Genomic DNA, 57,671 nt, shown 5'->3' with positions numbered 1-57,671 from the left:
GAAGTAGTGACAAAACATTTTGTGGATAGTCTTTCTCTGAAAAAAATAATTGTGGATATCGATCAGAAACCGCGTAGACTGATCGATGTTGGGACAGGGGCCGGGTTTCCTGGAATTCCGTTAAAAATCGTTTTTCCGGAACTGGAGGTGACCCTTCTGGATTCCCTGAATAAAAGAGTGAAATTTCTCAATGAGGTGATAGAAAATCTCCAGTTAACTGGAATAACTGCCGTACACGGCAGAGCAGAAGACCTGGGACGCGATAATGTTTCACGTGAAACATATGATCTCTGTGTATCCAGGGCGGTAGCGAATCTGGCTACGTTATCAGAGTATTGCATGCCGTTTGTAAAAACAGGTGGTTACTTTATTCCTTATAAATCCGGTAAACTGGAAGAAGAACTGGTAACTGGGAAAGGGGCTGTAAATAAGCTGAGCGGAGAGATAGAAGATATTCTTACTTTTACATTGCCGAATGCAGATGAACGATGTCTTGTTAAAATCAGAAAGACCGGCATTATGAGTAAGAAGTATCCCAGAAAAGCGGGTATGCCTTCGAAGGAGCCATTGAAATAGGATAGCAAAAATAGTAGTGACAAAAAGGAGAGCAGAATGGAGAAATCTGCCTCCTTTTTGTCACTACTATTTTTGTCGACTGGCGATACGATAGAGAACGCTGAAATGTAAGGGATTACTTCTATATTGTATTTAGCAGGAAAAATGGATACAATAAAGTAAGGTAATATGTCTATATAAATTGAATATTTAATCGAGTCTATATAGAGTATACTTGAGTGATAGGTGGGAGGCTTAATTCTATTAATATCAAAAGCAAATTAAAATGCTGGGCAGAGAGGGAGAAGGATATGCTGGAGGAAAAGATTAACGGAGTAATTAGAGCTGTAACGGAAAGTGATTTCAGTGAAATATATGGTTTTGTAAAGACTGCATTTAAAACGGCAGAGGTCAGCGACGGTACAGAGCAGGATTTTGTGCTTGAACTGAGAAAGGGAGCATATCTTCCGGAACTGGAACTTGTCATGGTGGATAAGACAGGAATTATAGGCCATATCATGTTTACAGAGCAGAAAGTGGATGTTATGGATAGGAGTGGAGTACCATTTGTATTTACTGGTCTTCTGATCGCACCTTTATCTGTAAAGTTGGAATATAGAAATAAAGGTGTCGGCGCAGCATTAATGAAAGAGGGATTTAAACGGGCTGTGGAGAGAGGGTATAAAGCAGTTTTTTAGTGGGAAACCCAGAATATTATAAACGGTTTGGATTTAAGGAAACGGGATACTATGGAATAAAAAATGAATCGGAGATACCGGATCAATTTGTTTTAGGGTGCGAATTAGTTCCGGATTCGTTAAAAGGACTAACAGGCAGCATAAAGATAATTTAAAGAACAGATTTGGATGCAGGATATGATGGGAAGATAATGAATAGAAGTATGGTATTTAGGAAATAATTTGAGATAATAATGATTGAAGATAAATATATATAATATGATGTAAGATAAAAATGATAAAAGATAAAAAACGACAAAAGATAAAAAACGGATCAAGTAAAAAAAGAGTAGTGATGTTTCACGTGAAACATCACTACTCCCTTTCTTTTCACAATAAAAAGAATAACTCTTATTAAAGAAGTATTTACACCCACATAATTTTCAATAAAAGCATTCATTAAGCAAAAAACATGGAAATAACATCCAGCAATTTTCCAGGGGTCTCTAATTGTGGAAGATATTTTGTTTTACTGATAATAGATGATTCGATTGCAGAGTTATAAAGTTTATATTCTTCTATATTATCGACGATGCAGGGAACCTCTGCGCCTCCCACAATGAAGATGCTGTTATCAATTTTCTTCAGTGCATTGATGATATTACATTTAGTAAACTTACATTCCATGCTGGAAAATATGGCTTTAGGACATTCGCCCAGGTGAGCTGATTCAAAGTAGTGGTCTATATAGATTGGCTTTGCCGAGTATGGATTATAAAAATACTTCTCTTCAAATGCTTCTTCAATCAGATTACGGCTGCTGGCAATATGATAGAGCAGTGTTCCAATGATTGGCAAATCCAGAATTAACTTATAGAACTTTGCATTCTTTCCCGGAATCTGGCTGCAGTTTATAAGGCTGTCCGGATTGATTAACATAAGCTGATCAAAAAGCTCAGGAGAGTTATTACAGGCCATAATAGCCAAAGCCGCAGATTCTCCGGTAGCGATAATATTGGTTCTATGTCCAATTTCCGATTTGATAAAATCGCAGATAAGCTGCACATAGAGATAATTTGTATAGGTAAGATTCGGTTTTTCAGAACGGCCGCAGCCGAGTAAGTCTATGGTATAAACGGTATAGTTCTGTTTCAGCTTGTCAATCAGAAGATTCCACTCATAACCGCTGGACGAAAAATTGAGATCGTGTACCAGTACAAGCGGTTTTCCGTTCCCGGTCTTCGTATAATGAATATTGCCGAGACGCCATTTATAGCATAGTGGATGAGGCTCACTCATTAAGTTCTTCGAGACAGCGGAAATTTTAATGTATTTGTTAATAAGAGCAGTGGCGGCAGCTCCTCCTGCCGACAGCGCTAACAAAGTCATTACTTTATTCTTTGTATTCATTGATGCCTCCTGACAAAATAGATAGTATGTGAAATATACTAATATCACAGTATAAAAAAGCTGAAGCTTTTTGTGGAAATATCGTCAAAGCTTCTTCCAAACGTATAGTAGTCAATGGTAGTGAGGACTTTATCTTAAAAAAGAGTATGTTAGTATCTACAGGTATTTTATACCACAAATTATACCACAAATATAGGTGTATGTGCATTACAATATTCTTAAAGAAAAGCCGTCATGATTAGTGTATGCAGCTTTGGTAAAAATAAAGATGTTTCACGTGAAACATCTTTATTTTTACCAAAATTGAATATAAGCAATATTTACAAAAAAATCAATGTTTCACGTGAAACATTTTAGCAAAGAAAATGGACTTTTTTCTATAAAAAGTAGGAAATAGAATTTATCTGTGCTATACTATAAAATGATGCGTAAGAGAAATACGTTTTAGAAAGGAAACATCATGGGACGTACAATTGCGATTGCAAACCAGAAAGGCGGCGTCGGTAAGACAACGACAGCGATTAATCTCTCTTCCTGCCTGGCCGAAGCAGGACAGCGGGTCCTGACGATCGATTTTGATCCGCAGGGTAATGCTACCAGCGGGCTTGGGTTGGAGAAAGGCCAGATTGAGGATACGGTATATGAAATGATGCTGGGAGACTGTACTTTTGAGGATTGTCTTCAGCAGGATGTTCAGGAAGATCTGGATGTACTCCCTTCGGATTCCAATTTATCCGGCGCTGAGATTGAACTTCTGGATATAGAAAATAAAGAGTTTGTTCTGAAAAGCCACCTTGACAGGGTAAAGGACGATTATGATTTCATTATCATTGATTGTCCGCCGTCTTTGAGTCTTCTGACACTGAATGCTTTGGTTGCCGCTGATACGGTGCTTGTTCCCATTCAGTGTGAATACTATGCACTGGAAGGTCTGAGCCAGGTGCTCCGCACGATCAATATCGTTAAGAGAAAAATGAATTCATCATTGGAGATGGAAGGCGTCGTATTTACCATGTATGATGCCAGGACGAATCTTTCTCTGGAAGTGGTCGAGAATGTAAAGAGTAATCTGAATGAGAAAATTTACAAAACAATCATTCCAAGAAATGTGCGTCTGGCAGAGGCTCCAAGCCATGGAATGCCGATCAATATCTACGACAGCAAATCTACCGGCGCGGAGAGTTACCGGCTTCTGGCCGCAGAGGTAATAAGCAGAGGAGAAGAACTGTAACGTACATAGAAACACTCTGCGGAATGCGGTCTTCTGAATGGTTATGCATAAACTTACATTTGTTACTTCCCGGTTCGGGAAAGCATATAGTAAAATAAGGTTAATTGGTATGAAGGTATTACAGCACGATTGGAGGAAACAATGTCGAAAAGGACAGGACTTGGAAAAGGATTAGGAGCATTTTTTGGTGATGATTATGATATTTCCCAGACAAAGCCCAAAGCTCCGGAGGCTGCCAAAGAGGAGATTAGTCCGGAAGGGCAGGAGGAACATGCGGAACACGCTGATAAAAAGGCTAACCTGAAGGAACTTGATATGGTACTTCCCGTCGCTAAAAAGCCGCAGAAAAGAAGTGTTACTGCCGCGAAGAAAACGGCAAAGCCGGCTCCCAGGGTAAAAATTGTGGAGGTGGAGAAGGAAAAATTCCTGAACATTACCCAGATTGAACCAAACGGAAGTCAGCCGCGTAAGATGTTTGACGAAGAGCAGCTGAATGAACTGGCCGATTCCATAAAAGCATATGGTGTCCTTCAGCCACTGCTTGTGCAGAAACAGGCGCAGGGTGACAATTATGAAATCATAGCCGGTGAGAGACGTTGGAGGGCTGCAAAGCTGGCCGGTCTTAAGCAGGTTCCGGTCATTATAAGAGAATATACCAGACAGCAGACAATGGAGATTGCATTGATTGAAAACGTCCAGCGAGAAGATTTGAATCCGATCGAGGAGGCGAAGGCGTATCAGATGCTTATCCAGGAATTCGGGCTGAAGCAGGAAGAGGTAGCTGAAAGGGTAGCTAAAAACAGGGCTACGGTTACAAACAGCATGCGTCTTTTGAAGCTGGATGAGAGAGTACAGGAGATGCTCATTCAGAACCGCATAACGGGAGGTCATGCCAGAGCGCTTCTTGCACTGGAAGACGGCGAACAGCAATATCAAATTGCAGTTAAGATTGTCAATAACAAACTGAGCGTGCGGGAGGTCGAACGGCTGGTCAAGTTATTAACAAAACCGGCTAAGAAGAAAGAAGAAAAACCGGAAGAAAGAGACTTTAATATTTTTTACCAGGATCTCGAAGAACGATTGAAATCGGTAATGGGTACAAAAGTAATTATTAATAAGAAGGACAAAAACAAGGGACGCATTGAAATAGAGTACTATTCATCTGCGGAATTGGAAAGAATAGCAGAGCTTCTCCAATCTATAAATGGTTAATTATTAATTTTATTGAATTTTCATGCAACCGTTTTTATTTTATATCGATCATAGAGATTAGAAGAACTGAAATGAGGACATAAGATGGAAAACAGTATTTTAAATAACCTGGGGTTTGATCCCGGATTTTTAATCATCGGTTTGATCATACTCACTTTGATATCGCTTATCGCCACGCTAATCTGCTTTTCACAGTATAAGAAACTGTATCGCAGATATGATATGTTTATGAGGGGAAAAGATGCGGAGACCCTTGAAGATACCGTACTGGATCTGATGGATGAAGCCGCATTCCTCCGTTCCGAAGACAGGGCCAATAAGGACTTGATCGAATCTATGGAGGAGCAGGTAAAAGCCGGATATCAGAAGACCGGAATGGTAAAGTACAATGCGTTTAAAGGAATGGGCGGTAACCTGAGCTTTGTAATTGCCCTCCTGGACGACAATAACACCGGTTTTGTCCTTAACTCCGTTCACAGCAGAGAGGGGTGCTATCTCTATCTGAAGGACGTGGTGGAAGGAAAGACGGAAGTTCTTCTCGGCAGTGAGGAGAAGGAAGCGCTTGAACAGGCTCTCGGATATCACTAGTGTCTTAACAGGCCCTAAAAAAAGACAAAATAAAGTTGACATAATATGGAGGATTGGCTGTAAAAGACAGGAAAACTATTGCAAATTTTCGTAATTTGTAGTAAAAGTAATAGATACAACAGGACTCAACAAAAATGAAAAGATAGAAGGTGAGAAAATGCATAAGTTTTTACGCGCTGCAGGATTCAGCATGTACCAGAGAAAAAAAGATATCAGGGCTCTTCTTCGCTGCCTTTCCAAAGAAGCGGCCAGATCCAAGTGTATACAGATAGACCGGGACACAAGCCTGTGTGAGATGAAGACGGAGGTGGCGCCGGGAATCGGCCTGGCCATGTATGGCGAGCTGAATGATAAGGAAGAACTGGATATTGAATATTATTATCCATACATTACAAGTGATACTGTTACAACGAAAGCCGAATGTTCAATACAGCGCCATGCGGAGAAGGAAACATATGCAGGTCTGCTGGATGAATATAAAGTCGGGATATCACTGATTTTCTATCTTCTTAACCCAATGGAGTACAGGGAAAGGTTTCAGAAGGCAAACGCACCGATCAAAATAGAGTCGGCGACCCTTTCTGCCCTGTCGGTTCATGGAAAGATATTGCTTCCCATAAAGAAAACGGCCATGCAGATTGAGAAGGCCAAGGTAGCTTCACGTAACAGGGACAGTCTGCTGGAAGCGGCTAAAAATGGGGATGAGGATGCGATGGAATCGCTGACAATAGAAGATATTGATCTCTATTCGCAGGCATCCAGGCGCGTAATCAAGGAAGATATCTATTCTATCGTGGACACCTGCTTTATGCCAAGCGGAATTGAATGCGATCAGTACTCCGTTGTAGGAGAGATATGTGAAGTCGATTTGAAGAAAAACAGAATAACCGGCGAGGAAATCTATGATATGAAGCTGGAATGCAATGATTTGTTTTTTAGGGTTGCGATTAACAAACTAGATTTGCTTGGAGAACCGTGTCCGGGACGCAGATTTAAAGGCCGTATCTGGATGCAGGGAATCGCAAATTTCAAAGACTGATTTTTTTATAAAGGGACTTGACTTAGAGTGGGAATATGAATTATAATTAATATTGTGCCTTTGAATATTAATGGGTACAAATGCAGTTTTTATCAGACTGTATTATGAATTTACAAGATGTTTCTGTAGCTCAGCAGGATAGAGCGTCCGCCTCCTAAGCGGAAGGCCAGCGGTTCGAATCCGCTCAGGAACGCCAGTAAACAATGCCGAAAACCTTGATGTTACCAGGTTTTCGGCTTTTTTGTCAGCTTCTAAGCGGAAGGCCAGCGCAGTCGATATTTTTTGAATCCTCCCGCAGCTAACCCTTTTTCAGATACTTCAGCTCAAATTCATCCACCGTAACAGGCTGTGAATAGTAATATCCCTGTATGTAATCGCATCCCATCTCGGTGAGTTCGCGCACCTGTTCTGCAGATTCAATCCCCTCGGCCACGGTAACCATCTGAAGCTGCCGTGCCATTTTCAGGATGTTGGCGACGATAATGTGTTTACGCCGTTCATTCGTTTTATCCCGAAAAAACATCTGATCCAGTTTGAGGATGTCTAGAGGAAGGGCCTGCAGCACATTCAGCGAGGACTGGCCGGTTCCGAAATCATCCATGGCACAGAGAAAACCGTTGTCGTTCAGCCTTCTGATGATGGCCCCAAAGTATGCGACATCCTCCACAACCACGCTTTCCGTAAATTCCAGTTCGATATGGCCGCTTGGGATTTGATAGCGGTTTTTGATCGAACAGTAGTATTCAATGAAATTCGGCTGGAGCATGGTGATACGTGAAACATTGACCGACAGGACAAGCTGTTTTCCGTACCAGGGGAGCGTTTTATGCAGGTATATGCAGACGCGTTCAAACATGTAGTGATCTAAATCTACAATAAATCCGTTGCGTTCAAATAAATCCACAAATTCTCCCGGCATTGCAATAATAGTTCCATTTTGCTGCCAGCGGACCAGTACTTCGGCCCGAATGGACTGGTCCGGGGCAGCGCGGGTACTGAGCTGGGGCTGGATAAACATCTCGAATTCTTTTTTCCGGATGGCCTCGTGCATATTGGCCACAAATTCCATTTCCCGCATCTCCTTTTGCCGCATGGTATCGGTATAGAAGCCAAGGTGGCTTCCGGGCATAATTTTAATACTTTTCTGAGCCATATTGGCCCGGTTCATCATTTCACCAATCTGACAGCCGGCGGAGGCATCAATCAGATAAATTCCGCAGGCAAGCTCTAGGTGGTGGCGTCTGCGATAAAGCTCCGGATAAGTTGAAATATGGACAGACATTTCCCTGAAATTCTTTTCCAGCTCGGAGGGCTCATTCTCATAGTAAAGGAGATAGGTCAGCGTATCCCCGGATATCCGGCAGAATGCCTCGTCCTCGCGGCAGACAGAGGCCAGATAATCACTCCAGTATTTAAGGATGCTGTCTCCTGTGTCATATCCATAGGCTTCATTGATAAATTTAAATTTCTTTATATCACAGTAGTGAAGGGCGTATTTACGTCCTGAATTGTTTTTTAAAATGTGTTCTACCCTTATTTTAAAGCCTTCAAAATTCAGATGACCGGTCAGGGGATCGGTATACTGGATTTTTGCTTTTTCTTCCTGAATCGTTAATCTCTGCACCGAGGCCGCAATATAGTCTCCCAGGACTTCCAGAAGGAACAGAGAGGCCCAGCGCTGTTTCAGGTTGCCCAGACAGATCAGGCCTACCAGGTGTTCCCGGCAGATGATCGGAGCCAGACATAAATTGTGAAGTCCATATCCGGAAAGAAAACGGTAGCTTTCGGGATCACGCTCTGCAAGTTCATCCACGGAGCGGATCAGGATCAGTTTATTGTTGCCAATCAGGTGTTCCCAGCGTTCAAGCAGCCTGGAATCCAACTGATCGATATAGGGAATGTCCGATCCGCAGCCGTTTCTTGAGAAAAAGCGTACTGTTTCGATCGATGTAAAGGAACGGATAAAGCCGGATTCCGCCTCAAAATAATTTTTCAAATCTTCCAGAATCAGGCTGAATGCCTTCTCAGGCGGCTCCTGTTTCAGTAGACAGCGCATCCAGTGCATCATCAGGTTTTGTTGGTTTGCATTTTCAATCAGCACTTTTTTAGCCTGTTTCGGTTCGGTAATGTTCAGTGCGACCTCAATGCGCATTTTATGGCCGTTCCAGACAAAAAGGCGATCTTTGATTAAATAATTCTTTTTTGCTGCCTGGTTGCAGTGTTCCCAGATATAATACTGATCCATGGAGAGCTGGGAATTGTTGCAGAACGGGCAGGGAGAACTTCGGTTTTGAAGCAGTTCATAACATTTTCTGCCTTTACCGGCCTCGAGCTGTCCTCCGGTTGTAAGCTCCCTGCTGATGAGACAGAGATCATAAGTCTCCGTATCACTGACATAGAAAACGTCATCCGGGTCATTCAGCATAGTTATTTCGCTGAATAGAACAGCATATCTGCGCAGTAGAGTTTCAAATTTATCGATTGTCTCCTGATGTTCCTGTAACATGTATTCCACCTTTTCTTTCCTGGAAAGATTTTGAGCTTGCTGATGCGCCGGGCCGCAGTGAGGGGAAAACCGGGCATTGCAGGCTGTCTATGTTGATGGCATAATGGTGATTATGCCATCAGGATGAACAATTAAAGAGGCTTTTTATTATATGAGAAAGTGAACTATGCAAAAAAGTCACCATATCTCATATGAAAAGGCACCAAAACAGACCGGCGTAGAGCAAGTAAAACCACTCCGGTCTGTTTTGGTGCTTCTTTATTTTTTCAAGCGGAATCACGAACCATTATCAGCAAGCGGATATTGCAAGATTGTATTTTTTCCCCGCTTATGATACTATGTTTATATGTAAATTTATCCGAATGAAAAGCGGCATGATGGCATAATCACCATTATGTTGCTTTTTTACGTCACGCTCAGGACGAGATGCATGAGATCCAGTTGTTTTGCATGTTCCTCTCCGGAGTCCATTGTATAAATGCGGGTGGTTGTGATGTTGGCATGACCGAGCAGATCCGCCAGTCTGGATAAATCTTTTTCCAATGAGTAATAAGTCCGGGCAAACAGATGGCGCAGGTTGTGGGGAAATACTTTTCCCGGTTCCACACCGGCGCTGCGGCAGAGGGATTTCATGTCTCTCCAGATATTATTTCTATTTAACGGCCTTCCGTTCCGGGTGCAGAAGATGGGCCCCCGTGTGATATTGTTTTCCCTGCAATAGGAGCGCAGGGCGCGGCAAAGTTCTTTGGTCAGGAATACAACGCGGATTTTACCTTTACAGTCTACCTCGGCCCGCCCGGTGTAAAGGGAATTCACGGTGAGGTATCTGAGTTCCGAAACGCGTATGCCGGTGGCGCAGATACTCTGCATTAAAAGGGAGAGACGCCGGTTGCCTCTTGTCTCGGCCGCCCGGACAAGACAGATGTATTCTTCACGTGTCAGAACCTTTTCGGGCTTTAAAAATATTTTGCGCTGTATTTTGACTGGTTTAACTTTGCAGGGTGTCAAACCGCAGAAATCCAGATAGCCGTTGACAGCCGCCAGCATGGAATTGATACTGGCAGGCCTGTGGCTCCCGGACAGACTCTCTTTCCAGCCCAGCACGGCTGCTTTATCGATTTCTTTCCCGCTGAGATACAGAAAAAACGCGCGAAGATCGCGGATATATTTTTCTATCGTATTAGAGCTGCGTTCCTGTTCGTGCAGATAGGATGCGTAGTCTTTTAAAGATGCCGGAGATACGGCTTGATGCAAAAGTATATTTGTGTCATGTTCCATCTTTTTACTTCCTCTCTTCGGTTTGATATTTGTTATTTTACCGAAAATAAGGTGATATAATACCCGGAGAATAGTAAAATTAAAAATTCCATATTTTACCATGGTCTTCCATCGGAAATTTTAATATGGAAATCAGACGTGGAACTAAAATAAAAAGGAAGTTGGGAAGATAAAAAGTTTGAATTTTAGAAAGTTAAAAAGGGGCATACGCTGTTCCAATGACGGCGCATGTCCCTTTGTGCATTGATGCGGATGAACCGCTGAATACGGATTAACAATTAAGACATTGATGGAGGGTAAGTAACAGCTCCTCCATCTGTATGGGTTTAGAGAGATGGCCGTTCATACCGATCTGCAATGATTTGCGGCTGTCCTCACTAAAGGCATTGGCCGTCATTGCGATAATCGGGATGGTCCGTGAGTCGTCACGTCCCATGGTACGCAGCCGTTTGGTAGCTTCGATTCCATCCATGACCGGCATATGGATATCCATCAGAATGGCGTCATAATAGAAGGCGTCATGGGCGGCAAAGCACTGGATGGCGGTCTGGCCGTTTTCAGATGTTTCCACGATAAAACCATTCATTTCCAGAAGTGTCTGTGCAATTTCCCGGTTCAGTTCATTGTCCTCTACGATTAAGAGCCGTTTTCCCTTAAAGCTGTCTGAGCGTAGATCCTCCAGATGCTTCTTTACCACTGGAAGAGAATCGCTGTAAGAAAAACTCAGGGTGAAGTAAAACTCCGAGCCGTGGCCGGGTTCACTGTTCACCTTCAGGATTCCGCCCATCATCTGGACCAGACGGCTCGAAATGGCAAGGCCAAGTCCGGTTCCTCCATAACGGGAGGAAGTGTCTTTGGCTGCCTGTTCAAAGGCATTAAAAATATTCTGCAGCGCTTCCGGGGCAATTCCAATTCCGGTATCGCTTATGGAAAAGTGGAGGGTCAGGTTATTCGTATCCTCCTGTACCGGTGTCACACGCAGCATAATACGGCCCCCAGGCTCCGTAAACTTGACCGCGTTGCCGACGATATTCAGAAGAACCTGTTCCAGGCGCAGTTTGTCGGCCAGGATAGGCCGGTTATTTTCACATTCATTGATAATGTCGAGGGATAGATTCTTGCCCTCGGCCTGAGGGCGCATCATTCCTTCCAGCGAGGAAATGAGGGCCGCCAGATCGATCGTCTCTGGATTCAGCTCCATTTTACCGCTTTCAATGCGGGACATGTCCAGGATATCGTTAACCAGATTTAAAAGATACTGGTTGGATGTATCCAGTTTATCAAGGCATTCCAGAACCTTTTCCCTATCGCCCGCCATGGAGCGGGCGATTGCAGTCATACCGACGATAGCATTCATTGGTGTTCTGATCTCATGGCTCATACGCGACAGGAAATCCGTCTTGGCCTGACTGAAGGCGTCGGCGCGGGCTTTCATGACAAAGGAGGGGACGATTTTACCCATCTCTGCCAGAACACGGCGCTGTTCCTTTGTCCAGGTGTAGTTTTCCTGGCTGACTTCAAATCCGAGTGCGCCGATATATGCGCCATGGTTCCAGATTCCTGCATGGAGACAGGAAGGGAACGGGGAAATTTCCTTATTAGGGCATAATCCGCACAGGCCGTCAGGACCGTAGCAGCTGGCCGCCGCATCATAGTTTTCCTTCGTAATGTAAATGGGCTTGTTGAGGTGAAGGAGGGATTTATCCCTGGCCCACTGGTAGGTGAAGTGGCAGGTCAGGAAGGCCGGATCTATTTCCAGCAAAGATACGCGGTCCAGATGATAAATTTTGCCCATCCTTGCAAAGAGAAGGGATACGGCGTCTTCCAGGTTGCTAGCCTTGCCGAGCAGATCCAGGGCAAAGGAGATCAGGTTTTCCCCGCGTTCGGTGTCTTCCTGTTCAATCGTATTGACTATGTATTTTTCGGTGTACAGGTTGGTCAGCATTACACCTAGTTCGTTGGAGGTATCGAGATAACAGGCAGCGCGTCCGCGGCAGTTCTCTTTCACATACTTCAGCGTGCTTTCTGCACAGCGGTAGAGACCGCTGTATTCATTGACCACCTCGGTGGAACACATTCCGATGCTGACGGAAATAGGGGTGGAGCTGTCTGTCTGGGCCAGGAGATTTTGCACCTGTTCCGCAATATGCGGTCCTATTATGGTGGCCTGTTTTTTATCACAGTTTTTTATAAAAAGCATAAACTCATCGCCGCCAAGGCGGATCTGAAGATCCTGTTCAACGGTAGCGGCCCGGAGTATGTCCGCCACTTCTAACAGTACGGCGTTAGCAAACGTAGTTCCCTCCTCTTCGTTGAGCCGGGAGAAATCGTCCATATCCAGGAGCATGATGACACAGTTTTCATCATCTGGCTTTGACTGCATATATTCCTGGGCAAGCCGCGTGCCGGTTTCTTTATTCCAGAGTCCCGTCATACTGTCCCGGGATCTGGCTTTTTCCAGAGCGGAGGCCATATCTTTTTCATTTGTTATATCTTCAATAATTCCTACCACAAAATCGGGTTTTCCATTTTCATCCCAGCTGACGGTTGACATAATGACACGGCACCATATGCCGGTACTGGTCAGAAATTCGGAATTGGACGTACGGCTGCCCAAATGAATGGCATCATACATCCGCCGGCAGACAGCATGGTAAGAGGGCAGAACAAGATGTTCAAGGAAACTGTCGGGCATCCGGTCATAGCGCCCGTTACAGTGATAGTAGTCACAGGTACGCTGCGGAATGACACAGCTGCGACTCTCGGGATAATAATAGAATTCACAGATGGAAGTATGCTCCAGCGCTACTTTCAGGATCTCATTGCGGGCCTCAAGCTGGGCAGACAGTCTGTGATTCTGGAGAACCGCCTGTTTTTCATGATCGGCGGTAAAGAATACGCTGTGATTTAAATGTTCTTCCTCAATGTAATCATTGGTGACGGAAGTGGAATCCTGTAGAATGCGCGGATCAGACACATGGAGGGAAGTGATTTTCCATACATGGTCCGACTGGGCACAGGAAGCGCTCAAACGGGCTTTGAGAGTATAGGAGGGACCTGCAGGCACCGGTCTCATCAGTTTAAGCTCCGACATGAAAACAGCATGATTAAGAGAATCTGACGTCTCACATGGTTGAATCAGATCTATTATGTAGGGCTCGGGATCACGTGAAAATTCTTTTTCGAGAAGTTTCTCCACTTTTTGGATTCCGCAGAGAGCAATGTCGTTCCCTACGCCGCTCCACATTATGTTATCCGATAGGAAAGAAAGTGCGTTTTTAATATTACGGTGTATTAAATAAGCATCTAAGAAGTCCCTGACGGTCTTTTCTGCTTGGCCTTTTCGTGTATCCATTCATATCCTCCCAAACCCGAAGCGGGACGGCTTCGGGCTGTGTCCTTAGCGTGCTTTTCAGTGCAGCAAAAGCAAATCTGTTTCTGCTCTAACAATACCATTTATAGCACTATTTTGCAACGGATATCAGGCGGTTGGGAGGGAATAAATTATTTCCGTTTTATTCCGAAAGCAGAATACCGGGCATTTTTTCGTGCCAATATTTCTTATGGTTTAAGCACAGTAACGAAGCGCTTCGACATAATCCCCCAGATATGGGAGAATCAAAAAAGTTTAATCAGCACACTAAAAAAAGAAAAGCACTTATAAAAAAGACTTCTGATAATAATTACAATAAATTCTGCAAATAAATACACTATACAAAAAAACAAAATAGGATATAGTTTTTTGACTAATAATAAAAATGACAATAAAATACAAATAAATCAAAAGAGAATTAACGTATTAAAAAATAATTAAGGAGGTAAATTATGTTCAGAATTGGTATTGATGTAGGCGGAACCTTTACAGATGTAACATTGCTGGATGCGAATACGGGAAAATATTATACCTATAAGCTGTCGTCCACACTGCAGGATCAGTCTGTTGCAATCGCCGACGGCACGAAGGAAACTTTGGAGCTGTATGGGGTGCCCGTTGAGGAGATAGAGTATTTCGGGCATGGAACTACGGTTGCTACCAACATGATTATCGAAAGAAAAGGTGCGAAGACGGCACTAATTACAACCAAAGGGTTCCGGGATTTGCTGGAGATAGGCCGCCAGGTGCGTCCATCCCTCTATAATATTTTTGAAGATAAGCCGGAAACACTAATAAGAAGGGCACTTAGGAAAGAAGCGAATGAACGTGTGATGTCCGACGGAACCATATTGAAAGAGATTAGGAACGACGAAATACGAGAAATTGTAAAAGAGATGAAGGCACAAAAAGTTGAGTCGGTTGCCGTTTGCTTCCTGTTCTCATTTTTAAATCCTCAGAATGAAAGGGCGGTGGAAGAGATTATCAGGGAAGAATGGCCGGAGGCATATATCTCCATCTCGTCCACGATTTTGCCGGAATTCCGTGAATTTGAACGCCTCAGCACTACAGTAATCAATTCTTATCTGGGTCCGAGAATAAAAATGTACATTAACAATCTCCAAAAGCGGATTAAAGGGATAGGAATAGCAGTGGAACCATATATCACACAGTCGAACGGAGGTGTCATGTCGATCAGCTCCACGGTTGAGACACCGGTTCAAACGGCACTCTCAGGCCCGAGCGCGGGTGTAATGGGTGCCATTTATGTGGCGGAAAAAGCCGGATACAAAAATATTATTACATATGATATGGGTGGAACCAGCACGGATGTCTCCCTCGTAAATGACGGAATTGCAGAGTATACCACAAAACGGAAGGTGTGTGGCCTGCCGTCGGGAGTTCCCATGATCGATGTTCATGCCGTTGGAGCAGGCGGGGGGAGTATCGCCTATATCGATAATGCGGGAGCACTAAAAGTGGGGCCGGAAAGCGCGGGCGCGAATCCCGGACCGGCTGCATACGGACTGGGGAATGAACAGCCGGTTGTAACGGACGCGAATCTGGTTCTCGGCCGTATTAATCCGGAGTACGTGCTGGGAGGACGACTGAAGATAAATGCCGCGCTGTCTGAAGCGGCAGTGGAAGAAAAACTGGCAAAAGCAATGAAAATGACGCCGGAACAGGCCGCCCAGGGTGTTATCAGCGTTGTAAATTCCAATATGGCAAGAGCAATCCGGGTTATTACGGTTGAAAAGGGATATAATCCTTCGGATTTCATTTTGGCTGCTTATGGCGGAGCCGGTCCACTCCATGCCGTCGAGCTGGCACAGGAAATGGGAATTGGCACAGTACTAATCCCACCGGCTCCGGGTGCTCTCTGCGCTTTAGGCCTGCTGACCGCGGATATCAAGAAGAGTTATGTGAAAACGGCCTTATTGGCCTGGGAAGAGGCCACGCCGCAGAAAGTAAATGAGCTGGTGAAAGGTCTTATGGAACAGGGGAAGGAATGGCTTGCTTCGGAGCATGTGCAGGAAGAACGGCAGAAATTTCATAATATAGCGGAAATGCGGTACGTAGGGCAGAATTATGAACTTCAGATTGAAATTCCGGCGGCAGAGATTACAAAAGTTGATATAGAAAAGATGAAAAAAGACTTCTTCCTGGCTCATGAGATGAACTACGGATACTATAATCCGGAAGCTCCGGTACAGTTTGTTAATTTCAGGAGCGAGGCAATTGGGCTTGTGACAAAACCGGAACTTTCCGAGCTGGAATATGAGATGAGTGATCCCGGGACAGCGGTTATAAGCAGGAGAAATGTTTATTTTGAAAAGACGGGAACAATCGAGTGCCCGGTCTACGGCCGTGAAAAACTTGGAAAATGTGCAAGAGTGGAGGGACCGTGCATCATCGAGCAGATGGATTCTACAACGGTTATTCCTCCGGATACATGGTTCAAAGTAGATAAATATGGAAATCTAATTGTGAAAGTATTTGTATAGGAGGAGGCTGGGATATGAAAAAAATTGACGGCATTATTCTTGAGGTAATAGGAAATACATTTATGTCTATTGCCGAGGAAATGGGTGCGGTTCTGGTAAAGTCGGCATATTCTACAAACATCAAGGAGCGAAAAGACTGCTCCTGCGCATTGTTTGACGCATCGGGCAATACAATCGCACAGGCGGAACATATACCGATGCACCTTGGCTCCATGCTTGGTATGGTGGAGGAAATCAGAAAAAAATACAGGCCGGAAGAAATACGGCCGGGGGACATGTTTATTGCGAACGATCCCTATAACGGCGGAGGAACGCATTTGCCGGATATAGCGGTGGCGTCCCCTGTTTTTCATGAAAATGAGTTGGTAGCATTTGTGGCCAATATTGCACATCACAATGATGTGGGTGGACGCGTCCCCGGATCCAATGCCGCGGATTCGGATTCTATCTATGCGGAGGGCATCCGAATCCCGGTGATTAAAATATTTACGGAAGGAACGTTAAATAAGGATATCCTGGATATGATTCTTTTGAACTGCCGGGTCAACCATATCCGTCGGGGAGACTTAAATGCCCAGTTTGCCTGCAATAAAAAAGGCGTCCTAAGAGTGGAGGATGTATGCAGACGTTATGGCAATGGACTGATAAAGGATTGTATGGCAGAGCTGCTTAACTACTCGGAACGCAAAATCAGAATCGCTTTGAAAGAAATTCCGGATGGAAAATATGAATTTTCCGACTTTTTGGATTCAGATGGAGTCGGTAGCGGTCCAATCCCGCTCAATGTAAAAATCGAAGTGAGAGGAGAAGATATTTATCTTGATTTCACAAACAACCCAGATCAGGTAAAAGGAGCGATTAACCTTCCTGTTACGGCTCTCTATGCCTCGGTTTACTATGGAATTAAAAGCATTGTGGATCCGTCCCTGCCGGCAAACGGCGGATATTACCGCGCCATACATATCACCAGCCGTCCCGGCTGCATACTAGGGTGTACGGAACCGGCCGCCTGTGCCGGCCGCAGTGATACGGCACAGAGAGTAGCGGACATGGTATTCGGGGCGATGGCCCAAGTGGTGCCGGAAAAGGTAATAGCCGGAACAAACAGCGCCATTACCGGAATTTATTTTGGAGGAGTGAGTCCGAGCGATCATCAGTATTACGTCTATATGGAAACCTTTGGCGGAGGATCCGGGGCCAGATTCAATAAGGATGGGCTGAGTTGTGTACAGGTTCATATGTCAAATACCTCGAATCTTCCAATAGAAAGCATGGAAATCGAGTTTCCGTATATGGTTGAGCAGTATACTCTGGTTACGGATTCCGGTGGACCCGGACGGTTCAGAGGCGGTCTGTCCATGATGAAAGATATACGGGTCCTGGGGCACAGCAGTGAATTCTCAGTCAAGGCGGACAGGCAGAAGATGCCGCCATGGGGACTCTTCGGCGGAAAACCGGGACTCCCTGGGAAAATTATCCTTTATCCGGATACATCGGAGGAGCAGGTGATCGATTCCAAAAAATCGGGAACGCCGCTTAAGGAAAACGGAGTTTTAAGATGCCGCATGCCGGGGGCAGGAGGATATGGTAATCCAATGGAACGGGATAAGGAACTGATCCGTTATGATTTGGAGGAGGGATATATATCCAGGGAAAGCGCAGAGCGGGATTACGGTATGACAGAGGCGGAAATTAACGGTATAGCAATTATGGAGGAGGATAACAGAATATGAATATAAAACTGCCGGCAGATCACTTTTATCATTATATAGACGGGGAATTAGAAGAGGGGAATTCGAGAACGGAGCGGGTATGCTGTCCCGGAAATGAGGAATGGGTGGCCGATGTAAAACTGGCGGACGGCGGACAGGCCGCCAGGGCTCTGGAGGCGGCTGAGAGAGCCTTTCCAATGTGGTCGTCTCTTTCTCTGGAGGAGAGGGGGAGCTGGGTTAGCAGACTGCAGCAGGCCATTATGGATGAAAAAGAAAATTTGCTGACGCTCTTGCTGCTGGAATCGGGAAAGCTCAGAAGTCATGCACAGTTTGAGACGGACAGCCTGATTAATTATCTTGGATTCTTTATGGAGCAGGCAAAATGCAGCCAGGAGGAAATCCTGCGCGATATAAGCGGCGGCCATGGAATGTATATGACGGTAAGGGAACCTCTGGGAGTGGTGGTGGCCGCCCTTGCCTGGAATTTCCCAATGCATAATGTTGCGACAAAAATAGGGCCGATCCTGGCCTCCGGCTGTACGGCCGTAATAAAACCGGCGACAAAAACACCGCTGTCCACGATGTACTTGGGCTCAATATTAAAAAAAATAGGTTTCCCAAAAGGAGTGCTCAATTTTATTGCGGGGGATGCGGGGGAAATCGGAAAGGTGCTCTGCAAAAGCAAAATCCCGGCGATGATTACAATGATAGGTTCCACCCAGGGGGGACTGCACATGATCAAAGATTCGACGACTTCCGTAAAACGTTTTTCCATGGAGCTGGGAGGAAATGCCCCCGTCATTGTCACTGCCTCCGCTGACTTAAAGGCTGCGGCGGCACACACAATCGGAAATAAAATGAGATGTGCGGGACAGACATGCGTTTCTCCACAACGTGTCTATGTTCAGAGCAGGGTATACGACGCATTTTTAAAAGAGTGTATTGAAATGGCGGTGACTGCCAGATGCGGAATGATGGATGAGGATGCCAACACGGGAGCGTTAATCAGTGCTGACGCGGTGGAGCGTATGGAAGCCATTGTGGCCGATGCGCTGGCAATGGGTGCGCGGGTGGAATGCGGCGGAAGGAAGCCGGAGGAGAAGGAAAAAGGATATTATTATCTGCCCACAATTCTGACGGAAGTTACGGATGATATGGAAGTGATAAAAGAGGAAGTATTCGGCCCCATTGTGGCGATTATGCCGTATGAGAAGCAGGGCGAGGCGCTTAAGAGGGCCAATGACAGCCGCTATGGATTGACATCTTATATCTGGGCCCGGGATTATAACGAAATCGCGGCGCTTACAAGGGGACTGGAGGCCGGAATTGTCAATGTAAACGGGCCTGGAACAGGAGCGCCTTATCCTCATGGAGGGTGTAAAGACAGTGGAATCGGCAAAGACGGAAGCGTTTTTTCACTGGAGGAGTACTACTATGTTAAGGGCATCCGTATTGCTCTGAAGTAAGAGAGGGCGGTTTGATATGAGCGTGGAGATTAAAAATAAACATCAGCTGCTTACAGCAGGTGTGCCGGAATCCAGAAAAATTGTACTGGAAATAACGGAAGAAGTGCTGGAAAAACTTAACGCCTATGGCAGAATCCGTTCCGTTATGAGGGTGGAGGGAAGCAGTCTTAAAATTGGTGATAAATGCTGGGATCTTACCCAAAGGGAGCATATTTATCTGATTGGCGCGGGAAAAGCCTGTAATGCAATGGCAAAGGCGGTGGAAGAGATACTGGGGGATTTTTTGACAGATGGAATTGCCGTTGTCAAAATACAGGAACCGGAAGATGGATTCAAAAGGATCAGGGTGTATACGGGAGGGCATCCTATTCCGAACGAGGAGGGATACCGCGCCTGCATGGAGATACGGAAAATGATAGGACAGGCATCATCCGGTGATCTGTTTATCTGTGTGATGAGCGGAGGGAGTTCTGCACTGATGAGCTACCCGGTGGAGGGTATTACGCTGCAGGAGGAGATGGAGGCTACCGACGTACTTCTTAAATCAGGAGCGGGTATAAGGGAAATTAATGCGGTCAGGCGCCATATCTCCGGTATGAACGGCGGTAGAATGGCAGAGCTGATCCGGGACAGGGGGGCAGAGCTGATCGGATTTAATATCAGCGACTCGGTAGGCAACCCTCCGACAGGTGATATCTCCATACCATGGAAGCGTTTTTACGGGACGCCTATGGGACCGGATCAGACAACATTAAAGGATGCGTGCAGAATGATATGTGATTACAATCTCAGAGAGCGCCTCCCCCAATCGATTGTTGCCTATCTGGAAACACCGGGAGAAGGCAAGGAAACGCCAAAGGAGTTTCCGAAAAATACATATTATCAGATTAATACCCTGCCTGATTCCTGTGTCTATGCGATGGAAGCAGCAAAGAAACGAAAAGTTCCGGCTATTGTATTGACCACCTTTATCGAGGAGGAGGCAAAGGAGGCGGGGGCAATGATGGCCTCCGTTGCGAGGCAGATCCAGGAATACGGCCAGCCGGTTCCTCCGCCGTGCCTGGTATTTTCCGCCGGGGAGGCGGTCACGACGATAATGGATAACAGCAGAGTCAGAGGGCATGGAGGGCCGTCGCAGGAGATGGCCCTGGGATTTGCACTCAAAGCCTCTGCTGTTGAAGGCGCGTGTTTCCTTTCCATAGATAGTGAAGGAACGGATGGAAGTACCGATGCGGCGGGGGGGATTGCCGATTCTGAGAGCCTGAAGGCTCTGGCAGAAGCGGGAGTGGACGCTTACAGGACTCTCAGGGAACACTCTGGGTTTGAAGCTCTGACAAAGGCAGGGGGGATTGTATACACGGGAAACACAGGAACGAACGTATGCGATTTTAACGTGCTTTATGTACCCCCAAAACAATTTGTAGATGGAAAGAAGGAATAAAAGGTGAGGACTTCGATTGAAACGATTAGGGCAAGGCAGATCCTCGACTGCAAGGCAAGGCCGGTACTGGAGGTTGATGTAATTACCCAGGGAGGATGCATGGGAAGGGCGGCGGCCCCGACCGGAACCTCGGTGGGCATGTATGAGGCATTTATACTTCGTGATGGGGTTGAGAATGAATATGACGGGCTCAGCGTGCACGGCGCGGTGAGGATGGTGGAGGACATAATTGCCCCGGCGCTTCAGGGAATTGATGTCTGTGACCAGGAAAAAATTGACCGCCGGATGATCACGCTGGATGGGACGAAAGACAAACATAAATTGGGGGGTAACTCAATATACAGCGTCTCGGCAGCCTGCCTGAGGGCCGCTGCAGCCTGTGCCGGACAGCCGGTTTACCGGTATTTGGCCGGACATGCATTGAAAACAATTCCTCTTCCGACGTTCAATGTCGTAAATGGCGGGAATAACCGGGGAATCAGGCAGGCATTTAACGAATTTATCCTGGCGCCGTATAAGGCGGAATCGGTAGACGAGGCGGTTGCAATGGCAGTACAGGTTTACCGCCGCCTTGAAAAAGTGATTCCACGCTATTGCAAAAACGCAGAGCCATTTTTAGGCGGTTCATACGGATGGGCGGCTCCCTCAAAAGATCCGGAAACAGTCCTGAATCTGATACAGGAGGCGGTGGAACAGTGCGGATATACGGATCGCATGGCGTACTGCCTGGACTGCGCATCCAGTGAAATGTATGATAAAGAAAACGGGACATATGAGCTGAACGGAAGCAGGGTAACATCGGAGGAACTGATTCAGTATATGAAAATGTTAACAGAAAAAATACCGCTTCTTTTTGTGGAGGATCTTCTGGATGAAAATGACTGGGACGGATTTGAAAGGGCACACAAAACTTTGACAAGGACAAACCTGATTGGAGACGATTTTATTGTAACTAACAGAGAGAGGCTCGAGGAGGCCTGCAATAGAAAGGCTATCGACGGTTTTATTCTGAAACCGAACCAGGTGGGGACACTGACGGAGGCGATGGATACATACCGATTTGCGGAACAAAGAGGACTTTTGACAATTCCATCGGGCCGGTCAGGCGGCGTGGTCGGGGATATTGTAGCGGATCTGTCTCTTGGCCTGGAAACGTCCATTTCCAAAAATGGAGCGCCAAAATCGGGTGAGCGCCTGGATAAAATGAATTCTCTTTTGCGTGCGTCCAGCGAAAATCCAGGCAGCAGGCCGGCTGATTTATCCCGGTTAATCCGTTTTTAAAAGCAGGGGGGGCGGAGCATGAAGTTTGAACCGATACCATTTAAAATTCAAGGAGATATGGAGGACTGCCTGCCTCCGATGATTCGGGTTCGCCAGAACTTTCCCGGCAGGGGAATCCGGGATGTGAAAAGAGCGGTATTAGAGACATTAATGCGCCTTTCATTAGGCAATATAGAGGGGAAAAGAATTGCGATAACGGCAGGGAGCAGAAGAATCGCAAATCTTCCTCAAATTTTAAAAATATTGGGGGAATATCTCTATTCTCTGGGAGCCAGCCCGTTTATCGTACCGGCCATGGGCAGCCACGGGGAAGCGACAGCGGCCGGCCAGGCCGAAGTCCTGAAAAATCTAGAAATAACAAAAGAAAGTACCGGTATGGATATTATATCCGACATGGAGACGGTATGTTTGGGGATAACGCACAGTGGATGCCGTATCTATTGTGGAAAAACTGCGGCTGAGGCAGACGGAATCGTGGTTTGCGGCCGGATCAAGCCTCATACCAGTATCAATGGCATCGTAGAGAGCGGCCTGTGCAAAATGATGGTGGTCGGTCTCGGAAAACATAAGGGGGCGGCAGAGTTTCACAGCCAGGGGTATTCCAGCCTGGCAAAAATCCTGCCCGAGGGCGGCCGAATATTTCTAAGGAAAGCGCCGGTGCTGTTCGGGCTGGGCATTGTTGAAAATGCCTGTGATGAGACGATGATAATCGAGGCGATGATGCCCGGGCGGCTGTTGGAGCGGGAAGCGGCTCTTCTGCAACTGGCACGGCAGAATATGCCCCACTTTCTGGTGGACGAGATAGATGTGCTGATCGTGGATCAGTTAGGAAAAGACATCTCGGGAGGCGGCATGGATCCAAATATTACTGGACGCGCAATTACCCCTCTCCCTAGAACTCCATCCGTGCCGATCCATTGCATTGTGGCGCTTGACATAACCGGCCCATCCCACGGCAACGCCAATGGAATCGGAGCCGCCGATTTAACGACATGCCGGGTGGCGGAAAGTATAAACTTCAATGCTATGTATACCAATATACTGACGTCCGGTGCCTTTATGGCCGCAAAACTGCCGATTATTCTGAAAGATGACGAGACTGCAATACGTGCCGCGGCGTGCTGTACGCCGAAAAGAGGAAAAAAGTATGTAAAGATGGTTCATATCAGAGATACCCTCCATTTGTCAGAAATAGAGGTATCTGATAACTATCTGGAAGAGATAAAAAGGGAGAACAGAATCGAAGTATTGTCGGCACCGAAACAGTTGAGATTTGATGGGGAGGGGAGGATAGTGTCTGATTTAGTTAAGATGTGAGAACACCTCTGAAAGATGGCGGACGCAGGGATGAATTTTCAGACCCGGCAGTCCGCCATCTTTCAGAGGTGGGTTGTCTCTTTCGTTAAGTGTGAAGTCGGTTTTGTTGCGGTCATCACAGATAGTCCAGAAATATCTCTGAAATATACGCCAGTTCCGTATCAGGAATTTTGGTATTAAACAGCTTCTCAATGACTTCTATATTTTTCCGGACGGTGTTAAATAATTGCTCATGTCCGCGGATAAATTCTTTTGTCCTCTTATATGGCAGAGTCTCCCGCTTGATTGAGCGTTCTACCATGAAGGAGGCGTGCACAATAAAACGGACGGTGAGATTGTCGTTATCTCCGATTTTTAACCCGGTCTGTATATCGTTCAGGGTGTTGGACAGGAGGCTGTATAGTTTATCGGAGTCCAGGAAGGTCAGAGAGTCATGGATAATGTTTTTTACGATGGTGGAGATCTTATTCTCAGGAGTAAGGTTTCTGCCATTATTCAGGTTGGAGGAACAATAGCGGGCAAAATACTCAATTGAATTAAAGGGATCATCGGAAAAACTGACGGCCTGTGAGACAATTGCCCTGGTGAGCTGGTCAATATAGTAAACGTTATTATCCAGTTTGCGGAATATCTGGTTTACCAGCTCGGGAGCCAGGGGGCCGTCGCTGATCAGGATGACGCCTTTGGAATTATAATGGGAGGCAAGTTCGTCTACAATGGGCGAGTACTGAACATGTACACTTGTATCCGGAGCCGCATTTTCGCATGTGAAAAAAAGCGGTCTGTTTTCGGCAGGCAGCGAGGCGGCAAATTCCTCATAGACTTCCGTAATACGCTGCCAGCGGCATAAGATAAAGACCTGGATTTTTGTCTGTGTCTGCAGTGTCATTGCCATAGTGAGATAAAGACTGCACCACGTCTTCTCGTATTCGGGAAGTGTAAAATCAAACTCGCTTGAGATGATATCAGCAAATGCATTTGTGGCGGGAAAGACTGCTTCGTTTAAAGTGAGCTTCTCAGGAATGGAAAAAGACTCCGCTTCGTACGCCTTAGAAAGACATTGCTCTATTACGGTTGCCATGTGCGCATACAGCCCCAGATAAACTGCGGGAGGATTCTGTACGGGTAGAAATCGCGTAAAAGTGGCTGTAGGAAAGACACTCATTAAAATCTGGTATGTTTTTGAAGTTTTCATTACTTCACGCGCGGAACGGGAGGTATGCAGTGCATTTTCACACTGGTGCACTATATCAGTATCATTGGTACCGGAAGAGAATGGTTTTGCACTGTATTTCAAAAAGTCTCCATTCTTGTCAATTGGAAGTTTTTTTACCTGTTCAAAGGTAAAGTTATCCTGGGAAGGATAAAAATATACGGTAGAAAAATTTACCCGCTCGCCCGCCGTGTTCATGTTGGAAAGAATCACTGAGAGGTTTTCTGTCTGGCTGAAAATACGGCTGGAAATGTCGTCGAGTTGTATACGGACCGTATCGGAGGCTGGATAGGAATTTGCATAGGCATTTCTGCACACCAGTGCCACCTCACCACGCAGCGAAGCCAGATTACGCTCGTATTTACCGCATAGCAGGTTATTAAAACAGATTTTGCTAAGTTCGATGGGCTTTTTTATAAGGTCACACTGTTCTTGGAATGCCTTGAGAATCAGCATCATTTTTTCTTTCGTCGTTCTTTCCGACCACGAAGGCAGGTGGATGCTTTCGGCGGCATAGGCCAGCTCCAGCTTTAATTTCTCCTGCATATGGAGGGTGTCACAGATAACGATAAAGGCTGAAACACCGGATATATGCCCGCTTAAAATATGGTGGAGTGTATCGGAAAACAGGGAGTATCTGTTATCATCCAGCGTATCAGGGGAGCGGAAGACAAAAATACAGGGAGGCGCTTCACTATCGGCAGAAAAGCGGTCGGAAATATCCACATCGAATGTTTTTCTGAAATCCAGATAGAGAATTTGTTCCCTGGGCGTATTCTTAATCTGTATTTCGGCATCCAGAATTGCATGTAAAAAAGCTGTTTTACCGCTTCCAGGTTCACCGGACAGAATAAATCCATGGACGGGTGACGGATAAATAAGTATATTTTTAACGGTGGTTACCAGTCCGCATAAACTTTCATTGGTTCCGGTGCCAATTAAGGAATGAAAAGCAGTGACGGAGGAACGGATATCGTCGGGATGAGTGGAGAGAAGAGCGCCCTTAAGCTGCTCCGAGTTCTCAAAGGAGGAAGGCAGTTGTGAGATGGAAAAATAATCACAAAGGGTCTTTTTATCAAAATACAGGGTTGGACGTCCCTGCACCTTAACAAGGACACCATCCTGAAAGAGTTGGTTAAGGCTTCGGGAAATATTACTTCTGTCATATTTCATGTCAATACTGAGAGCTAACGCATAAGATTCTGCAGAGGCAAAATTTCTGGAAATAGAGGCCTGCAGAGTTTTTCTCTGTATGATTGTGATAAGCCTTGAATTAAGTGTATTTGCATAACTTGTTCCCATATGGCGCTCCTTCTTTTGAAAATAAGGATTTAATTGAGGAATGAGAACGCCGCCGGGACGGTCGGGGTTCGGGATGGTGAGAGGGAGGTTGTGAGTCTTCAGTCCCGGCTTGCAGGTTGTTGCGGGTGGGGAATCCGGGCAGAAAAAGTTCCTTCGGGAAACGCTTGCGCTCTTCGGAGTACATAACGGACACTAACCTCGTGAAAAACCTCGGTAAGTGCCGATGGACTCCAGGTTCCCTGCGGAATCTTTTTCTCCCTTCTTCCCCACAGGAAGGTTATGGCCCGGGACTGAAGACGCCGAGGTTTTCTCCATCCCGAATCCGGGCCTGCGGCCGCTGATCTGTTCTTATTCCTTCAAAGGGGGAGGAGGATCGTCGCAACCACTATGTTCCTCCGAATGCTTTAAAATATCTGCTATCCGGTCTCTGACTGGTTTGGTGAGATACCGTCAGACCGTAAAAGTATCGCAGCTTCGTAGTGGCCGCGACAGGGTCCTCCCCATTTAAGGTTAGAGACAATCAGCGTCCGGAGCGGACCATGTCCGGTGCCGCGAAAACCTCCGCCTGAGTCTTTTGTCCCCGGCGATAACCTGCCGGGGGAAGGAGGCGGAATCAATTGTGCAGGGGATATGGGAGTCCGCCGGTGCCTGGCGAGGTCTTTTCGAGCCTGGCACCGCTGCGCACTCCAAAAAGCGCGAGCGGTCCCCGTAACAATTCATTCCGGCCGGATTCCCCCCCCTCACGACAACCTCCAATAAGGGACAAAAGACTCAGCCAGCCCCCTCACCACACCGGACATGGTCCGTTCCGGACGCGTCCTCCTCACCTCAGTTAAATCCTCATTAGATCTTGTTATGTTTATGTATACCAGAAGAGGAATATAATGTCAATAGAGTGTAAGGACACACTATTGAAGGAAAATAATGGAAAATTGAACAAAGTATCAGAAACGACGGCGAACGATAAAAAAAGTGCAAATTTTATCAGGAACAGTACACACTGAAACATTTCACCGGGAAATTTAAAAATCTTAAAGTGTACATGGAAATAAAAAAGCGGCACACAAACCCGCAAATCAAACACTCTAAAAAAAAATCGAAATGTAAAATCGAAAAAAGACACTGTAAGATAACACACATGATAAAAGATTAAAAATCTGACAATTTTTGACTTATATTTCTTCTGTTGTTACAATAGTGCCATCGATGATTGGAACGTTCTAAATAGATTATTAAAAACGGGAAAGGATGGCTGAAGTGGAAGAGAGAAAAAGTAAACTGTTCGTCTGTACACATGGACGGTTTGGTGAAGAACTGATTCGGACGGCAGAAATGATTGTCGGGGAGATTAAGGACGTAACGCCGTTTTCGCTGCTTCCGGGGACGTCACCGGAAGAACTGAAAGAGGCGGTAAGAAACGAACTTGAGAAAAGCAGTGGCGAAAGTTTTCTGTGCCTGGTTGATTTACTTGGAGGGACGCCTTTTAATGTTATGGCTGAATTCCGTAAGGAATTTGACATCACGATTGTGACAGGATTAAACCTTCCGATGTTTTTGGAAGCATACGGAGAATTTAGCGGCCGGCCGGTGCGGGAAACGGCGGAATGTGCCAGAGAGGCTTTGAAAGACAGCGGACGTGTGATAAAAAGCATAAAAGCAGAGGAGGAAGACAATGGGTGTTGAATTAATCCGGGTTGATTTCAGAATGATTCATGGCCAGATAATGGTTAAGTGGTTAAAACAGACCGGCGCGAAAAAAATTGTTGGAGTAAATGATGGAGTTGCAACCGATCCTTTTCTGGGAGATATTTATAAAATGTCGGCACCGGTAGGTGTGGATATTGATATTATGACACGGGATCAGGCAGCAGAACATTTTAGCGGTGAAATCGGGGAAAAGGTGCTTGTACTGTTTAAATGTGTGGAGGATGCGGAGTACTGTTTTAAGAGAGGATTTCCGATGAAGTCATTGCAGATAGGCGGGCTTGGGGCAGGACCGGGACGGATTAATGTATATGGACCGATTACCCTGGATGCAAAAGATGCCGCCATGCTGAAGGGAATGAGTGACGCGGGAGTGGAAGTGGTATTTCAGCAGGTGCCGGATGAATCCAGTACTTCACTGGAAAAAATATTGAAGAAGTTTGATTTTGGTTTGAGATAGGAGGAGGAGAGTATGAATTTAATAATGGCCTTAACTGCCGGACTATGCTACTTTATTGGCTCGTGCCGGGTTGGTTCCGGTACATATCATTCACTTGGTTCGGGCTGTTTTATCGGACTAATCTGTGGTCTTGTATTTGGCGATGTTCCCAAAGGTCTTCTGATCGGAGCAAGTATCAATCTTGTTTATCTGGGAGTTGTTGCACCGGGAGGAAATATCCCGACAGATGAGATTCTGGCCAGCAGCATTGCGATTCCTCTGGCGCTCCAGGGCAATCTGGAGCCGGAAATGGCTGTTACACTGGCAATGCCGTTTGGAATGCTTGGGGTGTTCCTGGAACAGATCCGGAAAACCACAAATATTTACTGGGTACATAAAGCGGACCGCTATGCGGAAGAGGGTAACGACAGGGGAATCTATATGTGCGGAACCTGGTATCCTTTGGCACTGGCGTTTATACTGCGGTTTGTTCCTGTTTTTACACTTCAGTTTTTTGGAGCGGATGTTATCTACCGTCTTCTGGAAATTCTGCCGACGTGGCTTACAAGCGGATTGAATGTGGCGGGAGGCATGCTTCCGGCAATCGGTTTTGCGATTATTTTAAAGTGCATTGGCAACAAGCTGCTTCTTCCCTACTTTTTTATCGGATTTTTTGCTGTTAAATATCTGGGGATTAATACGATGGCAGCATCGATATTCGGAGGATGCCTGGCCCTCATCATCTATTTTAACTCTATGAAAAAGGAGGCGGCATAGGATGGAAAATAATTTAGAAAACGGAAAGAAAACTGAGATAACCAGACTCAGCAACAAAGAACTGTTCCGCACCTATATGAGGCTCTATATCACGAATGAGATGAGCAATTCATACGAGAGGCTGCAGTCATTAAACTTCTGTGTGACGGTAGCGCCGCATCTGAAAAAATGGTATGCGGATAATAAAGAAGAATATGTAAGCGCCCTTCAGAGGCATCTGCAGTTTTATAATACGGAGTCCACAATCGGTTCCATTATCTGCGGCGTGGTACTTTCGATGGAAGAGCGTAAGGCTCAGGGGGAGGACATCCCGGAAGAAGCAATTACCGGAATTAAAACCGGTCTGATGGGACCGATGGCCGGAGTAGGTGACTCCCTGATCCGTTCAACACTCAAATCCACTATCCTGGCGTTAGCCTGTTCCTTTGCCCTGGCAGGGAATGCCCTGGGAGGCATCCTGCCGCTGCTGTATCCGGTTATTATGATTATTGTGGGATATTACATGCTGAAAATCGGATATGAGGTAGGCCGAGAAGCAATTATGAACATCATGAAGACCGGAAAATTTGCCGCCATTATCCAGGCGACGGGAATTATGGGAATGTTCATGATGGGAGCTCTGTCCTCATCCTATGTGAAGCTGTCGACACCGCTTCAGTTCCAGATGGAGAACGCCGCCAATCCGATTATTGTCCAGCAGATTCTGGACGGAATTATACCGGGTATCCTGCCCCTCGGACTGGTGTTCCTGGTCTACGGTTACCTGTCGAAAGGCGGTCAGAAATACAGCAACATTGTATGGCTCATTCTTGCAGCCGCTTTAATCGGAAGTATTATTGGACTATTCGGGTAAATGATAAGGAGGATTTGACTCATGATTATACCAATGCACATACTTTTGGAGGATGCAAAGAAAAATGGATATGCGGTTGCAGCTCCCAATGTATTCAACAGAGAAACAATAGAAGCTGCATTTATGGCAGGAAAGGAACTTAAATCGCCTGTTGTCCTGGATGTTCATCCGGTGCACGGAATTTATGAATGCGCGGAAATCGTGAGGTTTTACGAAAAGAGATATCCGGAGGTGGCGGCGGCTCTCAATCTGGATCATGGCAGCGGGTACAAGGTGGTGGTTAATGCAATTCATGCCGGATTCTCTTCTGTCATGATTGACCGTTCTACCTGCCCTTACAGGCAGAATGTGGACGAGGTGAAGGAGATTGCCAAAATTGCCCATGCAGTAGGGATTTCCGTAGAGGCTGAACTGGGACATGTCGGTCAGGGCAATGAATATGAGGAAACCAGGGATTCGGGCCTTACGAGGCTGGAAGAAGCGCTTCCCTTTATAGAAGAGACGGATGCGGATTGTCTGGCCGTTGCGGTAGGAACTTCCCATGGCGTTTATAAAGGAGAACCGAAGATTGACTTTGAACTCCTTAAAGTACTGGCGGAACAAATCCCGGTTCCCCTGGTGCTCCATGGCGGTTCCGGTACAGGAGATGAGAATCTTCAGAAATCAATCCGGCACGGAATATCAAAAATTAATCTGAACACAGATTTAAATGAGGGCGGAATTGCCGCCATTAAGGAGGCGTGTGACAAGGGCTTTACAAGGATTCTCAAAGGGAAAAACGATGATGAGATGAAAGCGGCCCGCATGAATCTTCAGATGGTGTTTGCGGAAGGTGCAAAAGGGTGGAAGGAAAAACTGGAATATTACATGAAGCTGTTCGGCAGTGTGAACCGCATCTAATTGCCGGAAACTGGAAAAAGCCGGTTTTGCAAAACAGGGAGGAGAAAGTTATGGATTTTACAAAAACAGCCGTCCTCCGGGGAAAAGAGCAGGTTACCCTGGAACAGAGGAGGCTGCCGGAACTGGACGAAAATTCCGTTCTGGTAAAAATACATGCATGCAATATCTGTACGTCGGAATATGGCGTATATAACGGCAGCCGGACATCACGTCCGATTCCTTTGGTCTTCGGCCATGAGTGGTCGGGGGAGGTACTTAAGGCAGGCACTCATGTTATGGGATTTAAAGAAGGCGATATGGTCGCCTGCGGCTACGAGTTTGATCCTTACAGCCCGGAGTCATTAGAGGGAAGGACCAGTGAATGCCGCCATATTAAAACGGCAAATGATTTAAACGACGACGGGTATTACGGGAACGCCGGATGCGCGGAATATGCGGTTAAATCACAGGTCGGTCTCTATAAAATCGATCAATCGGTGGATCCGGCTGTCGGCGGGCTGTTAGAACCAGTTGCTTCCGTCGTATATGGACTCAGAAAGCTCCATGTTGAAAAAAATGAGACAATTGTGGTAATCGGTGCGGGGACAATGGGAATTATTAATGCCGTTACAGCCAGAGAATACGGATGCCGTGTCATTATAAGTGAGCTTCTCGACAAAAAGCTGGAGACGGCCAGGGCATACGGGTTTGAAGTGATCGATGCAAAAGAGATGGATCCGGTTAAAGAGGTTATGCGCCTGACGGACAACAGAGGAGCGGACGCCGTTGTAGTTGCAGTGGGAGCGCAGGCTGCCACGGATCAGGCGTTTGAAATGCTGAAACCGAAAAGAGGACGGGTACTGCTGTTTGCCGCAGCATATCCCAGCCCCCAAATAAACCTCGATGTAAATACAATTCACTACAGGAAACTTGATATTATCGGAACCTTCGGCGCGGATCACTGTGACTTTACGGAAGCGGCGAGACTGATTAATAAGGGCGTGGATTACAGCCGGGTAATCGAGTGCTGTTATAAATTGGATCAGATAGACGAGGCCTTTCAAGCGGCCTGTGCAATGGGAGCATACCGTGTATGTGTGAAAATGGATTAGATGTACCAGCCGGTAAAAAGATACTGGTTGCAGGAGCCGGAAACATAGGTCTCGGCGTGGTGGGCCGGCTGTTTGGCGAGGCCGGCTGGCATGTTACATTCTACCGAAAAAATCAGGATAGGCTGAGAAAACTCCGGGACATGGGATATTATGTGGTGACACAGAAAGACCCATCAAGGGAATTGTATACATATATTCATGGTTTTGAATGCGTTTTTGAGAGTGATTTGGCGGAAAAAATAGCGGAGACGGACGTTGTCGCCTGCTGTGTTTATGAAGATGCTTTTCCGGATATCTGCAGTATAATCGCGGAAGCGCTTAAACTGAAAGCAGGGTCCGGACGTAACAATGAGCTGGATATTCTTCTGTGTGTCAACCAGTTGAACGCCGCCCGGCAGTTTCATCGGTATATTGATCAAGAGGTGGAGGGAAATCCGGGAGCGGAACGGCTGCTTGATACGGCAACGGGAATCAGCCGTGTGCTGGTTCTCTCAGCCGCCATGCCGGACGGGACGGCCGGGAAGAGGCTGCCATGTGAAGTGATATGCGTCTCCGGGGACGGCAGTCTTGAAATTGAAAGAGACACCTTTCTGGGGCCGCAGAACACCATGAAGGGAATCACTTTTACAGACAGTGTCGGAGAGAAACTGGTGCGAAAAGTCTATCTTGGAAACATGAGGCATACAATGGCTGCCTGCATGGGAGCATTGAAAGGATATCAAACGATTGATGAATGCCATCAGGATCCAGAAATCAGGAGGAGCATTATCACTGCATTTAAGGAAGCGGAAAAAGGCTATTTTAAAGAATACGGCATAGAAAAATCAGAACAGGAGGAGTATCAGAACTGGAAAAAGCGGCTGGATGAGAAGATGGATATCAGGACCGGAGATCAGATTAGACGGATTGTATCAAACCCGGTTAAAAAGCTTGGCAGGGAGGAACGTTTTACGGGCCCGGCACTCCTCTGTGTGAAACATGGCATAAAGCCGGAATACCTGGCATTGGGAATCGCATCCTGCCTGGGGCTTCCTGAAGACTATGATAGCGAAAGCGGGATAATTCAAAGTCGTATTGGTGAACTCGGAATTGAAAGGGCGGTAAGGGAATTCTGCGGCCTCCGCCAATCCGAAAGAGAAGAGGCGTATTTGACGGAAGAGATTGTAAGACAGTATAAAAAATTAGAAGTTAAGACCCGGAAGGAGGAATGGCAGAATGAGGCAGTTCAGCTATAAGGTAAACGACAAACTTGGAATTCATGCCCGTCCGGCCAATGCCCTGGCAAAAATGGCAAAAAAATATGAATGCCGCATAGAACTGAAAAAGGGAAATGAGGGCGTTGATATGAAAAAAATGATGGCAATGATGAAACTGAATATTCACTGTGGTGAGGCGGTACAGGTGGTATTGGAAGGAGCCGATGAAGATAAGGCCTATTCGGAAGTCAGTGAATATTTCCAAAATAACATTTAGTGAGTGATTGCATATGGAAATCAGAACCGGAAAAGCAGTATTAAATAAAAGTGCCATAGGAAAAATCTGGCTGTACAGGAAAAAAGGGCCTGATATCGAAAAACAGTGCATCGGTGATACCGCACTGGAATTGGCGCGGTTTGAGAAAGCACAAAAAAAGGCTGCTGATTATTTGTACAGCCTGCATGAAAAGGCGTTAAAAGAAATTGGAGAGGAAGAGGCCGCTATTTTTGAGGCCCATCTCATGATGATGGAAGATGATGATTTTGCCGGAGAGATAAAGAAATTAATCACTGCTGAAGGTGTAAATGCGGAATATGCGGTATCTCATGTTTCCAGTCTGCTGCAGCGCGAATTTGAAGAAATGGAAGGGGATTATATGAGGGCAAGAGCCCTTGATATACGCGACATATCGGAGCGTCTTATATTGGCGTTAGGTGACGGAGAGTGGGAAATAGAATTTCCGGAAGATCAGAGAATTGTAATTTCGGAAGATCTTTCCCCGAGTGAAACACTTCGGATGGATAAGAATAAAATCCTGGGCTTTATTATAAAAAATGGTTCTCTGAATTCCCATACGGCAATACTCGCAAGGACGATGGGGGTTCCGGCCCTGATGGGAGTGGAGATCTCAGAGGATTGGAATGGACGTCTGGCGGCGATCGACGGTGAGAAAGGACTTGTCTGCATTGATCCGGAGCCAGAACAGGCGGCCGCAATACGGCGGCAGATCAGCCGTGAAGAGGAAGAAAAAATCCTTCTGAAAGAGTACAGGGGAAAAGAAACCGTCACACAGGATGGAAAAAAGATAAGGTTGTACACCAACATTGCCGGAGAAGGAGATATGGATTCAGCCTGCAAAAGTGATGCAGAGGGAATTGGACTTTTCCGCAGCGAATTCCTCTATTTGCAAAACAGTGATTATCCGACGGAGGAAGAACAGTTCCTTTCCTATAAGAATGTACTGGAAAGAATGGGAAATCGGGAAGTAATTATCAGGACGATGGACATAGGGGCCGATAAAAAGATTTCTTATTTCGGACTGCCCGAGGAAGAAAATCCGGCGCTGGGCTTTCGTGGTATACGAATCTGCCTGGAGCGCCGGGAGATTTTTAAAACGCAGGTGAGGGCTTTGTTACGGGCCGCGCCGTACGGCTCACTTTTGGTAATGTACCCGATGATTACCTCGGTGAGGGAGGTCCGTGAAATCAGGGGGATCGTGGAGGAAGTAAAAAAAGAGCTTTCACAGCAAAACCAAAGCTACGGTAAAATAAAGCAGGGGATTATGATAGAAACACCTGCCGCCGTAATGATAAGCGATGAACTGGCCCGGGAGGTTGATTTTTTCAGTATTGGTACCAATGATTTGACGCAGTATACGCTTGCCGTTGATCGGCAGAACGATAAACTCGACCGGTTTTATGATCCCTATCACCCCGCAGTATTTAAAATGATTAAAATTGTGTGTGAAAATGCACATAAAAACGGGATATGGGCGGGACTCTGCGGAGAACTGGCCGCCGATCCTGCGGCAACAGAGCAGTTGATAGCTGCGGGAATTGACGAGCTTTCGGTTGCGCCGTCTGCGGTGCTGGCGCTCAGAAAAAAAATCGCTTCCATTTCTTTGGCGTAAAGAGACACCTTCTAATAAGGACGGAGGAGGAAATTTCAACCACCTAATAATACTCGACTTATGTTTCATAATGTGGTAAAGTTATATAGTGCGACTTGATACCGAATGAATGATTGGAATGTTTAGTTATGGGACAGTATATTGTATTAGACTTGGAATGGAATCAGAGTCCTCTTGGAAAAGACGGCTCGATGGACCGGCTGCCGTTTGAGATTATAGAGATAGGCGCGGTCAAGCTGAATACGAGCCTGCAGATCATATCGGAATTTCACCGCCTGATCCGCCCCCGGGTATATCGGCAGATGCACTTTAAGATATCCGAAGTAACCCATATGTCCATGGAAGAACTAAACATGGAGGGCGAAGAGTTCGGAAAAGCCATGGAAGAATTTCTGGCCTGGTGCGGAGATGATTATAAATTCTGTACATGGGGTACCATGGATCTGACGGAGCTTCAGAGAAATATGGTGTACCACGGGCTGGACATACCGTTTAAGATGCCGCTGCTTTATTACGACCTTCAGAAGATCTACGGTCTTATCAAGGGGGATAAACGCAAGGATTCCCTGGACACGGTTGTGGAGGAGCTGGGGATTGCGGAGGACAGGCCGTTTCACAGGGCGCTGGACGATGCGTACTATACGGGCCGTATTATGGCGGAGATGGATTTTTACAGCATGGTGGAATACGTTTCCGTGGATTATTACAGACTGCCGGAGACGGAAGAGGAAGAGATTTATCTGGAATTTCCGGGATACGCAAAGTTTGTATCCAGGACTTACGATACAAAAGAGAAGGTGTTGGAAGAGCGAAGGGTAACGGACATGGTCTGTTATAAATGCCACCGCACCCTCAGGAAAAAAATAAGGTGGTTTTCTTCAAACCAGAAGTTCTATTTCTGCCTTTCCTATTGTCCGGAACACGGCTACATGAAGGGGAAAATCCGCATGAAGAAGTCGGAGGACGGCAGCGTCTATGCAGTAAAGACGACAAAGCTGACCGGCGAAGAAGGGGCGGCCCTTATCATGAAGAAAAAGGAAGAGGCAAAGAAGAAACGTACGGAGAGAAATAAAGCCAAACGTGCGTGTAAACACGATTCGGAAGATGAATGGCAGCAATGATGCCGGTTTAGATGAAAAAGAGAAATAGGCAGGCGGGAATATATCTGGACGATATACTCCCGCCTTTCCATATTTCCCTTGCCATGACCGTCAACACCGGATAAAATAAAAACAGATGATAAAGTGCGTGAAAGGGCAGAGGAAATGACGAGAAAGATTACGATGGCGGACATAGCCGAGATGGCGGGCGTGACAAAAAGCACGGTGTCCCGGTATTTTAACGGCGGCTATGTCAAGCAGGAGACCAGGGAGAGGATCCAGGAGATAATTAAAGAATATAATTATGAGCCCAATACGTTTGCCAGATTGAACGCCAGGGAAAGCAATGTGATTGGCGTGGTGGTTCCCACTCTGAATTCCAAGGTGACGAGCCGTGTTATCACAAGTATTGACCGTTATCTGAGAAACCAGGGATACGAGACGTTAATTAAGAACTCGGATCATGACAGTGAACTGGAGCTTAAGAATATCCAGCGGCTGATCAGCCTGAATGTGGACGGCATCCTGTTCAGCGCAATTACCCTTACGAAAGCACACAGGAAACTGCTTGCAAACTGCGGGATTCCTGTTGTAGTCCTCGCTCAGGACTGGGAAGAGGGAATTGCCGTTGTGGACGACGACTACAGTGCAGGCCGCCGGATGGGGGAATACATCGGGAAAATTCATCCGCAGCGGGTGGCTTATATTGGCGTTGGTGAATCGGATGCGGCCGTGGGGATTCAGAGAAAGAAAGGGGTGCTCGACGGACTTGAGTCCTGCGGCGTGCCCGAACCGCTGGTCGTAACGGGAGATTACAGCTATGAGAGCGGTCAGGAGTCAATGAAAGAAATTCTGAAGTCCGGCCCTGTGGACGCGGTTATCTGCGCGACGGACCGGCTGGCTTACGGCGCATACCGCATTCTGCATCAGGCGGGCCTGCGGATTCCTGAGGACGTGTCGGTGGCCGGGTTTGGCGGCTATGATGAGAGCGAGCTTTTGAGTCCGGAACTGACGACGCTCAAGTTCGATTCCTATGCCATGGGATATCTGGGCGCGGAGACGCTTTTAAAAATCATAAAAAGGGAACCGGTTCCAAAGAAACAGGTTGTAGGATATGAATTTATCTGTGGAAACAGTGTGAGAGTGGATGGAATATAAGGGGCTACGGCCGGAGGACAGACAGTCCAAGATGTTTCGGACGAGTCTCCCTTGCCGGCCGGAGGACGCTTGCAGGGAAATCAGCGCCGGGAAAAGTCCGGTTCCGTGTGAAGCCGGATGATAAAAAAGGGATGATAAAAAGTATTCTGAGGAGAAAACACTTAGAATACTTTTTTGATTGGCTGCTTTCACGATTAGAATTGTGTAAACTGCACAAAAATAAGAGGGAAAATTCTACATCCAAACATGGAATCGGTTCCACAAACCATATTGACTTTCGGGAAGGAATGATTTAATATTTATATATGGAACCGATACCACAAATAGATGCAGAGAAGGGGTTATAGCTATGAATTATGAGAAGATTGCCAGTGAAGTAATCCGTTATGTAGGCGGAAAGGGGAATATCAAATCGGTGGCGCATTGTGCGACCAGGCTGCGTTTTCAGCTGAGGAATAACGAACTGAGGGATGAGGATGCCCTGGGCGGCGTCGAGGGTGTCAAAGGTGTTTTTCTGACTCAGTCGCAGTTCCAGATTATTTTCGGCTCGGGAACCGTTAATCTGGTGTGCCAGGAAGTCCAGAGACAGTTGGGAACCGCGAATGAGACCGGGGATGAGGCGGAAGAGAGGACGGAGAAGAAGGGGAATCCGCTCCAGCGTTTTGTAAAGATGCTCAGCGATATTTTTGTTCCGATTATTCCTGCCATTGTGGCCGGAGGTCTTTTAATGGGACTTAATAACCTGCTGACCTCCGGGCTGTTTCACGGACAGTCGGTGATTGAGATGTACCCGCAGTGGCAGGGACTGGCAACGGCGATTAATACATTTGCCAGCGCACCGTTTACCTTTCTGCCCGTTCTGATAGGATTCAGTGCGACGAAGAAATTCGGCGGCAATCCGTTTCTGGGAGCGGCCATGGGGATGATCATGGTTCATCCGGATTTGATGAACGCCTATCAGATCGGAGTGGGAACTGCGCCGGTCTGGAACATATTCGGTCTGGACATTGCGGCTATCGGCTATCAGGGAACCGTGCTTCCAGTACTGGCGGTATCATGGATTCTTGCCAATCTGGAAAAACGGCTGCACAGAGTTACACCGTCCTGGCTGGATAACCTGACGACGCCGCTGCTGTCTATACTTGTTACATCATTTTTAACTTTTATCTTTGTGGGGCCGCTGCTCCGCGAGGCAGGAAACTTTCTGGCAGCAGGCATCACATGGCTTTATAATACACTGGGACCGGTCGGCGGCGCTCTGTTCGGCCTTGCCTATGCGCCAATCACATTGACCGGAATGCACCACAGTTTTATCGCGATTGAAACACAGTTGATTGCAGACAGTGTCCATACGGGCGGAAGTTTTATTTTCTCGACGGCAAGTATGAACAATGTGGCTCAGGGCGCCGCCGTGCTGGCTGTTCTGATGCTGACAAAGAACGAAAGAATGAAATCCATCTGTTCCGCGTCCGGTATATCCGCACTTTTGGGAATTACGGAACCGGCCATGTTCGGTGTGACTCTTAAGCTGAAATATCCATTTTACGCGGCAATAGCCGGATCGGCAGTGGGCAGCGCCTATCTGGCCTGGACGAAGACACTGGCACAGGCTCTTGGGGCCGCCGGTCTTCCGGGATTCATTTCCATGAAACCGGATCACTATCTGAATTTTGCAATAGGGCTGATTTTATCCATGAGCGTTTCCTTCCTACTGACCGTGTTTTTCTGGAAAAAGTATGGCCTGGGGCAGGCAGAGGCCGCCGGGGAGAATGGCGGACAGAAGAAAGCTGTGAGTGAGGCGGATGTGGCAGAGAGCATGGGTGGAGAAGATGCAAAGGAAGAAGCAGCCGAATGGGAACCGTCGACAGACAGGCAGGAAGAAGAGAGAACAGAAAAAGTCCTGGAACTTTATGCGCCTGTAAAGGGAGCTGTCCTCCCGGTAACTGGTTCCGACGATCCGATGTTTGCGTCAAAAGCGCTGGGAGACGGCGTTGCGGTTAATCCGGCCGACGGAACGGTATATGCTCCGTGCGACGGAACAATCAGTCTGCTGTTTCCAACAAAGCATGCGGTTGGCATTACTTCCGATGCTGGAATCGACGTGCTGATTCACGTGGGAATTGATACGGTTCAGATGAATGGGGAAGGTTTTGAGGCTTTTATCGAACAGGGAGCAAAGGTTAAAAGAGGCGACCGCCTGTTGTCGTTTGACCTTGCCCTGCTGAGAGAAAAGGGCGTCAATCCGCAGACTATGATGATTCTGCCGGAAGCTGGCGGAATCGAACTGGAAATCATGGAGTTTGATGCGGCGGAGCCGGAAAACCGGGTTGCTGTAATCAGTAAAAAGTCAGAGGTTTAAAATGGAAAAATATCAGAAAGTATTCAGGTCAGACTACGAGCAGTGGTATAGAGACAACAGGAATTACAGGGAAAAGGTAAAAAATGCTCCGGGGCGGCTTAAATACCATCTGATGCCGGAAACGGGCTGGCTGAATGACCCGAACGGCCTCTGTGAGAAAGATGGTACTTATCATATTTATTATCAGTATACGCCGTTCGAACCGACAGGGGAGATAAAGCTCTGGGGACATTACACTACAAAAGACTTTATCCATTATGAGGACAGGGGACCCTTTCTGTTTCCCGATCACGACTATGATGCCCACGGCGTTTACTCGGGTTCCGCTTTTGTTGAGAATGGAGTGATTCATTACTTTTATACAGGAAATATCAAACTGTTTGACCGGGAGGATTACGATTATATCACTGCCGGCCGTGGAAGCAATACGCTCCATTTCACCAGCAGGGACGGTGATGCGGCGGGAGCGAAGGAGCTTATTTTTACAAACCTGGATTATCCGCAGGATGTAAGCTGCCATGTGAGAGATCCTAAGGTATTTAAGAAAGATGGCGCTTACTATATGGTTCTCGGAGCCAGGGACAGGGAGAACCGCGGACTGGTCCTCCTGTACCGCTCGGACGACCTGAAAAACTGGAAATATAGTTGCCGTATCACTACAAAAGAGCCGTTCGGATATATGTGGGAATGCCCGGATTTGTTTGAACTGGACGGACAGCTGTGCATGCTCAGCTGTCCACAGGGAGTCAGGCCCCGGGGGATTGACTATCGGAATGTGCATCAGTGCACAGTGATGCCTCTCAGCTGCGATTTTGGGCGTAACAGCTGTGAAATCGAGGAAGAAAAAATTCGGATGGTGGACCGGGGCTTTGATTTTTACGCACCCCAGACCTTCTGTGACGAAAAAGGGCGCAGGATTCTGATTGGATGGATGGGAATCCCGGATGCCGAATATGGAAATCCGACGGTGGAAGACGGGTGGCAGCATGCCCTGACTCTGCCGAGGGAGCTTCATATGAAAGATGGAAGGCTGATACAGACGCCGATTGAGGAACTTAACATGCTTCGCGGTGAGGAACACTGTTATGGGAGCAGGGAAGCGCTGAATGAAGCGGATGAAGATCAGCTGGTGTTTGAGGCGGAGATCTGCTTTCATTCCTGCGATGATATTGTGATAGAGCTGAGAAAAGGAACAAAACTCACCTACAGCCGCACGGACGGGCTGCTGACACTTTCTCTGAAAGAGGGCGGATATGGCCGAACGGAAAGAAGCGCGAGAATAAAGACGCTTGGTAATCTGCGGATTTATTCCGACACGACTTCCCTGGAGATATTTGTCAATGGCGGAGAAGAGGTATTCACGACAAGAGTATATGGGAAAAGGGGAGGTTTCCGGATCGATGGCGGATGCAGTGTAAAGGTCAGGTTGTACCGTCTGAATTCTTTTATCATCGACAGAGAGCCGGGACGGCCGGAGGCGGAGAAGCGGAAAGGGCTCTGCGCCATAGGCGAAGCGCTGATCGATTTTATTCCCGAGTGCAGAGGACAGCGGTTGAAAGATGTGGCGGCCTTCAAACGGGCGGCCGGAGGGGCGCCGGCCAATGTGGCTGGGGCGGTCAGCCGTCTGGGACTTCCGGCCAGACTCCTGACAAAGACAGGAAATGACGCTTTTGGAGACTATCTGATTGAAAGTTTTGCTGCAGCCGGGATAGACACAAGCTTTATAAAGAGAGACAGTACCAAAGAGACACCTCTGGCATTCGTCTCCCTGGCGGAAGACGGGAACCGTGATTTCCAGTTTTACCGAAAAAACAGCGCGGATTTATTTTACTCTCCGGAGGATGTGACGCCGGAGGTCCTGGATGGCTGTGGGATCCTGCATTTTGGCAGTGTGGATCTGGTGGAGTCCCCAATGAAGGAGGCTCACCGGAAATTGATCCGTATGGCGGCTGAAAAGGGGATTATGATTTCATTTGATCCAAACCTGCGCCCGTCGCTTTGGAATGATGATGTGAAAATGAAAGAAACCGTACTGGAATTTCTGCCTCAGGCGGATATAGTCAAGATTTCGGAGGAAGAACTGGAATTTATTACGGGCAAAACGGAAATCAGGGAAGCGCTGCCGAAACTTCTCCAGGGGAAAACCAGGTGTGTCCTCTATACGCGCGGCAGCGACGGAGCAGCCGCGTACACGAAGGAATGGTCTGTTTCACGTCCCGGACTCAGGGTTGAGGCAAGAGATACGACAGGAGCCGGTGACTCCTTTACCGGTGCATTCCTCTCACGGCTTCTGTCTTACGGCATTACCGATATAACGGAAATTCCCGCCGGACAAATGGAAGACTTCCTGGACTTTGCAAATGCCTATGCGGCCCGTACAACGACAGCAGAGGGCGGACTTACGGCGATGGCGTCGAAGCAGGAGTTTGATGAGTGGATGGGACGGATTAAATTATCGGGTAAATGATCCATATTAATAGGTTTGAGGGTAAGGGATGGAAATTGAAACATTGGAATTATAGGATTTAAATTAAAAGATGGTATGAAGAAAGGAGGGTATCTCCCCGGCCGGTATATGGCCTGAGAGATACCCTCCTTTTTGAAAAAGGATTTTGATTTTTTAGTAATTCTATTTCAGCACGCCAATCTCTTTATAATATTTTGCAGCGCCGTCATGGAGCGGCAGGTCTGCAATATCCGTGATGGCATCCTCTGCCTTTAAGCCGGTCATGGAGCTGTTGCTTTCAGCCAGCTTGTCTACGTTCTCCCAGAAAGTTTTTGTCAGATCGTAAACCGTATCTTCGTCCAGATCGGCCGTTGTAAACATAACCATCTTGATGGCTGTTGTCTGGATATCGGAATCCTGGCCGGAGTAGGTGCCTGCCGGAATAGTAAATTTGGCATACCAGGGGTACTGATCCTGAAGAGCCGCAATCACATCATCGTTGATATTTAACACTTTTGCATCGGCGGTGGAGGTAGCCTCTGTTACGGCTGAGTTGCCGAGAGCCGCCATGATCCAGGCGCCGTCAAGCTGTTTATTTCTCATCATGTCTACTGCTTCGGTGAAGCCGATATTCTCGATTTTGATGTCATCCGGGTAGGTGAGTCCGGCTGCTGTGAAATGGTTTCTGGATTCTCCCTCTGTAGAGCTTCCCACAGCGCCGCTGGCAAAATGTTTGCCTTTTACATCGGTCAGGCTGTTGATGCCGGAGGCTTCGGTCACTACGACCTGGTTTGGATTGTAGTAAAGACCTGCGATCACGCGGAAGTTTTCGTTCTTGCGGCCGTCAAATGTTCCGGTTCCTGTATAGGATTCGTAGCAGTTGCTGCTGATGGCGATACTCACCTGAGCCTCTCCGTCCGCCAGCAGATTCAGGTTCTCAACACCGCCGCCGGATGCCTGGGAGCTTGCTTTCACATAATCAAGCTGTGTACTCCAGAGATTTGTAATTGCAGCACCAAGCGGGTACAGGGCGCCTGTGGTAGCAGCTGTCGGAAAATTGATCGTTACGGTATCTTTTTTGTCGCCAGTGGCTTTTTCGTTGCCTGCCGCTGCGCTCTCGCCGGATTTTGCCTCCTCCGTCTTTGCAGGTTCCTCTTTACTGCTGCTGGAAGAACCGCAGCCGGTAAGCATGGCTGCGCCCATGGCAAAGCATAAACCCATGGCTAATACTTTTTTCATTGATTTTTTCATCTCGTTTTCCCTCTCTTTTTAACATTTTTCCTTGCATAATATATTAATTGGTTTATTAATATCTGAATTGGATGCGGTGAAAAACCAGGCACCGCACAAAATGAGGCTGAATACTGGAACAGGCTGAACACAAACCAGGCGAAGGTCAGCAGGCTGTTGCATCCGGATCCATTTTATGTTTTTTCACGGCCGTATACTGGAACAGGAGCACGGCTGCAAAAAGAACGACTCCCACCACATCGGTAATCATTCCGACATCGATGCCGCAGAATGCAACAACGAGAAGAATGGCACGTTCCGGCAGGCTGCAGATCCTCAGGAGCATTCCCTGGAGCGCTGCGGCCAGGGCAATAACGCCGATGGTTGCCGTAGCGGCCGCCACGGCAGTGGCTGTCAATGAGGCGTCCGTCACACCGATCAGCAGGATCGGGTTTCCCAGGAAGAAGAACGGAAGGATAAATCCGGTCAGTCCCAGCTTCACCGCAATCAGCGAGGTCTTTGTCTGATTGGAGTCGGCAATACCTGCCGCCACATAGGAGCTCATGGCTACCGGGGGTGTAATATTGGACAGGCAGGCGTAAATCAGACAGAACATGTGGGCGGCAACCGGATTTGCACCAATCTCGATTAGAACCGGAATTGCCACGGCCACCACGATAACGTATGCCGCTACTCCGGGAACACCCATTCCAAGGATAATGCTCATAATCATAACCATAAAACCGCCCAGATAGAGCTGGTTTTCGCCTACTACACGCAGAATCAGATAGCCGATCGTCAGACCCAGCCCGGTCAGGGAAACGGTTCCGATAATCACACCGATCACAACGCAGGAAACGCCCACGCTGACTGCGCCTTTCGAGCCTTCCACTGTGGCATCTATGATATCACGGAAACTCATTCTGGTATCTTTTCTGAGCCAGGAGGCCAGTACTGTGGAAAAGGTGGCAAATACAGCAGCATAGAGTGGTGTATAACCCGCGACGATCATACCAATTAAAACAACCAGCGGGATAACCAGGTGGCCCTGCTTTTTAATTACCTCCATGGCGTTCGGAATATTTTCCGGGGCCAGGCCCTTGAGCCCCAGCTTTCTGGCCTCAAAATGTACGGAGAAGAGCAGGGATAAATAGTAAAGGAATGCGGGTATGCACGCCGCAATCATAACCTTGCTGTAGCTGATGCTTAAAAATTCCGCCATGACGAATCCGACCGCGCCCATAATCGGCGGGGCGAACTGTCCACCGGTGGATGCCACGGCCTCGACTGCGGCGGCAAACTCTTTCTTGTAACCGGTCTTTTTCATCAGAGGGATCGTGATCGTTCCGGTGGTTGCCACGTTGGCAATGGCGCTTCCGTTGATCATGCCCAACAGGGCGCTGGCCAGAACCGCTACCTTGGCAGGTCCGCCCGGACTTCTTCCCACCAGCGTCAACGCCAGGTCGTTGATAAACTGGCTGAATCCGCTGTATTTCAAAAATGCCCCGAACAGTACAAAAAGGAAAATATAGGTAGCGCTGACGCCGATGCCGACGCCGAAGATTCCCTGGCTGCCCCAGACCATGTGGCTGAGAACACGCTTCAAAGAGAATCCCGTATGGCCCAATTCTCCGGGAATATAGGCCCCGAAAAAGTTATAGGCCAGGAAGATAAGTCCCAGTACCGCCAGGCTGGGGCAGGCCCTTCTGGCGGCTTCAAATACCATCAAAAGCCCGATGGCGGCGATCCAGATATCCTGTTTTGAGAGATACCCGCCGCTCTGTGCGATCTTTGTGTAATGAAGCAGCATGTAACCAAATGCAAAGGCCGTCAGCCCGATCAGGACAAAATCCCAGATGGGGGGCAGCACACGCTTCTTTTTCTCTTTTTTATAAGTTGGGTACAGTAAAAATGTAAATACAAGCAGGAACATGCAGTGCCACATCCTGAGATTCATGGCATTCATTACGCCGATCGTGTTGACATAGAGCTGAAAGACTGCCCAGCCCGTCAGCAGAACCACCAGAAGGCCGCCGAATATTCCGTCATAGGAGCGGGTTCTCGCTTCCGCCTCCTTCTCCTCCAAAAGTTTCTGGGCTCTTTCTTCTACCGTCTCAGAAACCTCTGACTTCCCTTTCTTTTCCATCACTCTTTCATCCTCCTGTATTTCTTTCAACCCGGTATGCCGGGTGACTTGCCGCGTTAAATCGCTAAACCGACACTATTATATCAGACAAATGGGAAATAGTCAAAGAAATAACGGGGAATTGGCTGAGGAATGAGGAGGCCGCCGGGACGGCCTGGGAAGGAATGGTTAGGAACCGGGACTGAAGACGCCGAGGTTATCGCATACCATTCCGGCCAGGCTTGCGGTGGCTGATTGGTTCTGTTCCTTCGAGGAGGAAGGGGAGAGGGGTGGTCACTATGTTTTTTCATATGCCAGGAAACCAGAAAATTTCAGAATTACGGCTGTGGTGTGGCAGAAACAGGAAATACGTGTTATGCCGTATTAACAAAGCGGCCTCGCATCTCAAATATATGTATGGAAAGAATCCCCGAGCTTTTCCATATTCTCCATCCGTTCCAGTGCCCGGTCCGGGTTGCTTTTTGCGACGGAGGTAGTCAGGTACATGGCGATGGACATGGCCTCTGCGACCGGGTAGCTGCTTGAACTGGAGACCGAGAGAACGTATTCGGAGGACAGGGCGATTGGGGAAGTGTAACTGTCAGTGATGGCAATTACAATGCATCCCTTATCATAAAAATAATTAGCTGTTTCGCAGGTAATCCTTGTATAGCGCGCAAATCCGATTGCTATCAGGCAGTCGTCGGAGGTGGCATCCGCAAATGCGCTGAAATCCCCCTGTGGCAGCAAAACAATGTTGTCCTGCAGATTATTTAGAATTGATCCCAGGTATACCGCTACGGAAAACGAGGAGCGGGCTCCGATAATGTAGACGCGGCGGGCTTTTGAAATGGCCTCGACTGCGGAGTGAAAATGCGCTTCGAAGGTTTCGTTATACATCTGTTTCAGGGAAGATATATTGCCATCTATCATGGATTTTAAGGAGCTTTCAACCGGAGCTTCCACTGCGCGCTTAATCCGTTCCCAGGGAGCTAAATCCTGCTGTACATCCTTCCGGGCGCAGGCAATAAATTCCGAAAAATTGGCAAAAGAGAGCATGCGGACAAAACGCGTTATACTTGGGCCGCTGACCCCGGATTGGCGGGCAATCTCGTTGATGGACATAAAGGGAATCGTCCGGATATTTGCTTTTACAAAGTCTGAAAGTATTTTGTTTGTTCTTGAAAATGTGGAATAGTTCTGTTCGATTAACTGGATAATATTTTTCTCCAAAGGTGTTTCCTCCTCGTATGTAAGAGCGGTCGCGGAATATTACCCTCTGAACCACTGGCAATAGATTCAATATAACAAACTCTATTGTGAAAATCAACATTAAAACAGGTCTTTACAGGGCAGCAGCAAATCTGCTTTAGTGAATTCTCACAAAATTATAGGGGGGAATATGACAGAACAACCAAATATGAAATTTTAATTTCAAATTATTGATTTTTATTTTCATAAAGAGTATGATGAAGTTGCTGCAGCCAATAAAAACAGGAGGGAGGAATAAATAATAATGATCCCATTAACTGAAATATCCGGTTCGTCACTGGATGCTCTGTTTGTCTATATGGCACTGCTGGGCATTCTGTTGTTAGTTGCATCCTGGCTCAGGCTGAAGGTTCCGTTGTTTAAAAAGTATTATATACCGGCATCCCTGATCGCAGGCGTAATCGGCCTGATTCTTGGGCCTTATTTTCTCAAAGTGATACCAAAAGAAATCATGTCCGCCTGGTCCGGCATGTCCAGCCGTCTGATAGTCCTCATCTATGCACCCATGCTGATGGGGAAGAGGCAGAAAAGTGGTGGTAAAATGATAAAGCGGGCGAGTGAGTCTCTGGTTTTTTCCTACTTTGTGTTTTTTACACAATATGGTATTCCACTGATTTTAACTGCATTGGTTTTGGTGCCTTTGTTCGGCGTTGATCCTCTGTTTGGTACCATTGTTGAACAGGGCTGGTCGGGCGGCCACGGTACTGCCGGAGGCATGGCGGCAGTATTCCAGGAACTGGGGTGGAAGGACGGTGTAAGTTTATCTGTCACATCTGCAACGGTAGGTCTGGTATTTGGTGTCCTTGGAGGCATTATTCTGATCAATATCGGCGCCCGCAGAGGCTGGACCTCATTTCTTAACAGTTCTGCCGGTCTGGAAAACAAAAACGTGGAAGTCTATACCGAAAGTTCCGAACGTGAGGTTGATACACACCGCGTAATCCATCCGTCTGTTATTGATAATTTAGCATTTCATATGGCTCTGCTCTCCGTTGCCATTTTCTTCGGCTGGCTGATAAACAGGGCATTAAAAATCTGGTTTAACTTTACGATGGCCTGGTTTACCGCGGCCATGCTTGCCGGCCTGCTCATTCAGCTGATATTGAACCGTACCAGATGGGCCGATATTGTGGACCGTCCTTCAATGAGCCGGATTCAGGGAGTATCCCTGGAGTTTCTGGTGGCTGGAGCCGTGGCTTCTGTCAATGTATCCGTGATTGTAGAATATGCTACCCCGTTAATCATCGAACAGGTTTTGGCGGCGGTTGCTCTGGTATGGTGCTGTACCTGGGTCGCAAGCCATGTTTTTGGAGAAGACTGGTTTGAACATTCTATCATGCTGTTCGGCGCTTTTGCAGGCGTTACGGCAACCGGCCTGCTCCTGGTAAAGACGTGCGATCCGAAGATGGAGTCAGGAGCTGCCGAGGTATTTGCAGCCCGTTCACCTTTGCTGGCATGGGCAACAGGAGGCGGAATTCTGACGGCCATGACACCGGTTTGGGTGGTCAGATACGGAGCGCTTAGAGTCGGTCTGGTTTATTGCGCCGCCATGGTGATTGCCTTTGCAATGCAGTTTGTGCTTAGGTTCTGGCATTCACCGCAAAAATCCAGGGGGTGATGAATTCCGGCATTGACACATTCCGGCTGATTATTTTAAGCTTAAAAAGGAGACAGAAATGGAGCGTATTGTCTTAATGGCCCCAAACTTCAGTGAGGGCCGTAATCAGGAAACAATTAAACAAATCTTAACCTGCTTTAGTAAAAGAAAAAATATGCGGATTGTCCGGTGGCAGGGGGATCCCGATCACAACCGTCTGGGAATTAATGTGATTGGCGAACCCGATGCTCTCTGCGATGCAATGCTTGAGGCCATTGGCACCGCCCTTGAACTGATCGACATGAGATGCCACAAAGGACAGCACCCGCGTATGGGGGCGGTGGACGTCATTCCGCTGACTCCGCTGCGGGGGTGTACGTTAGAAGATTGTAATGAGATGGCCCACAGGATGGGGAAATGTGCCTCCGCCAGATATAATCTTCCGATCTTTTTGTATGAGGCCTCCGCCAGCTCTCCGGATAGAGTGAGTCTGGCCGAAATCCGCAGAGGAGAATTTGAGGGGATGCGGGAAAAACTTCAAAATCCGTTATGGAAACCCGACTATGGCCCTGCTGCTATTCATACGACCGGCGGAGTTACGGCGATCGGCGCCAGGGACTTTATGATTGCACTAAATATTAATCTGAATACAGCGGATTTATCGGTTGCAAAAGAAATTGCGAAACGTGTCCGCTATAGCAGCGGTGGATTCCGTAATGTAAAGGCAATCGGAGTGGAACTGGAAAAACGCCGTCAGGTACAGGTATCCATGGATCTCACCGATTATAAAAAGACCTCGGTCTATACGGTAGTAGAGTGTGTCAGGGCACAGGCTGCCAGATACGGAGTAAATATTGCCGGCTGTCAGGTAGGAATGCTCACTCTTGAAATGCTGGTAGAGATCGCCAGGGACTACCTGAATCTGGAGGCCCTGGATCAGGGGCCGTTTACACCGGAACAGATATTCGAGACATACCTGCTGTAAGATGCTCAGAGTTTTTAGAAAAGGTTTACCGGGATAGGGAGGGATGGAATGGATTTCAAGAATATGACGGTTGGAGAATTTGCCAGAGGGATCGGTGCCGAGACGCCGATTGCCGGGGGAGGAAGTGTATCTGCCCTGGCCGGGGCATACGGTGCGGCACTGATAATGATGGTTTCCAGAAAAACAGTACATAATAAAAAGTATGCCGATGAGGCGGAACGGTTTATGGAAATAATACGGCACGCTGCACCACTGTGTGAAGACCTCCTGGACGATATCCAGGGAGACATAAATTCATTTGGTAAATATAAGCAGGCATTGGCGCTTCCCAGGAGGACGGAAGAGGAAAGGGAAAAACGGAATAATGCGCTGCAGGAGGGATTAAAATCCGCCGCCCAGGCGCCATTAAAAGCTGCCACCCGTGCCGTCGACTTGATGCCGCTTTGCCGTGAGACTGTTGAGAAGGGAAATAAAAATGCTGTTTCTGATGCACTGGTAGGGATTTTAATGCTCCGGGCCGCAATTTTAGGGGCTGTCTACAACATCAGAATCAATGTTCAGTTAATTACGGATGATGACTACCGGGAGGAAATGCTCCGAAAGGCAGATGAACTGCAGAAAAAGGCATTGGAAAGCGAGGCGGAGATTTTAGGAATGGTACCGGAACTTACAGAGTGCCATTGAAGGAACGGAGAAACGGCTTTGCTGTTCCGATGAAAAGAACAACGGAACTTTCATATTCCACTGGATAAAAAAAGACCATCCTCATGTATAGGGATGGCCTTTTTTCTACAGTAAAACATCTATCGTCTTTTATGTCCTTTTTTCCTTGTACTGTCATTCTCCCGGCCGGATGAAAAAGTTCTCTTTTCCTGCATCATCAGGTCAAATTCAGCTTCTGAGATGCCGGTTTCTTTCAGTCTTTCGGCCCTGCGTCTACGCCGTTCCAGGAGCGCGGCTTCTTCCTGCGCCCTGCGCCGTTTGATGGTGAAGACGGCAAAGGTTCCGGTACCGCCGATGATGACAATTACGGCCAGTATCTTCCAGAACAGGGAAGGAATCTTTAATGTAATCTTTAATTTGCTGCCGCCGGAGCCGTCCGGTGACGATTCGGGTTCGGCCGCCTTGCCCAGGGGAGAACTGGCGGAGAGGCTCTCCGTTATGCCTTCGCTTCCAGAGTGGGACTCGTCCGGATCCTCGGCAGCGGGTGCCAGAGCGGAGGGCTGTACCTCAATCAGCGCCTGGGGCAGTTTTATTCCGGCCTCCGATACGGCGTCTTTCAATGTTAAATAAGCCTGTCCAACGGTCCTGTCGCCGAGCAGGTAATTCACGCAGGCGATTGAGCCGTCCGGCGCGCCCGCGGGTAAGGCGTAGTCCAGAGATACGGTAGTCTCGGAAAAGTCGGCGGTCATGGGCAGGATAATCCGGCTGTCGGGATCAATGGTCAGAACTTGTTTTTCCGATGTCGGTAATCCGGAGATTTTTAAATCGTCCCCTATTGTTGAGAATGTCTTGTCATAATCTGCAATCCTGACGGACTTAAAATTGGCAAAACCGAAGTTCAGCAGCGCTTTTGTGTCATTATACTGAGTCGCCGAGCTGTGCAGGATCACGGTGATAAATTTTGTATCTCCCTGCTGTGCCCCGATGACAAGCGTATTAAGCGCGATGGAGGTATAACCTGTCTTGCCTCCGATGACATCGGCGCGGTACTGGTCCGGCCAGTTTTTCTTGACCATCTTATTGCCGGGTGAGATTCCCTGGCCCTCCGGATTCTTCTTGTTGGGAGGCAGCTCATAATAGGTTGTTGCCACAATCTTGGAAAATTCCGCATTTTCAAAGGCGGCTTTTGTAATCAGAGCCATGTCGTAAGCGCTGACATAGTGAGCGTCGTCATTCAGGCCGCTGGGGTTGGAGAAATGGGAATCCTGGCAGCCGAGCTGTTCGGCCTTCTCGTTCATCAGCTTTGCAAATTCTTCGGTCGTTCCTGAGATATGCTCGGCTAGGGCATTGGCAGACTCATTGGCGGACTTCAGAAGAAGCGCATACAGGCAGTCCTTCACACTGGCCGTGTCTCCGGTGTCATAACCGGCGCTGCTGCTGTTGGACTCCACATTATACACCGCATTCTGTGAAAAGGTTACCGTCTCATCCAGGGAACAGCGTTCCAGCACAATCAGGGCGGTCAGCACTTTAGTGATACTGGCCGGTGCATAGGTGTCATGAATATTCTTACCATACAATACGGCTCCGGAGTGGGCGTCCATAATAATACCCGCATCGGATTCAATCGAGACATTATCCGGCCAATCTGTGGAAGCCAGGGCGGTCGATGGAAAAAGTCCTGTGAGCAGAAGCAGGCATAATAACATGCTTATAATTTTTCGTTTCATTCTATAATCAAATCCTGTTCTTGTTTTTATTGATTGGCAATGAAGAGTCCGCTGTGCGTACTTTTCGCTGCCTACGGGTTTCTAAGGCTTACACGCATATATTAATAATTGTAATAAAAACGTAATTACTATTTAACAGTATATAGGATTCCCATTTTCATGTAAAGAAAAATTGTCCGCATGTGGAAAAGTCTGTAAATTCAGGTAACTGTTTGCGCAGAAAGTATTCAGCGCTTTTCAGGCCCGGCCTTTGGGGTGCGGCGGATGAACCAGATGCACACGGCAAACAGCAGAGCCGTCACCAGGGCGAACAGAATTCCGATTCTGGCGGCTGTATCCACAAAAAATGGCTCCGGCACGATGTTTATCAACAAATCCGTGGCAGGATCGAGGATCCACAGGTCGTTATTGAAAAAGATTTCGTGGAAAACTATAAAATATTTTGTAAAGTTTGTGGATATCACTCCGGCCAGTATGGCGGTCAGGGCAAAAAACAGCGCGGTTCCGATACAGAGCATCCGTGGCAGCAGGCGCCGGATATCGGCCCTGGTCCAAAAGAGTACGCCGACGCAGATGAGAATCACAAGCGCACAGATCCTCCGAAGGGCGATGGCCGCCAGAAAGAGATTCCGTACATCAACCATATGGGCAATTTCCCTTTCATTGAAAAACTCACGTTCCACGCCGCCTACGACGGTAGGAACATGAAGATTGTCGCGATCACCGCGCAGGAATGCCATCATTTCGTGGGTTACGTCGAGCAGATCCTCCATCTCCATATTGACATCAGCGGTGACGTTATACTTGGCATATTCTTTTTCATAATACCCGGGGGTCCAGTAGGCGACAGCTTCCACCGAGGTGATCAGAAAAATAATCATCAGGCAGAAAGCGCACAGGATACCGAGAAAATTCTGGAAATATTTCATTATCGTATATTGCAGGAGTCCACTCTTTCCGAGGGAGGCCTGCAGCTCCTTTCTCATTGTAGTTAGGGATTATCAGAGTACATCATCAGATTGTAATAAAATCAGCGATCGACACCTAAGGGTGAATCCTCCCGTAATTCTCCTCGTAACTATGAAGGTGCTGAACAGTTGCAATCTCTCTCGATTATAACAGAAAGGAAAAGGGAGGAAAAGGCAGTGCGCAGGAAAAATTATGTTTTTTAAATGATTTTTCCTGTTCCAGGGAGCCGTACGCCTTGCAAAAAACCACCTGATTCCTGTATACTATCAGCAAAAGGCAAAAAACGGGAGGTTTTATGATAAAAGCAGTTATTTTTGACATGGACGGAGTAATAATTGACAGCGAGATGGAATACCTGAAATATATCTATGAGTTTGCCAGAGAGAAGAACCCGGATATCCGGATCGAGGACTTATACGGTACGGTCGGCACAACAAAACGGGACTGCTGGATCGTGGTGGAGAAGGCCGTAGCCAACGGGGAAACATGGGAAGAACTCAGGGAACAGTACCGCGGCCGCTGGGATGAGGTTTTTAAGCTTGTGGATTACCAGGCGATTTTCTGGCCGGAAATTCTCGGTGTTATGGATTGGATCCGGGAAAAAGGGCTTAAACTGGCCGTGGCATCATCCACCAACATTGAGCAGGTAACAAAGATCCTGACGATGAACCATGTGGCGGAGCGTCTGGAGCTGATGGTCAGCGGAGGAATGTTTAAAAGGAGCAAGCCGGATCCGGAGATTTATTTCTACACGGCTGAAAAACTGGGAGTACTACCGGAAGAATGTCTTGTAATTGAAGATTCTACGGTGGGCATTACCGCGGCCCACCGAGCCGGCATGCATGTGGCCGCCCTGATCGACAGCCGCTTTTATTTTGACAGGAGCCTCGCGGAGTTTGAGCTGGAAAGTCTGGAAGACATACCGCCACTTATTGAAAAAATATGCGGTAAAAAGGTTGACAAAAGCATAACTTTACATTAACGTTAATGTAAAAGGGGGCGACCATGTGAAAAGACCAAAAAGAACCGTGACTTTGAAAGATCTGGCTGAGAAAACCGGATACAGCATCAATACAATATCCAGAGCCCTCCGTGGGAAGGACGATATAGCACAGGAGACAATCCAGAGAATTAAGCAGACGGCCAAGGAGATGGGATATATCAATAATACAATTGCATCCTCCCTGCGTCTGGGGTATACCAATACGATTGCCGTGATTCTGGGAGACATCTCCAACCCGCATTTTGCGATCATGACAAAAGAGATTGAGAACCATGCCAGGCAGTTTGGCTACAGTGCATTTCTTCTCAATACAAACGAAAACAGTGAGATGGAGCGGGAGGCAATCAAAACCGCTATCAATAAAAACGTGGATGGGATTATAATCTGTCCGACCCAGGAAACGGATGATAACGTCAAATTCCTCATGGAATCCGGCGTACCGTTTATCCAGATTGGGCGCCACAGCGAGAAACTCGATGCCAATTATGTTGTCTGCGACGACGTACAGGGCGGCTACCTGGCGGCTAAGTACCTGATTGAGAACGGCCACAGCCGGATTCTGTTCCTGAACGGTCCGTCCTACATATCCAGTGCGAAAGAGAGATGCAGGGGATACATCCAGGCCCATGAGGAGGCCGGGATTCCCGTCTGCCGTGACCTGATCCGGGAAGTATCCGTATCGGAGAGCAATATACCGGATATTCTGGAACAGATGAAAGAGGACGGCGTGGATTATACCGCGATCTTTGCATTCAGTGACAGCATGGCCTGGGAGGCCTGGACCTGGCTTGACCAGAACGGCTTAAGCGTGCCGGGAGATTATTCCCTGGTGGGCTTTGACCATATCCAGTCCCGGATGGCAATTCCTTTTCCACTTACGACGATAAGTTCATATAAAGCGAAAATGTCCATCACCGCGGTGGATTGCCTGCGATGCAAAATAAACCCGGATTGTGAAGATGCCGGGCAGTGCGACGAGATTTGCCGCCATGTGATTAAGACGGCATTGGTGGAAGGGAAAACGGTAAGGCGTTTAGAATAGTAGGCTGTCTTGCAGCTTTATATCATAGTAGAAATCGGTGTTGAGGATAAGTTCCCAATGCCGATTTTTATTGAGTGGCAATGAAAAGTTTGCGAAAGTGCCATGCATCTATTTTTTACGCCAAAAGGGGAGCTGCAATAACAGCTCCCCTTTTGTTGATAGTTCCTTTACTACAGCTTTTTTACAGGACACCCCTCATTAAACCGTCTTTACCTCTGCATGCTTCGTACAAAGACTCACGATAATATAAGCAACAGCGGAAGGAATAATCGGGAAAATACCGCTCGGGATGATATTGCCTAATGGGAATACCATTCCCGGAATCCAGCTGATGAGTACGGTGGCGACGCCCACGATGGAGGCAGCTACAGCACCCGTTGCCGTACCGCGTTTCCAGGCCACACCGCCGACAAACGGAACAAAGCAGGCGGCTGCCAGGAAGGAGTATACGGAGTTCAGAAGTCCCAGGATACTGCTGGCGGATAATGCCAGTGCAGTCGAGGTGAACATGAATCCGATGTTGACAACGAGAGTGATTTTCTTTAACTGGGCCTCGGAAGGGTTCTTTTTTAAGGCGCCCTGCCAGATATCACGTGTCAATACGGTAGACATGGTGATCAGTCCGCAGTCGATGGTGGACATTACGGCAGCCAGAACGGCGGCAATAATCAGAGCACAAACGATAGCGGGAAGTTCCATCAGGATAACATCGAAAAATGCACTGTTGCCGGTGGCTCCATACTTAAATGCACCGTAGGAACCGATGAAGGCAGGCATCAGGGCCAGAGGGATCATAACCATACAGGAAAGGTAGCAGGCAATACGGGAAATCTTGGCGCTCTTAGCGGAGTTGATACGCTGATACGTCGGCTGGTCGGTAACCATGCCCAGCAGCAGAGGCAGCATCATTCCTGCGAAACCGGCAGCGGACAGACCGCTGAAGTTCAAGGAGGAGCCTGCCAGCGTACCGGCCTGGACAGCAGCGCTCATTTCGCCTACGGCTCCCCTGCTGAACAGAACGAAGGTGGTGGAAACAAGACCTACCAGAATTACGCCTGTCTGGATAACAGAGGTGGCAAAAGCGCCCCAAAGTCCGGAAAGCTGGGAATACATAAGTACAACCACCGCAATGGCAATGGCGCCAACATTACCAGGAAGGCCGAGTGCTTCGAACAGGGCCTTGCCTGCCATGATCTGGCCTGCAATCAGTCCGATGGACGAGATGGCGGTGCTCAGGTCATAGATGGTGCCTGGAATTTCGTTGTGATAACGTTTACGGGTGTAATCGGCCATGGACATATAGCCATTGTTATAAATAAAATTATTCAGGAAAACTGCGACCAGGACGGTGGACAAGGCGCAGGCAATACCGTAGGCAGCGCCCGCCAGACCGGAGGCAGCGCCCTCGGCGGCACCGCCGACTACGAAGCCGTTGCCAATCTGTCCGCCGATAGCGCCGCCCATCAGAAGCAGCACGCCTGCGGAACGGCCCATGCTCAAATAGCCTTCAAAGTTACTGGCCTTACTGCGGCCCATCCATCCGATAACGACCATTGCCGCGAAATAAATGATCAGAACAATTACGATTGTAGGAATCATTGCATTCATAATATTATATTCCTTTCTGCCGTGTTACACCATCAAACACGGTCTCCAGATTATTATCCTTTATGGTAACTATTCAGTATTTTCATAGTTACGGTATATGTATTTTTTATTCGATGTAGGAGCCTGCATCATAGCCCTCATGAATGGCAAGACGGACATTGCGGGCCTGTTTGCAGTCGCCGATTTTCCAAAATTCTGAAGCGCAGGAACGGAAGGATTCCGCCTCCTCCAGACATGGAGCCAGACCGGCTGCGATGATAACGGTATCAGCGGTCATTTTAATTTCTCTGCCATCCTGCTCGGCCAGGACGCCGTCCGGAAAAATTTCCGTGCAGCGCGTGCCGGTATGGGTGACAACGCCCAGACGCTCCATTTCCAAGAGCACCGCTTCGTGGTGGAGATAGGGGGCGTCGCGGCACAGCTCGGATTTCATCTCAAGAACGGTCACGTTCTTTCCAAGACCGCCAAGGACGATGCTTTCCTCACAACCGACCAGGCCTCCGCCCAGAATCACAACATTTTGGCCGATTTCTTCCATGTGTTCATGCATACCCACTGCGGAAACAACGTGTTCAAGCTCTACACCGGGAATCGGAGGAACAATGGGGGAAGCTCCGATGGCACAGACAATAGCGTCGGGATTTATCTGCCTGGCCAGTTCCGGGGTCATGGCTGTGTTCAGTTTGACGGTAATTCCACGTTCTCCAACTCTTCGGATCAGTACCTGCATAAACTGATCCAGCTTGTTTTTGAAAGACACATGTCTGGCAAAGCGGATGGCGCCGCCGAGACAGTCCGACTTTTCAGCCAGGATAACCTGGTGTCCACGGTCAGCCAGAGTGATGGCAGCTTCCATGCCTGCGGGACCGCCGCCGATGACCAGAACCTTTTTGGGGGAAACGGCAGGACGGACGTCTTTTTCAGTATACTCCCGTCCGGCTACCGGATTGACCGAGCAGCGGGTCAGGCGGGAAGAATATTTTACGTAGGGGACAAAGGATTCGCTGATACAGTTGTTGCAGCGGATACACGGGGTAACGTCATAATCGCGTCCATTCGCCAGTTTACACGGCATCTGCGCGTCGGCAATGATGGAACGCCCTACGGCGATGACATCCGCTTTGCCTTCTGCCAGTACCTGTTCCATCAGTTTCGGGTCATCCAGTCCGCCTACGACGGCCACCGGAGTCTTTACCGCTTTTTTGATAGCTGCGGCGAATTCCACATTGACGCCGAATGGATGGAACATGCTGGGAACCATGTGCTGGTTGGTTTCGGGGTAGTGAAAGGTCCCGGCCGTGACATGAATCAAATCCACTTTTCCGTCCAGCATCCTGGCGAATTCGACCTGATCCTCTATGGTCAGTCCGCCCTCCACCAGTTCGCTGCCGCTGAGACGGAACTCGATT

General features: G+C 47.6%; 42 protein-coding genes, 1 tRNA gene and 1 pseudogene (2 of these 44 running past the window's edge). 32 read left to right on the top strand and 12 right to left on the bottom strand.

Annotation, left to right across the window (positions count from 1 at the left end):
- Positions 1–576, top strand: the 3' portion of a protein-coding gene (rsmG, locus tag V3C10_23575; GenBank protein WVP62243.1) for a 16S rRNA (guanine(527)-N(7))-methyltransferase RsmG. Its footprint begins 153 nt before the window's first position; 576 of the gene's 729 nt are visible here — the last part of the coding sequence; its start codon lies off the left edge, out of view; its stop codon occupies positions 574–576.
- Positions 577–866: 290 nt separating this feature from the next.
- Complete coding sequence (locus V3C10_23570) at positions 867–1,253, top strand: N-acetyltransferase (protein ID WVP62242.1); 387 nt, start codon at positions 867–869, stop codon at positions 1,251–1,253.
- A 438-nt stretch (positions 1,254–1,691) separates the two neighbouring features.
- Here the strand turns inward: V3C10_23570 and V3C10_23565 are convergent, their stop codons facing one another.
- Positions 1,692–2,642 (bottom strand): alpha/beta fold hydrolase, encoded by a 951-nt coding sequence (locus V3C10_23565; GenBank protein ID WVP62241.1) that lies wholly within the window; start codon positions 2,640–2,642, stop codon positions 1,692–1,694.
- 460 nt (positions 2,643–3,102) lie between these two features.
- On the opposite strand from V3C10_23565, the gene V3C10_23560 reads away from it, so the two are divergent.
- The 5 genes from V3C10_23560 to V3C10_23540 all read left to right on the top strand — a co-directional run bounded on the left by V3C10_23560 (position 3,103) and on the right by V3C10_23540 (position 6,908).
- A complete protein-coding gene (locus V3C10_23560) occupies positions 3,103–3,873 on the top strand; it encodes an AAA family ATPase (protein WVP62240.1) in 771 nt (256 codons plus the stop codon).
- A 141-nt stretch (positions 3,874–4,014) separates the two neighbouring features.
- The gene (locus V3C10_23555; protein ID WVP62239.1) at positions 4,015–5,085 is read left to right on the top strand and encodes a ParB/RepB/Spo0J family partition protein; all 1,071 of its coding nucleotides are present in this window, start codon (positions 4,015–4,017) and stop codon (positions 5,083–5,085) included.
- Between the two features lie 84 nt (positions 5,086–5,169).
- Complete coding sequence (locus tag V3C10_23550) at positions 5,170–5,673, top strand: DUF4446 family protein (protein ID WVP62238.1); 504 nt, start codon at positions 5,170–5,172, stop codon at positions 5,671–5,673.
- A gap of 157 nt (positions 5,674–5,830) precedes the next feature.
- Positions 5,831–6,712: a DUF3881 family protein gene (locus V3C10_23545; protein WVP62237.1), complete on the top strand. Its 882-nt coding sequence runs from the start codon at positions 5,831–5,833 to the stop codon at positions 6,710–6,712.
- A gap of 119 nt (positions 6,713–6,831) precedes the next feature.
- Positions 6,832–6,908, top strand: a tRNA-Arg gene (locus tag V3C10_23540).
- A gap of 102 nt (positions 6,909–7,010) precedes the next feature.
- Here the strand turns inward: V3C10_23540 and V3C10_23535 are convergent.
- From V3C10_23535 to V3C10_23525, 3 genes are all read right to left on the bottom strand, one after another.
- The gene (locus tag V3C10_23535; protein WVP62236.1) at positions 7,011–9,218 is read right to left on the bottom strand and encodes a sensor domain-containing phosphodiesterase; all 2,208 of its coding nucleotides are present in this window, start codon (positions 9,216–9,218) and stop codon (positions 7,011–7,013) included.
- 405 nt (positions 9,219–9,623) lie between these two features.
- Positions 9,624–10,496: a tyrosine-type recombinase/integrase gene (locus V3C10_23530; protein WVP62235.1), complete on the bottom strand. Its 873-nt coding sequence runs from the start codon at positions 10,494–10,496 to the stop codon at positions 9,624–9,626.
- A 271-nt stretch (positions 10,497–10,767) separates the two neighbouring features.
- Complete coding sequence (locus V3C10_23525; GenBank protein WVP62234.1) at positions 10,768–13,851, bottom strand: ATP-binding protein; 3,084 nt, start codon at positions 13,849–13,851, stop codon at positions 10,768–10,770.
- Positions 13,852–14,321: 470 nt separating this feature from the next.
- Between V3C10_23525 and V3C10_23520 the strand changes: the two genes are divergently transcribed.
- From V3C10_23520 to V3C10_23495, 6 genes are read left to right on the top strand one after another with little or no spacing between them, the layout of a single operon-like run.
- A complete protein-coding gene (locus V3C10_23520; protein WVP62233.1) occupies positions 14,322–16,373 on the top strand; it encodes a hydantoinase/oxoprolinase family protein in 2,052 nt (683 codons plus the stop codon).
- A 14-nt stretch (positions 16,374–16,387) separates the two neighbouring features.
- On the top strand, positions 16,388–18,106 hold the full coding sequence (locus V3C10_23515; protein ID WVP62232.1) for a hydantoinase B/oxoprolinase family protein: 1,719 nt from the start codon (positions 16,388–16,390) through the stop codon (positions 18,104–18,106).
- Complete coding sequence (locus V3C10_23510) at positions 18,103–19,551, top strand: aldehyde dehydrogenase family protein (protein WVP62231.1); 1,449 nt, start codon at positions 18,103–18,105, stop codon at positions 19,549–19,551. Before V3C10_23515 ends, V3C10_23510 begins: the two co-directional genes overlap by 4 nt.
- Positions 19,552–19,567: 16 nt before the next feature.
- Entirely contained in the window at positions 19,568–20,992 is a 1,425-nt protein-coding gene (locus V3C10_23505) for a DUF4147 domain-containing protein (protein WVP62230.1), read from the top strand.
- Between the two features lie 3 nt (positions 20,993–20,995).
- Positions 20,996–22,273 carry an enolase C-terminal domain-like protein gene (locus V3C10_23500; protein WVP62229.1) on the top strand — a complete coding sequence of 426 codons (1,278 nt, stop codon included), beginning with the start codon at positions 20,996–20,998 and terminating at the stop codon, positions 22,271–22,273.
- 18 nt (positions 22,274–22,291) lie between these two features.
- Entirely contained in the window at positions 22,292–23,590 is a 1,299-nt protein-coding gene (locus V3C10_23495; GenBank protein ID WVP62228.1) for a lactate racemase domain-containing protein, read from the top strand.
- 115 nt (positions 23,591–23,705) lie between these two features.
- On the opposite strand, the gene V3C10_23490 is transcribed toward V3C10_23495, so the two are convergent.
- Positions 23,706–26,105 carry a PRD domain-containing protein gene (locus V3C10_23490; GenBank protein WVP62227.1) on the bottom strand — a complete coding sequence of 800 codons (2,400 nt, stop codon included), beginning with the start codon at positions 26,103–26,105 and terminating at the stop codon, positions 23,706–23,708.
- A 1,257-nt stretch (positions 26,106–27,362) separates the two neighbouring features.
- Between V3C10_23490 and V3C10_23485 the strand changes: the two genes are divergently transcribed.
- The 14 genes and pseudogenes from V3C10_23485 to V3C10_23420 all read left to right on the top strand — a co-directional run bounded on the left by V3C10_23485 (position 27,363) and on the right by V3C10_23420 (position 42,059).
- Positions 27,363–27,788 carry a PTS sugar transporter subunit IIA gene (locus V3C10_23485; GenBank protein ID WVP62226.1) on the top strand — a complete coding sequence of 142 codons (426 nt, stop codon included), beginning with the start codon at positions 27,363–27,365 and terminating at the stop codon, positions 27,786–27,788.
- The gene (locus V3C10_23480; GenBank protein ID WVP62225.1) at positions 27,778–28,269 is read left to right on the top strand and encodes a PTS sugar transporter subunit IIB; all 492 of its coding nucleotides are present in this window, start codon (positions 27,778–27,780) and stop codon (positions 28,267–28,269) included. The genes V3C10_23485 and V3C10_23480 overlap by 11 nt, the downstream gene beginning before the upstream one ends.
- A 12-nt stretch (positions 28,270–28,281) precedes the next feature.
- Positions 28,282–29,025, top strand: coding sequence for a PTS sugar transporter subunit IIC (locus tag V3C10_23475; protein ID WVP62224.1), 744 nt, complete (start codon positions 28,282–28,284; stop codon positions 29,023–29,025).
- 1 nt (position 29,026) lies between these two features.
- Positions 29,027–29,878: a PTS system mannose/fructose/sorbose family transporter subunit IID gene (locus tag V3C10_23470; protein ID WVP62223.1), complete on the top strand. Its 852-nt coding sequence runs from the start codon at positions 29,027–29,029 to the stop codon at positions 29,876–29,878.
- Between the two features lie 21 nt (positions 29,879–29,899).
- Complete coding sequence (locus V3C10_23465; protein WVP62222.1) at positions 29,900–30,778, top strand: class II fructose-bisphosphate aldolase; 879 nt, start codon at positions 29,900–29,902, stop codon at positions 30,776–30,778.
- Between the two features lie 50 nt (positions 30,779–30,828).
- Positions 30,829–31,869, top strand: a complete 1,041-nt coding sequence (locus tag V3C10_23460) for a zinc-binding dehydrogenase (protein WVP62221.1) — start codon at positions 30,829–30,831, stop codon at positions 31,867–31,869.
- Positions 31,851–33,104, top strand: coding sequence for a hypothetical protein (locus V3C10_23455; protein ID WVP62220.1), 1,254 nt, complete (start codon positions 31,851–31,853; stop codon positions 33,102–33,104). The genes V3C10_23460 and V3C10_23455 overlap by 19 nt, the downstream gene beginning before the upstream one ends.
- On the top strand, positions 33,085–33,342 hold the full coding sequence (locus V3C10_23450; protein WVP62219.1) for an HPr family phosphocarrier protein: 258 nt from the start codon (positions 33,085–33,087) through the stop codon (positions 33,340–33,342). The genes V3C10_23455 and V3C10_23450 overlap by 20 nt, the downstream gene beginning before the upstream one ends.
- Before the next feature lie 13 nt (positions 33,343–33,355).
- Positions 33,356–34,975 (top strand): phosphoenolpyruvate--protein phosphotransferase, encoded by a 1,620-nt coding sequence (gene ptsP, locus V3C10_23445; protein ID WVP62218.1) that lies wholly within the window; start codon positions 33,356–33,358, stop codon positions 34,973–34,975.
- A gap of 128 nt (positions 34,976–35,103) precedes the next feature.
- Positions 35,104–36,096 (top strand): 3'-5' exonuclease, encoded by a 993-nt coding sequence (locus tag V3C10_23440; GenBank protein ID WVP62217.1) that lies wholly within the window; start codon positions 35,104–35,106, stop codon positions 36,094–36,096.
- 144 nt (positions 36,097–36,240) lie between these two features.
- Positions 36,241–37,233 (top strand): LacI family DNA-binding transcriptional regulator, encoded by a 993-nt coding sequence (locus V3C10_23435; protein ID WVP62216.1) that lies wholly within the window; start codon positions 36,241–36,243, stop codon positions 37,231–37,233.
- Positions 37,234–37,582: 349 nt separating this feature from the next.
- A complete protein-coding gene (locus V3C10_23430; GenBank protein ID WVP62215.1) occupies positions 37,583–39,592 on the top strand; it encodes a sucrose-specific PTS transporter subunit IIBC in 2,010 nt (669 codons plus the stop codon).
- Position 39,593: 1 nt separating this feature from the next.
- Positions 39,594–41,048, top strand: a pseudogene (locus tag V3C10_23425) (glycoside hydrolase family 32 protein).
- Complete coding sequence (locus V3C10_23420; GenBank protein WVP64694.1) at positions 41,028–42,059, top strand: carbohydrate kinase; 1,032 nt, start codon at positions 41,028–41,030, stop codon at positions 42,057–42,059. Before V3C10_23425 ends, V3C10_23420 begins: the two are co-directional and overlap by 21 nt.
- Before the next feature lie 162 nt (positions 42,060–42,221).
- Here the strand turns inward: V3C10_23420 and V3C10_23415 are convergent, their stop codons facing one another.
- From V3C10_23415 to V3C10_23405, 3 genes are all read right to left on the bottom strand, one after another.
- On the bottom strand, positions 42,222–43,289 hold the full coding sequence (locus V3C10_23415; GenBank protein ID WVP62214.1) for a TAXI family TRAP transporter solute-binding subunit: 1,068 nt from the start codon (positions 43,287–43,289) through the stop codon (positions 42,222–42,224).
- Positions 43,290–43,434: 145 nt separating this feature from the next.
- Complete coding sequence (locus V3C10_23410; protein WVP64693.1) at positions 43,435–45,414, bottom strand: TRAP transporter permease; 1,980 nt, start codon at positions 45,412–45,414, stop codon at positions 43,435–43,437.
- Between the two features lie 384 nt (positions 45,415–45,798).
- Positions 45,799–46,626: a MurR/RpiR family transcriptional regulator gene (locus V3C10_23405; protein ID WVP62213.1), complete on the bottom strand. Its 828-nt coding sequence runs from the start codon at positions 46,624–46,626 to the stop codon at positions 45,799–45,801.
- A gap of 283 nt (positions 46,627–46,909) precedes the next feature.
- Here V3C10_23405 and V3C10_23400 point away from each other — a divergent pair, with 283 nt between their 5' ends.
- Genes V3C10_23400 through V3C10_23390 form a run of 3 tightly spaced genes read left to right on the top strand, consistent with a single transcriptional unit; the run spans position 46,910 to position 49,931 of the window.
- Positions 46,910–48,283, top strand: coding sequence for a sodium/glutamate symporter (locus V3C10_23400; protein WVP62212.1), 1,374 nt, complete (start codon positions 46,910–46,912; stop codon positions 48,281–48,283).
- A 58-nt stretch (positions 48,284–48,341) separates the two neighbouring features.
- Positions 48,342–49,247 carry a glutamate formimidoyltransferase gene (ftcD, locus tag V3C10_23395; GenBank protein ID WVP62211.1) on the top strand — a complete coding sequence of 302 codons (906 nt, stop codon included), beginning with the start codon at positions 48,342–48,344 and terminating at the stop codon, positions 49,245–49,247.
- A 48-nt stretch (positions 49,248–49,295) separates the two neighbouring features.
- Positions 49,296–49,931 (top strand): cyclodeaminase/cyclohydrolase family protein, encoded by a 636-nt coding sequence (locus V3C10_23390; GenBank protein ID WVP62210.1) that lies wholly within the window; start codon positions 49,296–49,298, stop codon positions 49,929–49,931.
- A gap of 119 nt (positions 49,932–50,050) precedes the next feature.
- Here the strand turns inward: V3C10_23390 and V3C10_23385 are convergent, their stop codons facing one another.
- Both V3C10_23385 and V3C10_23380 read right to left on the bottom strand, forming a co-directional pair.
- Positions 50,051–51,640: a D-alanyl-D-alanine carboxypeptidase family protein gene (locus V3C10_23385; protein ID WVP62209.1), complete on the bottom strand. Its 1,590-nt coding sequence runs from the start codon at positions 51,638–51,640 to the stop codon at positions 50,051–50,053.
- 227 nt (positions 51,641–51,867) lie between these two features.
- Complete coding sequence (locus V3C10_23380) at positions 51,868–52,569, bottom strand: TIGR01906 family membrane protein (protein ID WVP62208.1); 702 nt, start codon at positions 52,567–52,569, stop codon at positions 51,868–51,870.
- Between the two features lie 335 nt (positions 52,570–52,904).
- Here V3C10_23380 and V3C10_23375 point away from each other — a divergent pair, with 335 nt between their 5' ends.
- Entirely contained in the window at positions 52,905–53,591 is a 687-nt protein-coding gene (locus V3C10_23375; protein WVP62207.1) for an HAD family phosphatase, read from the top strand.
- A gap of 25 nt (positions 53,592–53,616) precedes the next feature.
- Complete coding sequence (locus V3C10_23370; GenBank protein WVP62206.1) at positions 53,617–54,654, top strand: LacI family DNA-binding transcriptional regulator; 1,038 nt, start codon at positions 53,617–53,619, stop codon at positions 54,652–54,654.
- A 198-nt stretch (positions 54,655–54,852) separates the two neighbouring features.
- Here the strand turns inward: V3C10_23370 and V3C10_23365 are convergent, their stop codons facing one another.
- Both V3C10_23365 and V3C10_23360 read right to left on the bottom strand, forming a co-directional pair.
- On the bottom strand, positions 54,853–56,262 hold the full coding sequence (locus V3C10_23365) for a sodium:solute symporter family protein (GenBank protein WVP62205.1): 1,410 nt from the start codon (positions 56,260–56,262) through the stop codon (positions 54,853–54,855).
- Positions 56,263–56,368: 106 nt separating this feature from the next.
- On the bottom strand, positions 56,369–57,671 hold the 3' portion of the coding sequence (locus tag V3C10_23360) for an FAD-dependent oxidoreductase (protein ID WVP62204.1). 647 nt of this gene lie beyond the right edge of the window; 1,303 of the gene's 1,950 nt are visible here — the last part of the coding sequence; the start codon falls outside the window, past its right edge — the gene reads right to left on this strand; it ends in the stop codon at positions 56,369–56,371.

This window comes from [Clostridium] symbiosum (genome assembly GCA_036419695.1).
GTDB lineage: Bacteria > Bacillota > Clostridia > Lachnospirales > Lachnospiraceae > Otoolea > Otoolea symbiosa_A.
Note: the sequence above shows the minus strand (reverse complement) of the source record. Positions and strands in the feature narration are given on the sequence as shown.

Bases quoted from the DNA above. Each gene is read 5' to 3' on its own strand.
- V3C10_23545 (WVP62237.1), top strand. From the start codon at position 5,831: ATGCATAAGTTTTTACGCGCTGCAGGATTCAGCATGTACCAGAGAAAA.
- V3C10_23470 (WVP62223.1), top strand. From the start codon at position 29,027: ATGGAAAATAATTTAGAAAACGGAAAGAAAACTGAGATAACCAGACTC.
- V3C10_23415 (WVP62214.1), bottom strand. From the start codon at position 43,289: ATGAAAAAATCAATGAAAAAAGTATTAGCCATGGGTTTATGCTTTGCC.
- V3C10_23510 (WVP62231.1), top strand. From the start codon at position 18,103: ATGAATATAAAACTGCCGGCAGATCACTTTTATCATTATATAGACGGG.
- V3C10_23435 (WVP62216.1), top strand. From the start codon at position 36,241: ATGACGAGAAAGATTACGATGGCGGACATAGCCGAGATGGCGGGCGTG.
- V3C10_23465 (WVP62222.1), top strand. From the start codon at position 29,900: ATGATTATACCAATGCACATACTTTTGGAGGATGCAAAGAAAAATGGA.
- V3C10_23570 (WVP62242.1), top strand. From the start codon at position 867: ATGCTGGAGGAAAAGATTAACGGAGTAATTAGAGCTGTAACGGAAAGT.
- V3C10_23530 (WVP62235.1), bottom strand. From the start codon at position 10,496: ATGGAACATGACACAAATATACTTTTGCATCAAGCCGTATCTCCGGCA.
- V3C10_23520 (WVP62233.1), top strand. From the start codon at position 14,322: ATGTTCAGAATTGGTATTGATGTAGGCGGAACCTTTACAGATGTAACA.
- V3C10_23450 (WVP62219.1), top strand. From the start codon at position 33,085: ATGAGGCAGTTCAGCTATAAGGTAAACGACAAACTTGGAATTCATGCC.
- V3C10_23385 (WVP62209.1), bottom strand. From the start codon at position 51,640: ATGAAACGAAAAATTATAAGCATGTTATTATGCCTGCTTCTGCTCACA.
- V3C10_23480 (WVP62225.1), top strand. From the start codon at position 27,778: ATGGGTGTTGAATTAATCCGGGTTGATTTCAGAATGATTCATGGCCAG.
- V3C10_23555 (WVP62239.1), top strand. From the start codon at position 4,015: ATGTCGAAAAGGACAGGACTTGGAAAAGGATTAGGAGCATTTTTTGGT.
- V3C10_23400 (WVP62212.1), top strand. From the start codon at position 46,910: ATGATCCCATTAACTGAAATATCCGGTTCGTCACTGGATGCTCTGTTT.
- V3C10_23375 (WVP62207.1), top strand. From the start codon at position 52,905: ATGATAAAAGCAGTTATTTTTGACATGGACGGAGTAATAATTGACAGC.
- V3C10_23365 (WVP62205.1), bottom strand. From the start codon at position 56,262: ATGAATGCAATGATTCCTACAATCGTAATTGTTCTGATCATTTATTTC.
- V3C10_23560 (WVP62240.1), top strand. From the start codon at position 3,103: ATGGGACGTACAATTGCGATTGCAAACCAGAAAGGCGGCGTCGGTAAG.
- V3C10_23505 (WVP62230.1), top strand. From the start codon at position 19,568: ATGAGCGTGGAGATTAAAAATAAACATCAGCTGCTTACAGCAGGTGTG.
- V3C10_23430 (WVP62215.1), top strand. From the start codon at position 37,583: ATGAATTATGAGAAGATTGCCAGTGAAGTAATCCGTTATGTAGGCGGA.
- V3C10_23565 (WVP62241.1), bottom strand. From the start codon at position 2,642: ATGAATACAAAGAATAAAGTAATGACTTTGTTAGCGCTGTCGGCAGGA.
- V3C10_23475 (WVP62224.1), top strand. From the start codon at position 28,282: ATGAATTTAATAATGGCCTTAACTGCCGGACTATGCTACTTTATTGGC.
- ptsP (WVP62218.1), top strand. From the start codon at position 33,356: ATGGAAATCAGAACCGGAAAAGCAGTATTAAATAAAAGTGCCATAGGA.
- ftcD (WVP62211.1), top strand. From the start codon at position 48,342: ATGGAGCGTATTGTCTTAATGGCCCCAAACTTCAGTGAGGGCCGTAAT.
- V3C10_23490 (WVP62227.1), bottom strand. From the start codon at position 26,105: ATGGGAACAAGTTATGCAAATACACTTAATTCAAGGCTTATCACAATC.
- V3C10_23455 (WVP62220.1), top strand. From the start codon at position 31,851: ATGTGTGAAAATGGATTAGATGTACCAGCCGGTAAAAAGATACTGGTT.
- V3C10_23535 (WVP62236.1), bottom strand. From the start codon at position 9,218: ATGTTACAGGAACATCAGGAGACAATCGATAAATTTGAAACTCTACTG.
- V3C10_23515 (WVP62232.1), top strand. From the start codon at position 16,388: ATGAAAAAAATTGACGGCATTATTCTTGAGGTAATAGGAAATACATTT.
- V3C10_23440 (WVP62217.1), top strand. From the start codon at position 35,104: ATGGGACAGTATATTGTATTAGACTTGGAATGGAATCAGAGTCCTCTT.
- V3C10_23550 (WVP62238.1), top strand. From the start codon at position 5,170: ATGGAAAACAGTATTTTAAATAACCTGGGGTTTGATCCCGGATTTTTA.
- V3C10_23495 (WVP62228.1), top strand. From the start codon at position 22,292: ATGAAGTTTGAACCGATACCATTTAAAATTCAAGGAGATATGGAGGAC.
- V3C10_23460 (WVP62221.1), top strand. From the start codon at position 30,829: ATGGATTTTACAAAAACAGCCGTCCTCCGGGGAAAAGAGCAGGTTACC.
- V3C10_23410 (WVP64693.1), bottom strand. From the start codon at position 45,414: ATGGAAAAGAAAGGGAAGTCAGAGGTTTCTGAGACGGTAGAAGAAAGA.
- V3C10_23525 (WVP62234.1), bottom strand. From the start codon at position 13,851: ATGGATACACGAAAAGGCCAAGCAGAAAAGACCGTCAGGGACTTCTTA.
- V3C10_23380 (WVP62208.1), bottom strand. From the start codon at position 52,569: ATGAAATATTTCCAGAATTTTCTCGGTATCCTGTGCGCTTTCTGCCTG.
- V3C10_23390 (WVP62210.1), top strand. From the start codon at position 49,296: ATGGATTTCAAGAATATGACGGTTGGAGAATTTGCCAGAGGGATCGGT.